At 60.6% G+C, this 56,896-nt stretch carries 52 protein-coding genes (2 of these 52 running past the window's edge); 22 read left to right on the forward strand and 30 right to left on the reverse strand.

From position 1 onward, the window contains the following. Positions 1–68, forward strand: the 3' portion of a protein-coding gene (locus ACM6IT_RS08875) for a dermonecrotic toxin domain-containing protein (protein WP_414917822.1). 4,537 nt of this gene lie to the left of the window's left edge; only the last 68 of its 4,605 coding nucleotides appear in the window; its start codon lies off the left edge, out of view; it ends in the stop codon at positions 66–68. Between the two features lie 59 nt (positions 69–127). Here the strand turns inward: ACM6IT_RS08875 and ACM6IT_RS08880 are convergent, their stop codons facing one another. Then, positions 128–1,297, reverse strand: coding sequence for an MFS transporter (locus ACM6IT_RS08880; protein WP_414917823.1), 1,170 nt, complete (start codon positions 1,295–1,297; stop codon positions 128–130). Between the two features lie 218 nt (positions 1,298–1,515). On the opposite strand from ACM6IT_RS08880, the gene ACM6IT_RS08885 reads away from it, so the two are divergent. Further along, the gene (locus tag ACM6IT_RS08885) at positions 1,516–2,349 is read left to right on the forward strand and encodes an EamA family transporter (protein ID WP_056726528.1); all 834 of its coding nucleotides are present in this window, start codon (positions 1,516–1,518) and stop codon (positions 2,347–2,349) included. 31 nt (positions 2,350–2,380) lie between these two features. Beyond that, positions 2,381–2,764 carry an MAPEG family protein gene (locus ACM6IT_RS08890; protein WP_056726529.1) on the forward strand — a complete coding sequence of 128 codons (384 nt, stop codon included), beginning with the start codon at positions 2,381–2,383 and terminating at the stop codon, positions 2,762–2,764. 90 nt (positions 2,765–2,854) lie between these two features. Here the strand turns inward: ACM6IT_RS08890 and ACM6IT_RS08895 are convergent, their stop codons facing one another. Next, on the reverse strand, positions 2,855–4,027 hold the full coding sequence (locus tag ACM6IT_RS08895) for a murein transglycosylase A (RefSeq protein ID WP_414917824.1): 1,173 nt from the start codon (positions 4,025–4,027) through the stop codon (positions 2,855–2,857). 128 nt (positions 4,028–4,155) lie between these two features. On the opposite strand from ACM6IT_RS08895, the gene ACM6IT_RS08900 reads away from it, so the two are divergent. After that, positions 4,156–4,605, forward strand: coding sequence for a c-type cytochrome (locus tag ACM6IT_RS08900; RefSeq protein WP_056726531.1), 450 nt, complete (start codon positions 4,156–4,158; stop codon positions 4,603–4,605). Positions 4,606–4,671: 66 nt separating this feature from the next. Here ACM6IT_RS08900 and ACM6IT_RS08905 read toward each other — a convergent pair whose 3' ends face one another. From ACM6IT_RS08905 to ACM6IT_RS08920, 4 genes are all read right to left on the reverse strand, one after another. Further along, positions 4,672–5,067: a DUF1090 domain-containing protein gene (locus ACM6IT_RS08905; RefSeq protein WP_056726532.1), complete on the reverse strand. Its 396-nt coding sequence runs from the start codon at positions 5,065–5,067 to the stop codon at positions 4,672–4,674. A gap of 96 nt (positions 5,068–5,163) precedes the next feature. Beyond that, positions 5,164–6,843, reverse strand: a complete 1,680-nt coding sequence (gene ligB, locus ACM6IT_RS08910) for an NAD-dependent DNA ligase LigB (protein ID WP_414917825.1) — start codon at positions 6,841–6,843, stop codon at positions 5,164–5,166. A 199-nt stretch (positions 6,844–7,042) separates the two neighbouring features. Further along, positions 7,043–8,233 carry a methionine adenosyltransferase gene (gene metK / locus ACM6IT_RS08915; protein WP_008050251.1) on the reverse strand — a complete coding sequence of 397 codons (1,191 nt, stop codon included), beginning with the start codon at positions 8,231–8,233 and terminating at the stop codon, positions 7,043–7,045. Between the two features lie 18 nt (positions 8,234–8,251). Next, a complete protein-coding gene (locus ACM6IT_RS08920) occupies positions 8,252–9,247 on the reverse strand; it encodes an ArsR/SmtB family transcription factor (protein ID WP_056726535.1) in 996 nt (331 codons plus the stop codon). A 261-nt stretch (positions 9,248–9,508) separates the two neighbouring features. Between ACM6IT_RS08920 and tkt the strand changes: the two genes are divergently transcribed. From tkt to fba, 6 genes are all read left to right on the forward strand, one after another. Continuing rightward, complete coding sequence (tkt, locus tag ACM6IT_RS08925) at positions 9,509–11,506, forward strand: transketolase (protein ID WP_056726536.1); 1,998 nt, start codon at positions 9,509–9,511, stop codon at positions 11,504–11,506. Between the two features lie 172 nt (positions 11,507–11,678). Then, a complete protein-coding gene (gene epd / locus ACM6IT_RS08930) occupies positions 11,679–12,731 on the forward strand; it encodes an erythrose-4-phosphate dehydrogenase (protein ID WP_056726537.1) in 1,053 nt (350 codons plus the stop codon). Between the two features lie 12 nt (positions 12,732–12,743). Continuing rightward, complete coding sequence (locus tag ACM6IT_RS08935) at positions 12,744–13,907, forward strand: phosphoglycerate kinase (protein WP_056726538.1); 1,164 nt, start codon at positions 12,744–12,746, stop codon at positions 13,905–13,907. A 34-nt stretch (positions 13,908–13,941) separates the two neighbouring features. Then, the gene (locus ACM6IT_RS08940) at positions 13,942–14,163 is read left to right on the forward strand and encodes a hypothetical protein (RefSeq protein WP_056726539.1); all 222 of its coding nucleotides are present in this window, start codon (positions 13,942–13,944) and stop codon (positions 14,161–14,163) included. A 56-nt stretch (positions 14,164–14,219) separates the two neighbouring features. Then, the gene (locus tag ACM6IT_RS08945) at positions 14,220–14,561 is read left to right on the forward strand and encodes an MliC family protein (RefSeq protein WP_414917826.1); all 342 of its coding nucleotides are present in this window, start codon (positions 14,220–14,222) and stop codon (positions 14,559–14,561) included. Positions 14,562–14,680: 119 nt separating this feature from the next. Continuing rightward, a complete protein-coding gene (gene fba / locus ACM6IT_RS08950) occupies positions 14,681–15,745 on the forward strand; it encodes a class II fructose-bisphosphate aldolase (RefSeq protein WP_007981624.1) in 1,065 nt (354 codons plus the stop codon). Positions 15,746–15,832: 87 nt separating this feature from the next. On the opposite strand, the gene ACM6IT_RS08955 is transcribed toward fba, so the two are convergent. Beyond that, the gene (locus ACM6IT_RS08955) at positions 15,833–16,501 is read right to left on the reverse strand and encodes a polysaccharide lyase family 7 protein (RefSeq protein WP_056726541.1); all 669 of its coding nucleotides are present in this window, start codon (positions 16,499–16,501) and stop codon (positions 15,833–15,835) included. A gap of 323 nt (positions 16,502–16,824) precedes the next feature. Between ACM6IT_RS08955 and ACM6IT_RS08960 the strand changes: the two genes are divergently transcribed. Genes ACM6IT_RS08960 through ACM6IT_RS08970 form a run of 3 tightly spaced genes read left to right on the forward strand, consistent with a single transcriptional unit; the run spans position 16,825 to position 19,816 of the window. Further along, entirely contained in the window at positions 16,825–18,948 is a 2,124-nt protein-coding gene (locus ACM6IT_RS08960; protein ID WP_223541339.1) for a putative bifunctional diguanylate cyclase/phosphodiesterase, read from the forward strand. A gap of 45 nt (positions 18,949–18,993) precedes the next feature. Next, positions 18,994–19,482, forward strand: a complete 489-nt coding sequence (locus ACM6IT_RS08965) for a M48 family metallopeptidase (RefSeq protein ID WP_046039320.1) — start codon at positions 18,994–18,996, stop codon at positions 19,480–19,482. Positions 19,483–19,519: 37 nt separating this feature from the next. Then, on the forward strand, positions 19,520–19,816 hold the full coding sequence (locus ACM6IT_RS08970; RefSeq protein ID WP_008050237.1) for a winged helix-turn-helix domain-containing protein: 297 nt from the start codon (positions 19,520–19,522) through the stop codon (positions 19,814–19,816). A 141-nt stretch (positions 19,817–19,957) separates the two neighbouring features. Here the strand turns inward: ACM6IT_RS08970 and ACM6IT_RS08975 are convergent, their stop codons facing one another. After that, entirely contained in the window at positions 19,958–20,410 is a 453-nt protein-coding gene (locus ACM6IT_RS08975; protein WP_056726543.1) for a GNAT family N-acetyltransferase, read from the reverse strand. A 258-nt stretch (positions 20,411–20,668) separates the two neighbouring features. Here ACM6IT_RS08975 and ACM6IT_RS08980 point away from each other — a divergent pair, with 258 nt between their 5' ends. Beyond that, on the forward strand, positions 20,669–21,406 hold the full coding sequence (locus tag ACM6IT_RS08980; RefSeq protein ID WP_056726544.1) for a substrate-binding periplasmic protein: 738 nt from the start codon (positions 20,669–20,671) through the stop codon (positions 21,404–21,406). Positions 21,407–21,563: 157 nt separating this feature from the next. On the opposite strand, the gene yccS is transcribed toward ACM6IT_RS08980, so the two are convergent. From yccS to betI, 9 genes are all read right to left on the reverse strand, one after another. Continuing rightward, a complete protein-coding gene (yccS, locus tag ACM6IT_RS08985) occupies positions 21,564–23,747 on the reverse strand; it encodes a YccS family putative transporter (RefSeq protein ID WP_414917827.1) in 2,184 nt (727 codons plus the stop codon). A gap of 218 nt (positions 23,748–23,965) precedes the next feature. After that, positions 23,966–25,144, reverse strand: a complete 1,179-nt coding sequence (locus ACM6IT_RS08990; RefSeq protein WP_414917828.1) for an NAD(P)/FAD-dependent oxidoreductase — start codon at positions 25,142–25,144, stop codon at positions 23,966–23,968. Positions 25,145–25,297: 153 nt separating this feature from the next. After that, positions 25,298–26,635 (reverse strand): ATP-dependent RNA helicase DbpA, encoded by a 1,338-nt coding sequence (gene dbpA, locus ACM6IT_RS08995; RefSeq protein WP_236709710.1) that lies wholly within the window; start codon positions 26,633–26,635, stop codon positions 25,298–25,300. 105 nt (positions 26,636–26,740) lie between these two features. Next, positions 26,741–28,168: a multidrug transporter subunit MdtD gene (gene mdtD, locus ACM6IT_RS09000; protein ID WP_056726548.1), complete on the reverse strand. Its 1,428-nt coding sequence runs from the start codon at positions 28,166–28,168 to the stop codon at positions 26,741–26,743. A gap of 176 nt (positions 28,169–28,344) precedes the next feature. Further along, complete coding sequence (locus tag ACM6IT_RS09005; RefSeq protein WP_414913441.1) at positions 28,345–29,682, reverse strand: TldD/PmbA family protein; 1,338 nt, start codon at positions 29,680–29,682, stop codon at positions 28,345–28,347. Further along, positions 29,682–31,124, reverse strand: a complete 1,443-nt coding sequence (locus ACM6IT_RS09010; protein WP_414917829.1) for a TldD/PmbA family protein — start codon at positions 31,122–31,124, stop codon at positions 29,682–29,684. The genes ACM6IT_RS09005 and ACM6IT_RS09010 overlap by 1 nt, the downstream gene beginning before the upstream one ends. A gap of 278 nt (positions 31,125–31,402) precedes the next feature. Further along, positions 31,403–33,103, reverse strand: a complete 1,701-nt coding sequence (betA, locus tag ACM6IT_RS09015) for a choline dehydrogenase (protein ID WP_414917830.1) — start codon at positions 33,101–33,103, stop codon at positions 31,403–31,405. Positions 33,104–33,283: 180 nt separating this feature from the next. After that, the gene (gene betB, locus ACM6IT_RS09020; protein ID WP_414917831.1) at positions 33,284–34,756 is read right to left on the reverse strand and encodes a betaine-aldehyde dehydrogenase; all 1,473 of its coding nucleotides are present in this window, start codon (positions 34,754–34,756) and stop codon (positions 33,284–33,286) included. Between the two features lie 62 nt (positions 34,757–34,818). Beyond that, a complete protein-coding gene (gene betI, locus ACM6IT_RS09025) occupies positions 34,819–35,412 on the reverse strand; it encodes a transcriptional regulator BetI (RefSeq protein ID WP_056726553.1) in 594 nt (197 codons plus the stop codon). 380 nt (positions 35,413–35,792) lie between these two features. On the opposite strand from betI, the gene ACM6IT_RS09030 reads away from it, so the two are divergent. Further along, positions 35,793–37,733, forward strand: a complete 1,941-nt coding sequence (locus tag ACM6IT_RS09030; RefSeq protein ID WP_223541379.1) for a BCCT family transporter — start codon at positions 35,793–35,795, stop codon at positions 37,731–37,733. Positions 37,734–37,912: 179 nt separating this feature from the next. Here the strand turns inward: ACM6IT_RS09030 and choV are convergent, their stop codons facing one another. The 3 genes from choV to ACM6IT_RS09045 form a co-directional block, all read right to left on the reverse strand. Beyond that, complete coding sequence (choV, locus tag ACM6IT_RS09035; protein WP_056726555.1) at positions 37,913–39,091, reverse strand: choline ABC transporter ATP-binding protein; 1,179 nt, start codon at positions 39,089–39,091, stop codon at positions 37,913–37,915. Further along, the gene (choW, locus tag ACM6IT_RS09040; protein ID WP_056726556.1) at positions 39,088–39,933 is read right to left on the reverse strand and encodes a choline ABC transporter permease subunit; all 846 of its coding nucleotides are present in this window, start codon (positions 39,931–39,933) and stop codon (positions 39,088–39,090) included. Before choW ends, choV begins: the two co-directional genes overlap by 4 nt. Before the next feature lie 77 nt (positions 39,934–40,010). After that, positions 40,011–40,958, reverse strand: a complete 948-nt coding sequence (locus ACM6IT_RS09045; protein ID WP_056726557.1) for a choline ABC transporter substrate-binding protein — start codon at positions 40,956–40,958, stop codon at positions 40,011–40,013. Between the two features lie 435 nt (positions 40,959–41,393). On the opposite strand from ACM6IT_RS09045, the gene ACM6IT_RS09050 reads away from it, so the two are divergent. Continuing rightward, entirely contained in the window at positions 41,394–42,770 is a 1,377-nt protein-coding gene (locus tag ACM6IT_RS09050) for an L-serine ammonia-lyase (protein WP_414917832.1), read from the forward strand. Positions 42,771–43,238: 468 nt separating this feature from the next. Further along, on the forward strand, positions 43,239–44,342 hold the full coding sequence (locus ACM6IT_RS09055; RefSeq protein ID WP_007975492.1) for a GlxA family transcriptional regulator: 1,104 nt from the start codon (positions 43,239–43,241) through the stop codon (positions 44,340–44,342). A 98-nt stretch (positions 44,343–44,440) separates the two neighbouring features. On the opposite strand, the gene ACM6IT_RS09060 is transcribed toward ACM6IT_RS09055, so the two are convergent. The 6 genes from ACM6IT_RS09060 to ACM6IT_RS09085 all read right to left on the reverse strand — a co-directional run bounded on the left by ACM6IT_RS09060 (position 44,441) and on the right by ACM6IT_RS09085 (position 49,855). Beyond that, on the reverse strand, positions 44,441–44,704 hold the full coding sequence (locus ACM6IT_RS09060) for a hypothetical protein (protein ID WP_056726559.1): 264 nt from the start codon (positions 44,702–44,704) through the stop codon (positions 44,441–44,443). Positions 44,705–45,103: 399 nt separating this feature from the next. Then, positions 45,104–46,267 carry a gamma-butyrobetaine dioxygenase gene (locus ACM6IT_RS09065; protein WP_414917833.1) on the reverse strand — a complete coding sequence of 388 codons (1,164 nt, stop codon included), beginning with the start codon at positions 46,265–46,267 and terminating at the stop codon, positions 45,104–45,106. Between the two features lie 13 nt (positions 46,268–46,280). Next, complete coding sequence (locus ACM6IT_RS09070) at positions 46,281–46,757, reverse strand: thioesterase family protein (RefSeq protein WP_056726561.1); 477 nt, start codon at positions 46,755–46,757, stop codon at positions 46,281–46,283. 75 nt (positions 46,758–46,832) lie between these two features. Further along, positions 46,833–47,798, reverse strand: a complete 966-nt coding sequence (locus ACM6IT_RS09075) for an L-carnitine dehydrogenase (protein WP_414917834.1) — start codon at positions 47,796–47,798, stop codon at positions 46,833–46,835. Between the two features lie 130 nt (positions 47,799–47,928). After that, complete coding sequence (locus tag ACM6IT_RS09080) at positions 47,929–48,816, reverse strand: 3-keto-5-aminohexanoate cleavage protein (RefSeq protein WP_056726562.1); 888 nt, start codon at positions 48,814–48,816, stop codon at positions 47,929–47,931. A 94-nt stretch (positions 48,817–48,910) separates the two neighbouring features. Further along, a complete protein-coding gene (locus ACM6IT_RS09085) occupies positions 48,911–49,855 on the reverse strand; it encodes a choline ABC transporter substrate-binding protein (RefSeq protein ID WP_414917835.1) in 945 nt (314 codons plus the stop codon). A gap of 225 nt (positions 49,856–50,080) precedes the next feature. On the opposite strand from ACM6IT_RS09085, the gene ACM6IT_RS09090 reads away from it, so the two are divergent. After that, complete coding sequence (locus ACM6IT_RS09090; protein WP_414917836.1) at positions 50,081–51,025, forward strand: GlxA family transcriptional regulator; 945 nt, start codon at positions 50,081–50,083, stop codon at positions 51,023–51,025. A gap of 77 nt (positions 51,026–51,102) precedes the next feature. Here the strand turns inward: ACM6IT_RS09090 and ACM6IT_RS09095 are convergent, their stop codons facing one another. From ACM6IT_RS09095 to ACM6IT_RS09110, 4 genes are all read right to left on the reverse strand, one after another. Beyond that, the gene (locus ACM6IT_RS09095; RefSeq protein WP_414913433.1) at positions 51,103–51,519 is read right to left on the reverse strand and encodes a DUF3010 family protein; all 417 of its coding nucleotides are present in this window, start codon (positions 51,517–51,519) and stop codon (positions 51,103–51,105) included. Positions 51,520–51,552: 33 nt separating this feature from the next. Then, positions 51,553–51,876 carry a helix-turn-helix domain-containing protein gene (locus ACM6IT_RS09100; RefSeq protein ID WP_056726566.1) on the reverse strand — a complete coding sequence of 108 codons (324 nt, stop codon included), beginning with the start codon at positions 51,874–51,876 and terminating at the stop codon, positions 51,553–51,555. Continuing rightward, a complete protein-coding gene (locus tag ACM6IT_RS09105) occupies positions 51,860–52,114 on the reverse strand; it encodes a type II toxin-antitoxin system RelE family toxin (RefSeq protein ID WP_414917837.1) in 255 nt (84 codons plus the stop codon). The genes ACM6IT_RS09100 and ACM6IT_RS09105 overlap by 17 nt, the downstream gene beginning before the upstream one ends. Positions 52,115–52,326: 212 nt before the next feature. Further along, complete coding sequence (locus ACM6IT_RS09110) at positions 52,327–52,728, reverse strand: lysozyme inhibitor LprI family protein (protein ID WP_056726568.1); 402 nt, start codon at positions 52,726–52,728, stop codon at positions 52,327–52,329. A gap of 236 nt (positions 52,729–52,964) precedes the next feature. Between ACM6IT_RS09110 and ACM6IT_RS09115 the strand changes: the two genes are divergently transcribed. The 4 genes from ACM6IT_RS09115 to dgcB all read left to right on the forward strand — a co-directional run. Beyond that, the gene (locus tag ACM6IT_RS09115) at positions 52,965–53,942 is read left to right on the forward strand and encodes a dipeptidase (protein ID WP_032829497.1); all 978 of its coding nucleotides are present in this window, start codon (positions 52,965–52,967) and stop codon (positions 53,940–53,942) included. A 78-nt stretch (positions 53,943–54,020) separates the two neighbouring features. Further along, positions 54,021–54,551, forward strand: coding sequence for a DUF5943 domain-containing protein (locus ACM6IT_RS09120; RefSeq protein WP_056726569.1), 531 nt, complete (start codon positions 54,021–54,023; stop codon positions 54,549–54,551). Positions 54,552–54,566: 15 nt separating this feature from the next. Beyond that, positions 54,567–56,627, forward strand: a complete 2,061-nt coding sequence (gene dgcA / locus ACM6IT_RS09125; RefSeq protein ID WP_056726570.1) for a dimethylglycine demethylation protein DgcA — start codon at positions 54,567–54,569, stop codon at positions 56,625–56,627. 142 nt (positions 56,628–56,769) lie between these two features. Further along, positions 56,770–56,896, forward strand: the 5' portion of a protein-coding gene (gene dgcB, locus ACM6IT_RS09130) for a dimethylglycine demethylation protein DgcB (RefSeq protein ID WP_223541344.1). 1,823 nt of this gene lie beyond the right edge of the window; only the first 127 of its 1,950 coding nucleotides appear in the window; the start codon lies at positions 56,770–56,772; its stop codon lies off the right edge, out of view.

Here is a 56,896-nt window from a genome sequence, read left to right on the forward strand (position 1 = left end):
TGATGCGCTCCACCCTTGACCTGAAATCGGCGCAACAACTGTTTTTCAGTCAGGAACCTGTGAGCTGAAAAGCCCGACCCTTTAGTTGCCTTGACCCGCGGGACTGAGCCTGGGCGTGTTGCCGGATTCAGCCGGTTGCATTGATCGGGCTGGTCGCGCGGCGTTGTCGATAGATGAAATGCAACGCGGTCAGTACGGTCAGCCCGCTGACCAGCGCGCCGGTCCAGGGCAGGTCTGCCAGGTCGGCGCCGCTGGCCACCACCAGCCCGCCGATCCAGGCGCCGGCCGCATTGCCCAGGTTGAAGGCGCTCTGGTTCAGGGTCGAACCCAGGTTCGGTGCTTCGTGGGCCTGATCGATGATCAGCAGTTGCAGGATCGGGCACAGGGCGAAGGCAAATGTCCCCCACAACACCAGCGTGATCGCCGCCGGGATCACCGAATGGCTGGTTTGCGTGAAGGCCGCCAACACCACCAGCACCGCCAGCGCCATGCCCACCAGAGAAGGCAGCAAGCGGCTGTCCGCCAGACGACCACCGAGCATGCTGCCGGCGGTCAAGCCAACACCGAACAACAACAGCATGATGGTGACGCCGTGGGGGCTGACACCGGTGATGTCCTGCAGGATCGGCGCAATATAGGTGAACACACTGAACAGGCTGGTCGAGGCCAGCACGCTCATGCCCAGGGCCAGCAGCACGTTGGCCTTGCCCAGCACCTTGAACTCGCTGGCCAGGTTGGCTCTATCCATCGCAATGTTTTTCGGCAGCCAGACCCATTGCGCAATCGCCGCCAGAACCCCGATCACTGACACCGCCCAGAAGGTCGAGCGCCAGCCGGCGTATTGCCCGAGTGCGGTGCCCAGTGGCACGCCGAGCACGTTGGCCAGGGTCAGGCCGGTGAACATCATGGCAATCGCCTGAGCCCGTTTGTTGGGGGTCACCAGCCCGGCAGCCACCACCGAACCGATGCCGAAAAATGCGCCGTGGCACAGTGCTGTGATCACGCGTGCGGCCATCAGCGTGGCGTAGTTCGGCGCCAGTGCACAGAGCATGTTGCCGAGGATGAACATCAGCGTCATGCCCAACAGCGTGGCCTTGCGGGGCATGTTGGCGGTGCCGACCGCGAGGATCGGCGCACCGAACACCACGCCCAGGGCGTAGCCGGTGATCAGCAATCCGGCATCGGGAATACTCACGCTGAGGTCGCGGGCGACATCGGGCAAAAGACCCATGATGACGAATTCAGTGGTGCCGATGCCGAAGGCGGCAACAGCGAGGGCAAGCAAAGCGAGTGGCATGCGCAAGGTCTCTGTCGGTAGTCTTGACGCTGTGATCAGGCATACGCAGGCCGACGACCGTTCTCGATGAGAGCGGGCCGGGCAGAATTTTTTTTGGAATTAGTCTGTGCGCAACTGAGTGCGGCGTGGTCGCTTGCAGTATAAACAGACACTGAAATATGGCGAATCAATTCTCTGCACCCCAACAAGGATCGTGGAGACAACAAAAGGAGTGGGTCGTGCTTGCGACTGCGTTGGTGTTGGTGGCGGCGCTGTTGCATGCGGCGTGGAATACCCTGATCAAGTTCAGTGCCGAGCGACTGTTGGTAGTGGCCTGCATGGACAGCGTGGCGCTGCTCTTTGTCGTGCTGATGTTGCCGTTCCTGAGTGTGCCGCCGCTGGAGATCTGGCCGTGGATCCTGGCATCGGCGGCGTTCGAGTTGCTCTATCGCTATTTGCTGATCCAGGCCTATCGGGTCGGCGACCTCGGGCTGGTCTATCCATTGATGCGCGGCCTCTCGCCGTTGGTGGTGCTGGCGCTGACGCTGATCTTTGCCGGGGAAGTGCTGACCCATCAGCAGATTTTCGGCATCCTGCTGATTCCGTTCGGCATGTTGTGTCTGCTCTGGCAGGGCGGCGGCGGAGCGCGTTTGCCGTGGTCAATGTTGCCGGTGGTGGCACTGATCGGCCTGTGCATCGGTTGCTACACCTACATCGACGGGCAGGCATTGCGGCGCTGGTCCCATCCACTGGATTACCTGGTCTGGGTCACCTTGCTCAGTGCCTGGCCTTTTCCGCTGTTGGCATTGGTGCGCAAACGGCCTGCGTTCATGTTGTTCTGGCGCGAGCAGTGGCGACTGGGCCTGGCCGTCGGGTTCTGCGTGTTGTTCAGCTACGCTCTGGTGCTGTGGGCGATGCAATTGGGATCGATTGCAGAGGCAGCGGCGTTGCGCGAGATCAGCGTAATCCTGGTGGTACTGTTTGGCATGCGTTACCTCAAAGAACCTTTTGGCGGGCCGCGCCTATTAGCCTGTGGGCTGGTGCTGATCGGTATATTGATCATGAAATTTTGACTGTTCTGAAACGTGAAGAAGGGACTGCTTTATGACGGTTGCTCTGTGGTGCATTTTGATTGCGATCTTCCTGCCATATCTGTGCACGGGTGTCGCGAAGGTCAGTGGCGGGTACAGACTGAAAGACAATCATGATCCACGAGGGTTTCTCGATTCCCTGGAGGGGTTGGGCAAGCGGGCGAATGCGGCGCAGCTGAACAGTTTTGAAGTGACGCCAGCGTTCGCAGCCGCGGTGATCGTGGCGCACCTGGCGGGCAACGCCGAATTGGTGACAATCAATGTGTTGTCGGTGTTGTTCATCACCAGTCGTCTGCTCTACATCATTTTCTATCTGACGGACCTGGCGACGCTGCGGTCGTTGATGTGGTTGGTGGGGATGGGGTTGATCGTGAGTTTCTTTGTGGCGTCGGTTTAAAGGCAAGATCAAAGGATTGCAGGCTTCGCCAGCTCCTACCGGGTGTCGAATGTGCCTGTAGGAGCTGGCGAAGCCTGCGATCTTTTGACGTTAAAGTTTGTCCGCCACCTGCGGCACTTGCGGTAGCACTGCACCTTTGGGCCAGAGCATCCAGATCTGTCCCTGCTGTTTCATGTCCCCGGCCAGTTGCCCGGCCGCATCGCCGGTACCCCAGAACAGATCTGCCCGAACCTCGCCGGCAATGGCGCCGCCAGTGTCCTGCGCTGCCACGGGGCGAACCAGGGCCGTGCCGTCCGGTTTTGTAGTGGACAGCCACAACAGACTGCCCAGCGGAATCACCTTGCGATCCACCGCCGCGCTGTAGCCGGCGGTCAACGGTACGTTCAGCGAGCCGCGCGGACCTTCATTGCTGTCCGGGTTTCGGGTGAAGAACACGTAGCTGGGGTTGCTGCCGAGCAGTTCGGGAATGCGCGAAGGATTGGCCTTGGCCCAGGTGCTGATGGCGCCCATGGTCACGTCTTCTTTTTTCAACTCGCCCTGTTCCACCAGCCAGCGGCCGATCGGTCGATACGGATGGCCGTTCTGATCGGCGTAAGCGATGCGCAGCTGGCGACCATTGTCGAGCTGGATACGACCCGACCCCTGGATTTGCAGGAACTGCAGGTTCATCGGGTCGGTCAGCCAGGCCACGACCGGCGCGTTGACCCCTTTGCTCTCGATGGTTGCCGCATCGTCGTACGGCTTGAGCACGCGACCTTCGAGTCGCCCGCGCAGGCGCTTGCCCTTGAGTTCCGGGTAAATGCTGTCGAGGGCGACGATGATCATGTCTTCGGGGACGCCATAGACCGGGACATTGGCAGCGCCGGTCTGGGTCAGGCTCCCGGGATAGACCGGTTCGTAGTAGCCGGTGATCAGGCCGTTGGGGTTGTCGTTGGCGGCGCGCAGGCCATAGACATCGAGGTTCTGCTGGAGAAAACCGCGAATGTCGCTGGCGGTTTGCGGCACGTTGGCAGCCGCGGCGCAGGTGCCACCCCAGACCGGGTCCGCCTTGAGTCGGGTGCAGGCGCTGCGCCAGGAGCCGAAACCGGCGACCAGATCGCTGTCGGACACCGCCGGCAGTGCTTCCCATGTGGCGCTGGAGTAGGTGGCCAGGGCGTGGGTTTTCGGTTGTTGTTTGTCGCCACCGGTGCAGCCTGCGAGCAGGGCCACCATCGGCAGGGTCCAGGCCAGGCTGTGACGCCATGCCTTGAAACGGCTGTTCATGGAGTGATTCCTTTGCCGGTTGCCTGAGCGCTCCATGTGCTCAAGCAACCCTTGTTGATAATAGGGCTATTGGTCTTTGCCGATGACGCGAGGATACTGGCCGCCGTTTCCCGTGACCTGAAGCCACCATGACTCTTAAAAGACTTTCTGTTGTATTGCTGGCCTGCCTGACGCTGTCCGCTTGTGGCGGTATCGACCCCAACTCGCCGCTCGGCCAGCGCAAGGCCATTTTCAAGCAGATGCTCAAAACTGGCGAAGACCTGGGCGGCATGTTGCGTGGACGCATTGCGTTCGATGGTCCTAAGTTCGCCGAAGGCGCGGTGAAGCTCGATGCGTTGTCCCGTGAGCCGTGGCAGCATTTTCCGCAAGTGCGCGAAGAGGATCACACCAGCGCCAAGAGCGATGTCTGGGAGCAACAGACACGTTTTCAGGCAATGGCCCGTGACCTTGAAGGCGCCACCGGTGAATTGGTGATTGCCAGCCAGGTCCAGCCCTACAAGGCTAGCAATCTGGGGCCGGCGGTGCAGAAAGTCGAAGATGCTTGCAGTGCTTGTCATAAGGCGTTTCGGGATCATTGATTGGTGTTGCTCGGTCTGACGAAGGCTGCTTCGGCAATACCAAAGCTCTTTGTTCGTTATCCGTTCTTACTTATCCAGCTCATCCAATGCGTTCTGCAATTCCTTGCGGGCATCGGCGAGTTTGTCTTTGCGCTTGTTGATCTTGTCGGGGTCGCCTTTGCTCATGGCCTTGTCGAGGTCCGCCTGACGCTTGCTGACTTCGTGCTTGGCGTCGAGCACCTTGTTTTCCCGTTCCTTCTTCAGCGAGGCGTCGGTGCAGTTGGCTTCGACTTCGCTCAGGGCCTTTTCCAGCCCGGCCTGCTGATCGGCATTGCCGTGGACCTTGGCCAATTCGATCTGGTTGACGATACCTTGCTTCTTGGCGGCGCAACCGGTCAGCCCCGGCGCTTCCTCGTCCGCCATCAACGGGGTGGCCAGCACGCTGCAAAGGGTCAACAGGGCGAGCGGTGAAAGAAGTTTCATAAAAGCTCCATGTAGGAAAGCAAGCAGACCGGTGTGGCAATGGCTTGTTGGAGCCCAGCGGTCTCCTGGGGTTCCCGGTGGGTGCAGGGTCGACCGCTAAAAGCCGTCAATCCCCGCATCACGTAACGTTTCACTCAAGGCCAGAACCTGCGGATCGCGGAAAAAAGCGTTCAGTTGCGCTGCGCGCCCTGGCCCGATATCGGCCGCGGCCCGCCATTGTTCGATGTCGCGCCGGGCCAGTGCCTGCCATGAGTCGCCGAGAGGCGCCTGGCCTGTCGGCGGTAATCCCAAGGCTTTGAGCCAGTGTATAAACGGGCGTTGCCGGGCCTGGCTGAAGCTGTCCGCAAGGCGAAGCGCACTGCGCTCGCCGAAACCGTCAATGGTAGCAAGCTCTTGGGCATCGAGGGTCAACCAATCCAGCAGACTGTTCAGGCGACCTGTTGCAAGAAGTTTTTCCCAAGTCCCCGGACCCACATTGGGCAGCGCCAGGCCCTGTTTGCTGCTGAGCCAGGTCAGGCGCGCGAGGAACTGGCTCTCGCAGCCTGGAGTCGGTTGCCAGCAACTCAATGAATGAAAGTCCTCTGCCAGGGGTGCGTTCAATTCGGCGCGCTCGCTGCTGCGCAATACAACGCTATCGAGCCTGGGAATGGTCAGCCCGGCCAGGCTGATGGCAACCTGATCACCCGGGCGGATGTCCAGCGTCTGCCAGCGTTGCAACGAACCGACGCTGACGTGTTTGATCTGCCGGTCATCGAGCTTCACCGGGGTCAGTTCAAGTACCGGAGTGATCCGCCCGGTCCGGCCGATTTTGAAGTGAACCTGGCGGACTTCGGCCAGTGCCTTGGCGAAGGGGTATTTCCAGGCAATGGCCCAGTAGGGTGACCTGGCCTGCCAGCGTTCGGCGGCTGGGCGCTGGTTTTGACGCAGGACCACACCGTCGCTGGCAAAGGGCAGGGGGGAGCTATACCAGTGTTCGCGCCAGCGTTCGGCATCGATGACTGAAGTAATTGGCTGGCTGTATGCCGTGGTATTCGGGAAGCCCAGCGCAGTCAGCGCCGCGGCACGCTCGGGCACGCTCGACGGCCCTTGGGGCCAGTCCCAGACAAACAAGTCGATGTTGGCGGCCTGTTCGGCGCTCAAGACCTTGCGCGCCATCAGGCCGGCCACCGAGCCGCGGGCATTGAGGCTGCCGGCCCGGGCCTGCACATGATCGGTCAGGCGCCAATACAGTTCGCCTTGCACGATCAAGTCCCGGGCCTGCGATAGCTGTTGCGGGATGGCCGGAATCAGCCGCGCAGGAACCGTCCAGTCCTGACCGCTCTGGCCGTCACCACGACTGATTGCCTGGGCCAACAGGCCGTTGCGGTAAACCAGGGTCACCGCCACACCATCGATTTTAGGCTGGACCCAGACGTCCACCCGGTCACGCAGCCATTTTTCCACGGCGGGCCGATCGTGCAGCTTGTCCAGGCCGGTGTGGACGATGGGGTGGGGCAAGGTGCCGCGCGCGGTGCGCAAGGGGTCTGCGGACGGGCTCAGGTTGAAGCAGTGGCGCCATTGGGTGAGTCGCGCGCGGGACTGGTCGTAGAGTTCATCGGCGACCAGTGAACGTCCCAGGCGGTGATAGCTGTCGTCCCAGAGGTCGATTTGCTGTTGCATTTTGTCGACTTCGTTCCGGGCGCGTTCGGGTGGCCAGGCCGGGCACTCGGCGGCGCTGGCGGTCAGATAGGTAACGGTCAGTAGAACGGCGAAAAACAGGCGCAGGTCGGGAAGCATCTTGAGCGTCCTTGCTCGGTGAGGTGCGTGAAGGCTAGGTCAGTATGGGGTGGCGCGCAGAGGGGTGTTTTTGCCGGGTATTTCCGGTAGCTGTGCTGGCCACTTCGCGAGCAGGCTGCGACGCGGTGTAAAGCGAATCCCAATAAAAAAGCCCCGCAGGGCGCGAACCGTGCGGGGCTTCGGGTGTTGCGGGGAATCCTTACAGGCCGGCAGCAGAACGCAGGGCGTCGGCGCGGTCGGTTTTTTCCCAGGTGAACGTGGTGAAGGTGTCGTCACCCACGGTCTTGGTCGCCGGGGTGCGACCGAAGTGGCCGTACGCAGCGGTTTCCTGATACATCGGGTGCAGCAGGTCGAGCATGGTGGTGATCGCGTATGGGCGCAGGTCGAATACTTCGCGGACCAGTTTGACGATCTTGTCGTCGCTGATCTTGCCGGTGCCGAAGGTGTTCAGCGAGATCGACGTCGGCTGGGCAACGCCGATGGCGTAGGACACCTGGATCTCGCAGCGCTCGGCCAGGCCGGCAGCGACGATGTTCTTGGCCACATAACGACCGGCGTAGGCCGCCGAACGGTCAACCTTCGATGGATCCTTGCCGGAGAACGCGCCACCGCCGTGACGGGCCATGCCGCCGTAGCTGTCGACGATGATCTTGCGACCGGTCAGGCCGCAGTCGCCCACCGGGCCGCCGATGATGAACTGGCCGGTCGGGTTGATGTGGAACTGGGTGTCCTTGCTCAGCAGTTCGGCAGGCAGCACGTGCTTGACGATCAGCTCCATCACGCCTTCGCGCAGGTCGTTGTACGACACTTCAGGGTTGTGCTGGGTCGACAGAACGACGGCGTCGATGCCGACAACCTTGCCGTTTTCGTAACGGCAGGTCACTTGCGACTTGGCGTCCGGGCGCAGCCAGGGCAGCAGGCCGGATTTGCGGGCTTCGGCTTGCCTTTGTACAAGCTGGTGCGAGAACGTGATCGGTGCTGGCATCAAAACGTCGGTTTCATTGCTGGCGTAGCCGAACATCAGGCCCTGGTCGCCGGCGCCTTGATCTTCAGGCTTGGCACGGTCGACACCCTGGTTGATGTCGGGGGACTGCTTGCCGATGATGTTCATCACGCCGCAGGTCGCGCCGTCGAAGCCGACGTCGGAGCTGGTGTAGCCGATGTTGGTGATCACGTCACGAACGATCTGCTCCAGGTCAACCCAGGCCGAAGTGGTGACTTCGCCGGCGATGATGGCCACGCCCGTTTTCACCAGAGTCTCGCACGCCACACGGGCGAACTTGTCTTCAGCAATGATGGCGTCCAGCACCGCATCAGAAATCTGGTCGGCGATTTTGTCCGGATGCCCTTCAGACACGGACTCGGAGGTGAAAAGGGAGTATTCGCTCATCTCGATGTTTTCCTGAAATTACCGATGGTGAGTGTCGCCAGCCGGTCGCTGAAAATGGCGGACCTGGATCTGGAAACCATTACGTAAGCCTACATAGAGGCTTTCCCCGGGAACGAGTCCCGCAGCGGTGGCCCAACGGGCCAGATCGTCCTGTTCAAACCCCAGCCAGAGATCACCGCAGGCCTCCTTGGCCCAACTCTGGTTGTGGCTACATAACTCTGTCACTAACAGGCTACCGCCTGATTGCAGCAAATTGGCCATGTGCTTGAGCGCATCGGCCGGCGCGGCAAAATGGTGCAGCACCATGTTCAGTACAACGCAATCGGCCTTGAGGCTGACGCCGTTCAATGCATCGGCCAATTGCAGACTAACGTTAGTCAGCTTGTCGCGTTCGCAGACCTGGCGCGCCAGTTCGAGCATTGCGCTGCTGTTATCCAGCGCCGTCACCTGCGCGAAGCGGCGCGCCAGTTCCGGCAGGAATGCGCCGTCTCCGGGGCCGACTTCAATGGCCGTGGCGTCTTTGTCAAAACTCAGCTTGTCGAGCAGGGCCACCACGCTTTCGCGGTATTGCGGCAGGCCGGCGATCAAGTCTTGCTGGGCGCGAAACTTTTCCGCCACCCGTGAGAAAAAGTCCTGGCTGGCGGCCGCCCGTTGCCCATGGACCTGAGCGATGCGCGACTGTACGTCAGTCGGCAGCGTCAGGTTGTCCACCTCTTCGAGCAAGGCGGCGTGCAATTTGCCACCCGGCAGTTCGGTGTGGGGCAGGGCGCGACGGTAGAAAATCGCGTTGCCTTCGCGGCGCGTCGCCACCAGGTCGGCCTGGGCCAGTACCTTGAGGTGGTGGCTCATGCCTGACTGACCGATGCCGAAGATCTGCGCCAGCTCCAGTACGCCGAACGAGTCGTTGGCCAGTGCGCGTAAAACATTCAACCGCAGAGGATCGCCGCCAGCCTTGCACAAGGCCGCCAGCTCATCGCAATCGTCGTGTTGAATGGATGGCACGCGTAAATTCATAAGGCCGGCAGTCTAGTCACGGGTCGAAGGCATCGCAAGAGCAATATCAAAAAGTTTTGATATTGCTCGATAGATGGCACTTCTTAACGTTAGCTTCTGTCAACAAACGGATGGCGGAAAGGTTTCACCAAGCGAAACCGTCGTTATCCATTGGAAAAACGCCTTCAGATGACTATCTGTCATTGCCCCGAGGCGTCCCGGTGAGGGAAAATGCTCGCCTTTTTTCCGTTTCGTTTTATTCAAGCCCCCAGGAGAACAGCGATGCCTAGCCGTCGTGAGCGTGCCAACGCCATTCGTGCCCTCAGCATGGATGCCGTGCAAAAAGCCAACAGCGGCCATCCCGGTGCCCCGATGGGTATGGCGGATATCGCCGAGGTACTTTGGCGCGACTACCTCAAGCACAACCCGAGCAATCCATCGTTCGCCGACCGTGACCGCTTCGTGCTGTCCAACGGCCACGGCTCGATGTTGATCTACTCGCTGCTGCACCTGACCGGCTACGACCTGTCGATCGACGACCTGAAGCAGTTCCGTCAACTGCACAGCCGCACCCCGGGCCACCCGGAACTCGGCTACACCCCGGGCGTCGAAACCACCACCGGTCCACTGGGCCAGGGCCTGGCCAACGCCGTGGGTTTTGCCCTGGCTGAAAAAGTCATGGCGGCGCAATTCAACCGTCCTGGCCACAACATCGTCGACCACCACACCTATGTGTTCCTGGGTGATGGCTGCATGATGGAAGGCATTTCCCACGAAGTCGCTTCCCTGGCCGGTACCCTGGGCCTGGGCAAGCTGATCGCCTTCTACGATGACAACGGCATCTCCATCGATGGCGAAGTCGAAGGCTGGTTCACCGACGATACGCCGAAGCGTTTTGAGTCCTACAACTGGCAAGTGATCCGCAATGTCGACGGTCACGACCCGGAAGAAATCAAGACGGCGATCGACACTGCACGTAAAAGCGAGCAGCCAACCCTGATCTGCTGCAAGACCACCATCGGTTTCGGTTCGCCGAACAAGCAAGGCAAGGAAGATTGCCACGGCGCTCCACTGGGTGACGCGGAAATCGCCCTGACCCGTGCGGCGCTGAAATGGAACCACGGTCCGTTCGAAATTCCGGCCGATATCTACGCCGAGTGGGATGCCAAGGAAGCAGGTCGCGCCGTGGAAGCCGAGTGGGACCAGCGTTTCGCCGCTTACTCCGCCGCGTTCCCGACTGAAGCCAGCGAACTGGTGCGTCGTCTGAGCGGTGACCTGCCAGCTGACTTCAGCGAAAAAGCCTCGGCCTACATCGCCGAAGTGGCGGCCAAGGGCGAAACCATCGCCAGCCGTAAAGCCAGCCAGAATGCCCTGAACGCGTTCGGCCCGTTGCTGCCTGAGTTCCTCGGCGGTTCGGCTGACCTGGCCGGTTCCAACCTGACCCTGTGGAAAGGCTGCAAAGGCGTCACCGCCGAAGACGCCAGCGGCAACTACATGTACTACGGCGTGCGCGAGTTCGGCATGACCGCGATCATGAACGGTGTTGCCCTGCACGGTGGCCTGGTGCCTTACGGCGCGACCTTCCTGATGTTCATGGAATATGCCCGCAACGCGGTACGCATGTCGGCCCTGATGAAGCAGCGTGTGATCCACGTCTACACCCATGACTCCATCGGTCTGGGCGAAGACGGCCCGACTCACCAGCCAATCGAGCAACTGGCCAGCCTGCGCTGCACGCCGAACCTCGATACCTGGCGCCCAGCCGACGCCGTTGAATCGGCGGTGAGCTGGAAATACGCACTGGAGCGCAAGGACGGTCCTTCGGCCCTGATCTTCTCCCGTCAGAACCTGCAGCACCAGACCCGCGACGCCGGCCAGATCGCCGACATCAGCCGTGGTGGCTATGTGCTGAAAGACTGCGCGGGCGAGCCTGAGCTGATCCTGATCGCCACCGGTTCGGAAGTCGGCCTGGCCGTTCAGGCCTTTGACAAACTTACCGAGCAGGGCCGCAAGGTTCGCGTGGTTTCCATGCCGTGCACCAGCGTGTTCGATGCCCAGGAAGCAGGCTACAAGCAATCGGTCCTGCCGTTGCAGGTCAGCGCCCGTATCGCCATCGAGGCCGCTCACGCGGACTACTGGTACAAGTACGTGGGCCTGGAAGGCCGCGTGATCGGCATGACCACCTACGGCGAGTCGGCGCCTGCTTCGGCCTTGTTCGAAGAGTTCGGCTTCACCCTGGAAAACATCCTGGGTCAGGCTGAAGAGCTGCTGGAGGACTAAGCACGACGCGGTGGTTTCACGACCACCGCGGTCCCCTGTAGGAGCTGCCGAAGGCTGCGATCTTTTGATCTTGTTTTTAAGATCAAGGTCAAAAGATCGCAGCCTGCGGCAGCTCCTACAGGGTTTGTGAAGTTAACGAGATTTCGATCCGCCCGCGTCTATCGAGAACCCCATGCCTCAACCGCGTCCCTACAAAGTTGCACTCAACGGCTACGGCCGGATTGGTCGTTGCGTCTTGCGTGCGTTGTTCGAGCGAGGCTCGACGGCTGGGTTCGAGATTGTCGCGATTAACGATCTGGCGGACATGGCCAGCATCGAATACCTGACACGCTTCGACTCCACCCATGGCCGGTTCCCCGGCGAAGTGAAGGTCGACGGCGATTGTCTGCATATCAATGGCGACTGCGTGAAGGTCCTGCGCAGTGCCACCCCCGAAGGCATCGATTGGGCGTCCCTGGGCGTCGATCTGGTGCTGGAGTGCTCCGGCGCTTACCACACCCGCGAAGACGGCCAGCGTTTCCTCGACGCCGGCGCCCCGCGTGTGCTGTTTTCCCAGCCGATGGCCAGCGAGACGGACGTCGACGCGACCATCGTCTACGGCGTGAACCAGGATTGCCTGACCGGCGACGAGTTGCTGGTGTCCAACGCGTCCTGCACCACCAACTGCGGCGTGCCGTTGTTGCGTCTGCTGAATCAGGCCATTGGTCTGGATTACGTGTCGATCACCACCATTCACTCGGCCATGAACGATCAGCCGGTCATCGATGCCTACCACCACGAAGACCTGCGCCGTACCCGTTCGGCGTTCCAGTCGGTGATTCCGGTGTCCACCGGTCTGGCGCGAGGTATCGAGCGCCTGCTGCCGGAACTTGCCGGCCGAATTCAGGCCAAAGCCGTGCGGGTGCCGACGGTCAACGTGTCCTGCCTCGATATCACGATGCAGACCGCCACCGCGACCGACGCCACCGAGGTCAACCGGATCCTGCGCGAAGCCGCCACCAGCGGCCCGCTCAAAGGCCTGCTGGCTTATACCGAGTTGCCTCACGCAAGCTGTGATTTCAACCATGACCCACATTCGGCCATCGTCGATGCCAGTCAGACCCGCGTTTCCGGCCCACGGCTGGTGAACATCCTGGCCTGGTTCGACAACGAGTGGGGTTTTGCCAACCGAATGCTGGACGTTGCAGAACACTATCTGCAAACAGCAACTTCAAAAAAACCGTAGGAAGTGCGACCCATGACCGTGTTGAAGATGTCCGACCTCGATCTGCAAGGTAAGCGCGTATTGATCCGCGAAGACCTCAACGTCCCAGTCAAGGACGGTGTTGTCACCAGCGATGCGCGTATCCTGGCCTCGCTGCCGACCATCAAGCTGGCCCTGGAAAAAGGCGCGGCCGTGATGGTCTGCTCGCACCTTGGCCGTCCGACCGAAGGCGAGTTCTCGGCCGAGAACAGCCTCAAGCCAGTCGCCGACTACCTGAGCCGTGCCCTGGGTCGTGAAGTGCCGCTGGTAGCCGATTACCTGGGCGGTGTCGACGTGAAAGCGGGCGACATCGTGCTGTTCGAAAACGTGCGCTTCAACAAGGGCGAGAAAAAGAACGCTGACGAACTGGCCCGGCAATACGCCGCCCTGTGCGACGTGTTCGTGATGGACGCCTTCGGCACCGCTCACCGTGCCGAGGGTTCGACCCACGGCGTGGCCAAGTTCGCCAAAGTCGCTGCTGCCGGCCCGCTGCTGGCCGCTGAACTGGAAGCACTGGGCAAAGCCCTGGGCGCCCCGGCCCAGCCGATGGCGGCCATTGTTGCCGGTTCCAAGGTGTCGACCAAACTCGACGTGCTGAACAGCCTGAGCCAGATCTGCAACCAGTTGATCGTTGGTGGCGGTATCGCCAACACCTTCCTGGCCGCCGCCGGTCACCCGGTCGGCAAATCCCTGTACGAGCCGGACCTGCTGGACACCGCGCGCGCCATCGCCGCCAAGGTCAGCGTACCGCTGCCAGTAGATGTGGTGGTTGCCAAGGAATTCGCCGAAAGCGCCGTTGCGACCGTCAAGCTGATCGCTGACGTCGCTGCCGACGACATGATCCTGGACATCGGCCCGCAGACCGCTGCCAACTTCGCCGAGCTGCTGAAGTCGTCGCAAACCATCCTGTGGAACGGTCCGGTCGGCGTGTTCGAATTCGATCAGTTCGGTAACGGTACCAAGGTGCTGGCCCAGGCCATCGCAGACAGCGCAGCGTTCTCCATCGCTGGCGGCGGCGACACCCTGGCGGCCATCGACAAATATGGCGTGGCCGAGCAGATCTCCTACATTTCTACCGGTGGCGGCGCGTTCCTCGAATTCGTCGAAGGCAAGGTCCTGCCAGCCGTTGAAGTCCTGGAAAGCCGGGCCAAGGCCTGAGGGTCGCCCGTTTGACCAGGCAGGGAGTGTTGAAATGGTCAAGACGTTAGCGCTGTTGATCGTCGCAGGTTCGCTGGTGGCGTGCGGGAGTAACCCGAAGGCCACCCCGGAGCCTGCGCCGTCCGAGTCGGACAAAGGCTGCTACCAGGCTGACTGGCAGGCGGAAACCAACCCGGTGCTCAACAAGCGTTCCGGGCCGGAAGGCCTGGACAAATACGAGACCCAGGCACCCGCCAAGGAACATGGCTGCCCTTGACGGGTCTGACTCATTACTCAGGGCTGGCAGCGTGCGCCGTCAGTCGAGGGACACGGATGAAAGGTTTTATCGCCGTTGCGGCGCTGACGTTGTTGGCCGGTTGTGCTCAGTTCAATCAGTTGAACCCGTTCCAGTCGTCCGCGCCTGTGGATAACTGGACCGCCTGGACCTGCGACAGCCAGGCCAAGGTGCTGTGGCGCTACACCGACGACAGCCGCAGGGAAGTCGACGTGCGCCTGGGCGGTGCCGATCAGGTCTACCGCCTGAAGCAGGAACCGGGTGCATCGGGTTCGCTGTACAGCAATGACATGCTGGCGTTCCACATAAAAGGTGAGGAAGGCTTGGTTTACTGGGTCGCCACCAATGATTTGATCGGCCGTGGTTGCAAGGCCGAGTAAAACGAAGAACACCGAATCCGCAGCCCGGCTTAACCCCCGATCTGCAAAAACTTGAATAGCCGCCGCCGCTCCGGCAGGCTGGCACGATTAACGACCCTCAACCGGGAGAGATACACACAATGGCACTTATCAGCATGCGCCAGATGCTGGACCACGCAGCCGAGTTCGGCTACGGCGTTCCAGCCTTCAACGTCAACAACCTTGAGCAGATGCGCGCCATCATGGAAGCCGCTGACAAGACTGACTCCCCGGTGATCGTCCAGGCTTCGGCCGGTGCTCGCAAATACGCCGGCGCACCGTTCCTGCGTCACCTGATCCTGGCTGCCATCGAAGAATTTCCGCACATCCCGGTGTGCATGCACCAGGACCACGGCACCAGCCCTGACGTCTGCCAGCGCTCCATTCAGTTGGGCTTCAGCTCGGTGATGATGGACGGTTCCCTCGGTGAAGACGGCAAGACCCCGACCGACTACGACTACAACGTCCGCGTTACCCAGCAAACCGTCGCCATGGCTCACGCCTGTGGTGTTTCGGTAGAAGGCGAGCTGGGCTGCCTGGGTTCGCTGGAAACCGGCATGGCCGGTGAAGAAGACGGCATCGGCGCCGAAGGCGTCCTGGATCACAGCCAGATGCTGACCGACCCGGAAGAAGCCGCTGACTTCGTAAAACGCACTCAGGTGGATGCCCTGGCCATCGCCATCGGCACCAGCCACGGCGCCTACAAGTTCACCAAGCCGCCTACCGGCGACGTGCTGGCCATCGACCGTATCAAAGAGATCCACAAGCGCATTCCGAACACTCACCTGGTGATGCACGGTTCGTCTTCGGTTCCGCAAGAGTGGCTGGCGATCATCAACCAGTACGGCGGCGACATCAAGGAAACCTACGGCGTACCGGTTGAAGAAATCGTCGAAGGCATCAAGCACGGCGTGCGCAAGGTCAACATCGACACCGACCTGCGCCTGGCATCCACTGGCGCCATGCGTCGCCTGATGGCCACCAACCCGAGCGAGTTCGACCCGCGTAAATTCTTCGGCGCCACCGTCACCGCCATGCGCGATGTATGCATCGCTCGCTACGAAGCCTTCGGCACTGCCGGCAACGCTTCGAAGATCAAGGCGATCTCGCTGGAAGGCATGTATCAGCGTTACCTGAAAGGTGAGTTGAACGCCAAGGTCAACTGAGCCTGAGCGTTAAACTGCCTTGATGAAAAACCCGTCGAGAGGCGGGTTTTTTGTGGGCCAGAGAAATGTATGCCACGGGCTATCGGGCTATTGATTGTGATCGATATCCAGCTTGCTGAAGGTCACCTTGCCGCCTTCGGTGGTGTACCCGGTGTTGTCCTGCACATAGACCCCGGCCTTGAAGTACAGCGGTTTGTCGCGCCAGGTTGTGCTGATTTGCGTATCCCACTGATAACCTGCCGCGCTGATGCCCAAGGCGCCACCGGGGCTGAGGTGTATGAGGTAGTTGAACTCCTGGTCGAGTTTCACCCCCGTCGCAACGATGATCACCCGGCCAGTATCGTCATCGGGATGCATCCGGACCTTGGCGACGATATTGCCGGTGCCTGTACTGGTTTTGTATTGGTATTCGACCTTCACCAGAGGTTTCTGGCTTTGATAGGCATGGATCTGGCCGATGACGACCTTCCCGGAACTCGGCACCTGGTTTACTGCCAAAGTGGCATACAACAAATTGTCGGCCTCCGGGTAGTACCAGTTTTTCAACGTGCCGTTGCTGTAGGTTTCACGCAATTCGGTGCGCGGATAAATCGCGTTTTCGGTACGGGAACCGGTCACGGGCGTCCAGAAAAACAATGTGCCGGTGTCGGAATGGAAGTATTGATCCTTGAAGCCATCCACCAGTTTGGCGGTTTCGACGGTGTACGGCGGGCTGCCAACGGGAACGCTGAGGTTCCAGGTTGCGAGGTCGATCATGTCGGTTCTTCCACTGGGTTCATGCTGCACGGGCGTGCCAGAAGCTCTAGACCGCACCTTTGGGGCGGCCTTTATAAGCGTAGCGGGGGATTTTGTTAATGCTCCCCTGACGGGTGGTTGACGTCAACATCCTGTCGAAATGCCATCTTTCGGGTTTTCACCGGACTGGGCATTCGACCGTTAGTCGGTAAAAAGACACAATGATTAAGTGGTGGCTCACTGACACCTTCTGCTTTTGCAGAACCGGGTCTAGAGTGAGGGCACAGTATTTGTCCGGTTTTCAAGAGAAACCGGCCTGACACCCCCGCAATTAGAGAAGCAGCATGGAATGCGCGCAACCCACGCCAGTAGAAGGCGGCTCAACCCTTTTAGTCGTCGACGATTACCCTGAAAACCTGATCAGCATGCGCGCGTTGTTACAGCGCCAGGGCTGGCGGGTCATTACTGCCACCTCGGGTTTCGAGGCTCTCGGCTTGTTACTTGAACACGAAATCGACCTGGTGCTGCTGGACGTGCAGATGCCGGGCATGGACGGTTATGAAGTGGCACGCCTGATGCGCGGTAGCCAGCGAACCCGTCTCACCCCGATCATTTTCCTGACCGCCAACGAACAGTCCCAGGACGCCGTGATCAAGGGTTATGCCAGTGGAGCGGTGGATTACCTGTTCAAACCGTTCGACCCACAGATCTTCACGCCCAAGGTCCAGGCGTTGCTCGAACACCAGCGTAACCGTCGGGCCCTGCAGCGTCTGAGTCACGATCTGGAAGCCGCTCGTGCCTTTAATGCGTCGGTGCTGGATAACGCAGCCGAAGGCATTCTGGTGTTGGGCGAGGACGGTCTGATTCGTTTTGCCAATCCGGCGATGTCACGGTTGCTCAATGCCACGGTGCAGGAACTGCAAGGCAAGGAGTTTCTGGACTACCTGCAAAAGCCGCATATCCCGATCTGGGCCGATTCCGAGTTGCTGGCCGGATACAAGCGCGGCGAAACCTTGCGCCTGCACGATGCCCAGTTACGAACCGCGCCCGGCCAGCAGGTGCCGGTGGCCTTGTCCTGCGCGCCATTGCCCGCCGAGCAACACGCGATGGTTGTGACCGTGCTGGACATGTCGGTGGTGCGCCATCTGCATCAACAACTGGAATTTCAGGCGGTTACCGATCCGTTGAGCGGATTGCTCAACCGTCGGGGTTTCTACCAGACCGTAGAGAACCTGCTGTTGCGCGGTGAGCGTTCCAACAGCTCCTGGGTCTTGATGTACCTGGACCTCGACGGCTTCAAGCGAGTCAACGATTCCCTCGGGCACGATGCCGGCGATCGGGTGCTGCGCTGGGTCTCCGAACAGTTGAAGGCTTGCCTGCGGCCCTTCGACATTCTGGCGCGGATGGGCGGTGACGAGTTCACCGCGCTGCTGGATCTGGAGTTCCCCGAGCAGGCGGCGAAGATTGCCGAGAAGCTGATCGAGCGAGTGTCGATCTGTCAGCAGATCGATGGCCTCGATATCGCCCTGGGTGCCAGCATCGGCATTGCCACGTTCCCTGAATGTGGCGCCAATCTCGACGGCATGCTGCGGGCGGCCGACATCGCCATGTACGAAGCCAAGCGTGCCGGCCGCCAACAATATCGTTTCTACGATCATGAAATGAACGGCCGGGCGCGCACGCGGCTGATGCTGGAAGAAAGTGTGCGCACAGCCATCGAGAATCGGGATTTCAATCTGGTGTATCAGCCTCAGGTTGCGATTTCCGACGGGCGGATTCGGGGTTTCGAGGCCTTGTTGCGCTGGCAGCATCCGAGCGTTGGCGATGTCCCGCCGGGGCTGTTTTTGCCATTGCTGGAGGAGGCACGGCTGATCAGTCGCCTGGGCAGCTGGATCTACCATCGCGGCGCCGGGCAGCGTAAAGCCTGGGAATCCCTGTTTGCCGAGGACCTGGTGCTCGGCGTCAGCTTGAGCAGTACGCAGTTCGGCATGCCCAACCTGGTCACCGAGTTGCGCCAGGTGCTGGAGCGCCATGGCCTGCAACCGCATCATCTGGAGGTCGAGGTCACGGAAGAGGCCTTGATGCACAACCCCGAAGAAACCCGCAAGCAATTGCGCCTGCTGCACAATCTGGGCGTACGCGTGGCATTGGATGACTTCGGGGCCGGACCTTGCTCCCTGACGCACCTGCGTGACCTGGAGCTGGATACCCTCAAGATCGACCGCCATTTGATCGCCCGGTTGCCGGAGTCGGCAAGGGACGCGGCGCTGGTGCGCAGTGTGATCGACCTGTGCAGACAGTTCGGGATGCTGGTGATTGCCGAAGGGGTGGAAACCGTCGCGCAGTATGAATGGCTGCAAGCCAATGGCTGTGCATATGTGCAAGGTTTTCTCGTGGCCCGGCCGCTGATGGCCGAAGACACCGGGGCCTTTGTCCAGCCGTTTGACTGGAGCGCGCTGCCTCGCTGAATTCGCTACACTGGCGACCTTTCAGTGACCTGTATTGCCGCCCCGATGACCGTGTTGAAATATCTCCAGGCTTATCCCGCTACCTTGCAGGATCAGGTGCGCCAGCTGATCGCCGACGGTCGGCTGGGCGACTACCTGAGCCAGCGTTACCCGCAAAAGCACGGGGTGCAGAGTGACAAGGCGCTGTACACCTATGCCCTGGACCTCAAGCAGGAATACCTGCGTAATGCCCCGGCCATCGACAAGGTGCTGTTCGACAACCGTCTGGACCTGACCCACCGTGCCCTTGGCCTGCACACTACGATTTCCCGGGTGCAGGGCGGCAAGCTCAAGTCCAAGAAGGAAATCCGCATCGCTTCGCTTTTCAAGGAGGCGCCTTCCGAGTTCCTGAAAATGATCGTGGTGCATGAGCTGGCGCACTTCAAGGAGTCGGACCACAACAAGGCGTTCTACAAACTGTGCGAACACATGCTGCCGGGTTATCACCAGGTGGAATTTGATGTGCGGGTATACCTGACATGGCGGGATCTGTAGGAGCTGCCGCAGGCTGCGATCTTTTAAGGAGCATTGGATGGACGTGAGCAAGACCAAGAGCAGCTTCTATCGCCGGTTGTACGTGGCGTACCTTATCGACAGCGGGCTGGCCAGCAGCGTCCCGACACTGACCGAGGTCACCGGCATGCCCCGGCGCACGGCGCAGGACACCATCGCGGCGTTGGCGGATCTGGATATCATTTGTGAGTTCGAGCAGGAAGAGGGCGCGCGCAACCATGCGGGGCGCTATCGGATTCGCGAGTGGGGGGCGATTGATCGCGGGTGGATCGAGCGTAATCTGCGGCAGATCAAGGCGGTGCTGGAGTATCCCTGAAATCTTTTCAGAGGATTGACTGGCGCCTTCGTCGGAACGCCGCCCGGAGCAAGCCCGCTCCCACATTTGATCTCTATCGCACACAAAATCTGTGTTCACTGCTGATCTGATGTGGGAGCGGGCTTGCTCGCGAAGAGGCCCTTACGGACGACGCATGCCAATGTGTGGAATGCCATCCTCGACAAATTCCTCACCCGTCACGACAAACCCGTACCGCCCGTAATACCCCTGCAAATGCGTCTGGGCCGAGAGGTAGATCGGCGTTTGCGGCCAGCGTTCTTCAATCTGCTTCAATGCCTGCTCCATCAACTCATGTCCAAGCCCGGCACCTCGTGCTTGTGGAGCAATGATCACCCGACCGATCACTACGTCCCCGCCTTGCAGTTCCGGGTCGAGCAGCCGCAGATAGGCCACCAGTTGATTGTTGTCCCAGGCCATCAAGTGACAAGTGTCACCTTCCAGGTCCTGGCCATCCACGTCTTGATAAGCGCATTGCTGCTCGACGACGAACACTTGCGCACGCAACTGCAAAATGGCGTATAGCTGTTCCTTGCCCAGGTCGCTGTGGTGTTTGCAAATCCAATCGACTGTCATGTTTTGATTCCCTGAAAACGTCGTTCCGATACTAAGCGCACTCACGCCAGAAGTCTTTATGGCGGAAGAATCTGTGACAAAGGCCAAAATGCCATCATTCATTTTTCGCGCGGATGTCTTCTTTGTGTAATCTGGATCGCAGCGCTGGGTTGTTGCTTCGATGAGCTAATGTTGAGTACCCGGGTCCTGCCGGTACGGGGGGCTTGGGGTTTTGGCTGAAAACACGTCGGGCAACCCGCCCGCTAAGGATTTTCTGGCATGCCGCGATTGCATCGAGCGTTGGCCTTGATTGGATTGCTGTGGCTGGCTCAGGGAGCGGCTGCAGAAAAACTGCGGTTGGTTGCTGATGCCTGGCCACCCTTTACCGACTCCACGCTCGTCAACGGTGGTCTGGCCACGGACATTGTCAGTACCGCGCTCGCCAGGGCTGGTTATGCCAGTGATTTCGAACAGGTGCCCTGGGCACGGGCCTTGATGGGATTGGGCGAGGGTCGATACGACGTGCTGGTCAACGCCTGGTACACCGAGGAGCGAACCAGGCTTGGCCAGTTTTCCGGCGAGTACCTGCTCAATCGCGTGCGTTTTCTCAAGCGCAAAGATGCGCCCATCGAATTCAATAACCTGCAGCAATTGCACACTTATCCGATTGCAATTGTGCGTGGATACGCCTATTCGCCTCCGTTCGACAACGACGAGTCGTTGCAGAAAATCCCCGTGCACAGTTTCGCCATGGCGGTGCGCATGCTCGCGGCCGACCGGGTCAAGCTGACGCTGGAAGATGAATTCGTCGCCCGCTACTACCTGGCCCGTGAGTCACCCAAGGTGCGAAACGCCGTGGAGTTCCTGCCCAAGCCATTGAGCGAGAACAGCCTGCATATCATGGTCAGCCTGAAGAATCCCGAGCATGCACGGATCGTCGCCGGTTTCGACCGGGAGATCGCGGCGATGAAGGCGGACGGGAGTTATGACAAGTTGATTAAACAGCACGGGATGTGAGTGGGTTGAGCCAGTTTCTGTGCTGTTGCTGATGGCCTCTTCGCGGGCAAGCCCGCTCCCACACTAGATCTTCAGTCGACACAAATTTTGTGAACACAAGAGAACCCCTGTGGGAGCGAGCTTGCTCGCGATGAGGGCAGACCAGGCACCACAAATCTCAATCTTCACTGGTGTCCTTGATCAGATGCGCCGCCAATGTCCTCAACGGCCCCAACTGCCGGCAGATCAGTGCCAGTTGCGTCTGTACCAACCGCTGCCCTTCATCGATTTCATCAGGCATCTGTTCCAGTTCATTGGCCAGTGCTTCTTCTTCATCGCTCTGAATCTCGATCGAAGACTTGCTCGCCAGTCCTTGGGCGATCGCGTCGATGCTGGCGGCCAGTTTCACCCCGGCCCCTTCGATCAAGTGCTCACGCATGTCCGCCGGCAGTTGGGTTTCCCGGTGCGCGCCCAGGCCCGACAGGTAACTCAGTAACGTGTGTGACAGCACCAGGAAGCGGAAGCCTACGTCCGCTTCCTTTCGGAAATGCCCCGGCTCCATCAGCATGTTGGCCAGTGTGGTCGACAGCGCCGCGTCGGCGTTGTGCGCGTTGCGGCGGGCCAGGCGGTAAGCCAGGTCGTCGCTTTTGCCCGCCGCGTATTGCTGCATGATCTGGCGCAGGTAAATGCTGTTGCAGGCCAGGGTGTTGGCCAGCACCTTGTTCAGGCGTCGGCCTTGCCAGTCCGGCAGGAACAGGAACACCGCGAGGCCAGCGATCAGGCTGCCGAGCAAGGTGTCGAACAGCCGGGGCAGGAACAGCCCGTAACCGTCACCCACTTGGTTGAAGCAGAACAGCACCATCAGGGTGATCGCGGCCGTCGCCAGGGTGTAGCGGGTGGTGCGGTTGGTAAAGAACACCACCCCGGCGGCGATGGCGAAACACGACTGGATCAGCGGGTTCGGGAACAGGTCGAACAGCGCCCAGGCCAGGGTCAGGCCGATGGCGGTGCCGATGATCCGTTGACCGAGTTTGCGGCGGGTGGCGCCGTAGTTCGGTTGGCAGACGAACAGCGTGGTGAGGATGATCCAGTAGCCTTGGGACGGGTGAATCAAATGCACCATGGCGTAGCCGATGCTCAACGCCAGGGGCAATCGCAGGGCATGGCGAAACAGCAGCGAGGTTGGCGTCAGTTGCGTGCGCAAGCGCAGCCACACGTCCTTGAGGCTGCGCGGCGAGCGGTCGAGCAGGCTGCTGTCGGTGGCATCGGCCAGGGCGTCGGGGTTGCTGGCATCGCTGAGCAGGCGGTCGAGGGTGCCGAGGTTGGCCGCCAGTGCCCGCAGTGAACGCAGCAAACCGCGCCAGGCCGGGTTGCTCTGGATGCGCAGGTGTTCGAGGGAGGCATCGAGGTCGCTCAGGGCCTCGGCGAAACTGGCGTCATAGATGAACGGCTGGCGCATCTGGATCGATTCGGCCAGGGCCCGGCAGGCCTTGCCTTGCTGGCGCAACAGGCGTTGGCAGCGGAACAGCACGTCGCTGTGGAAGAAGGCGTCGGCCAGGGCGTTGTAAGGGTAGTGCGACGAACTGGCGCGCTCGTGGATGTCCTGGGCGAGGAAGTACAGCTTGAGGTAGCGGCTGACTTTCGACCCCGGGCGCCCGTTGCCGACCCGGTGCAGGATGATCTCCTTGGCGGCGTTCAGTGCCGCCACCACCCGGCCGTTCTGCTGGGCCAGTTCCAGGCGCCGAGCCTCCACGTCCATCTGCCGGATCGGCTCGAACAACGAGGATTTGAGCTTCAGGTAAAAGCCCAGTTCGCGGAACAACCGCGCCAGGCTCTGCTGCACCGGCTGATTGGAAAACAGCGCCTGCCACAACACTGACAGCACGCCGTACCAGGCTGCGCCTGCCACCAAAAGCAGGGGCTCGTGCCAGAAGTCGGTGACCGCGCCCCCACGCTGGTCCACGCCGATCATGGTGTAGACCGAAAGGATCAACGTCGCCGAGGCAATCGCGCCATAACGTTCGCCCAGGGCGCCGAGCATGGTCAGGCAGAACGCGGCCAGGGCGAAGGCAATGATGAAGAGGTAGGGGTAGGGGAAGAGCAGTTCGACGGAGAGGGCGGCAACCGCGAAGCACACCAGCGTCACCGCCAGCGCGTTGAGACGGCCCTGCCAGCTGTCGTCGGTCTCGGCCAGGGCACTGGCGATGATCCCCAGGAACAACGGGATCAGCAGGCCCATTTCATCCTGATACCAACACAGCGCCATGGTGCCGGTCAGGGCAATGAATACCCGCACGCTGTAGCTGAATTTATCCAGCGCCCAAAGGCGACGCAGAGACTGGCTGAACGAAGTCGATGACATGAAATGCGAAGGCCTTCCGAGGCAATGACGCTAAATTGAGCCACTAATGACGCCGACGCAATGGCGTCGATCACATCAGACAGCAAAATCTGTTCCTTTCCTGACTGAAATACGGTCCCTGTAGGAGCTGCCGCAGGCTGCGATCTTTTGACTTTGCTTTTCAAGATCAAAAGACCGCAGCCTCGTTTCACTCGGCAGCTCCTACAAGAACGGTGCGATCAGACGTACTGCGCAGCGGCGTAACCGGAAGCCCAGGCCCACTGGAAGTTGAACCCGCCCAGATGCCCGGTCACGTCCAGCACTTCGCCGATGAAGTACAGCCCCGGGCTTTTCAGCGATTCCATGGTCTTGGACGACACTTCATTGGTGTTGACGCCGCCCAGGGTCACCTCGGCAGTGCGATAGCCTTCGGTGCCGGCGGGCACGACTTTCCAGCTCGCCAGTTTCTCCGCGATATCGGCCAGTTCCGCGTGGGTGTACTGCTTCATCGGTTTGGAGACGAACCAGTTGTCCGCCAGCAGGTTGGCCATCTTCTTGGTGAAGATTTCACCGAGCAGGGTTTTCAGCTCGCTGTTTGGACGTTCGGCCTGTTGCTGTTGCAGCCATTCCGGCACGTCGTGATCCGGCATCAGGTTGATCTCGACGGTATCGCCGGACTCCCAGAACGACGAGATCTGCAAGATCGCCGGGCCGCTGAGGCCGCGGTGGGTGAACAGGATATTCTCGCGAAAGCTCTGGTCGTTGCAGCTCACCAGGCAATCCACCGACGTACCGGACAGCTCGGTGCACAAGGCCTTGAGCTGATCGGTGATGGTGAATGGCACCAGGCCGGCGCGGGTCGGCAGCAGTTCGTGGCCGAACTGTTTGGCCACCTGGTAACCGAAGCCGGTGGCGCCCAGGGTCGGGATCGACAGGCCGCCGGTGGCGATCACCAGGGATTCGCAGGTGATCTGGTCAAGCGTCGTGTCCAGCAAATAGCCCTTTTCGAGCTTCTCGATGGTCTGGATCGAGGTGTCCAGGTGCAGGCTGACGCCGACCTGATCGCACTCGTTGAGCAGCATCTCAAGGATGTCGCTGGATTTGTTATCGCAGAACAGCTGGCCGAGTTTTTTCTCGTGGTACGGCACGCCGTGCTTGGCGACCATGCCGATGAAATCCCACTGGGTATAGCGGGCCAGGGCGGATTTGCAGAAGTGCGCGTTCTGCGAGAGGAAATTGCTCGGCTCTGTGTACATGTTGGTGAAATTGCAGCGGCCTCCGCCCGACATCAGGATTTTCTTGCCGGCCTTGTTGGCATGGTCCAGCAGCAACACCTTGCGCCCACGCCCGGCGGCGGTCAGTGCACACATCAACCCTGCGGCGCCAGCGCCAATGATCACGACTTCGGTAGAGCGCAAAACGGTGTCCTCTTGATGTATCACCACAAAACCAATGTGGGAGCGGGCTTGCTCGCGAAAGGGCCATCACATTCAACATCAATGTCGACTGATAAACCGCTTTCGCGAGCAAGCCCGCTCCCACAGGGGGATCTTCGTTGGGTCGAAGATCGCTTACAAAATACGAACGCGCAACGAACGGCCCTTGATCTTGCCGTCGTTCAAACGCTGCAAGGCCTGCTTGGCAACGCCGCGCTCCACGGCCACATAGGCCTGGAAGTCGAAAATCGCGATCTTGCCGACCTGGGCACCGGGGATGCCGGCGTCACCGGTCAGTGCGCCAAGAATGTCGCCCGGACGAACCTTGTCCTTACGGCCGGCAGCGATGCACAGGGTGCTCATCTGCGGCAGCAGCGGACCACCACCCTTGGAGGTGAGGTTGTCCACCTGATCCCAGGTCAATGGTGTCTTCTGCAATTGTTCGATGGCCTGGGCGCGCTGCGCTTCGGACGGCGCCACCAGGCTGATGGCGAGGCCTTTCTCACCGGCACGGCCAGTACGGCCGACGCGGTGGATGTGGATTTCCGAATCGCGGGCCAGTTCGACGTTGATCACCATGTCCAGCGAGTCGATATCGAGGCCGCGGGCGGCGACGTCGGTCGCCACCAGCACTGAAGTACTGCGGTTGGCGAACATCGCCAGCACCTGGTCGCGGTCACGCTGTTCCAGATCGCCGTGCAGGCCGACGGCGGAAATGCCTTTGGCGGTCAGGTGGTCGACGGTTTCCTGAACCTGCTGCTTGGTGTAGCAGAAAGCCACGCAGGAGGCCGGGCGGAAGTGGCCAAGGACCTTGGTCACCGCACTCATGCGGTCATCCGGAGAGATCTCGAAGAAGCGCTGCTCGATCTGCGTGTCGTCGTGGAACGCTTCGGCCTTCACTTGCTGCGGGTTGCGCATGAACTTCGAGGCCAGCTGCTTGATGCCTACCGGGTAGGTGGCGGAGAACAGCAGGGTCTGGCGACGCTCCGGGGCCTGCATGATGATTTCTTCGATGGAATCGTAGAAACCCATGTCGAGCATGCGGTCGGCTTCGTCGAGGATCAGGGTGTTCAGGCCGTGGAGTACCAGCGAACCCTTGCGCAGGTGCTGCTGGATGCGTCCCGGGGTGCCGACGATGATGTGCGCGCCGTGTTCCAGCGAAGCGATCTGCGGGCCGAGGGACACGCCGCCGCACAAGGTCAGGACCTTGATGTTGTCTTCGGCGCGGGCCAGGCGACGGATTTCCTTGGCGACCTGGTCAGCCAGCTCGCGGGTCGGGCACAGGATCAGCGCCTGGCAACCGAAGTAGCGCGGATTGATCGGGTTCAGCAGGCCGATGCCGAAGGCAGCGGTCTTGCCGCTGCCGGTCTTGGCCTGGGCGATCAGGTCCATCCCCTTGAGGATCACCGGCAAGCTTTGCGCCTGGATCGGCGTCATCTGGGCATAACCGAGGGAGTCGAGGTTAGCCAGCATGGCGGCGGACAGCGGCAAAGTATTAAATTCGGTGGCGATGGTGGTCACGGGACTGGCCTGCAAAACAAAATGTCGCGCAGTGTACCAGCCCAGTGGCCATTCGCCCTAAGGCTCTATGTGTTCTTCCGGACGTTTAACACGCCGTCCGTCATTCCGTGACAGCTGGGAAAAGATCGTCGCGGCCAACATTGCCATGATTCCTACGGTCACGAAGGTCAATTGGAATGCCCCCAAAACCGTGTCCACGCCATCATTGCCAATCTCCGCCGTAAAGCCACCGAGCAATGCACCCGCGCACGCAACCCCCAGGCTCAGGGACAATTGCGCGACCACCGACAGCAAGCTGTTGCCACTGCTGGCGCTGGCATCGTCGAGGTCGATCAGGGTCACGGTGTTCATCGCAGTGAACTGCAAGGAGTTGATCGCGCCAAGGATCGCCAGCTGGCACAGCAGCAGCCAGTACGGCGTCTGCTCGCTGACCAGGCCCATGCTCGCCAGCATGATCCCCAGGGCCAGGGTGTTGCCGGTGAGCACGATGCGGTAGCCCAGACGCTCGATCAGCGGCCGCGCCACCCACTTGGCGATCATCGCCGCCGCCGCCAGCGGCAGCATGCTCATCCCGGCCTGGGACGGCGAATAGCCCAGCGCCACTTGCAGCAGCAACGGCACCAGAAAGGGCAGGGCGCCGCTGCCGAGACGGGCGAACAGGTTGCCGAGAATGCCCACGGCAAAGGTCCGGGTCTTGAACAGCGACGGCGCGAACAACGGGTTCTCGATATGCCCGGCGCGCAGCCAGTACGCCGCCAGGCACGCCATGCCGCCGAACAGCAGCAACATCACCCGCAGATGCGGCAGGTGCAATTCGCCCAGGCCTTCCATGGCGATGGTGATCAGAATCATCGCCGCGCCAAACAGCACGAAGCCCAGGCTATCGAAGCGCGTGCGCTCGGAACCGCGCAGGTCCGGGATGAATTTCCACACGGCGTAGCAACCGACCAGCCCCACCGGCAGGTTGATCAGGAAGATCCAGTGCCAGGTCAGGTATTGCACCATCCAGCCGCCCATGGTCGGGCCGATCAAGGGGCCGAGCAGCCCGGGAATGGTGATGAAGCCCATGATCCGCACCAGTTCCGAACGCGGGTAGGCGCGCAGCACCACCAGCCGCCCAACCGGCAGCATCAATGCGCCGCCCAGGCCCTGGATCACCCGGGCACCGATCAGCATGCTCAGGCTGCTCGACAATGCGCAGAGCAGCGAGCCGAGGCTGAACAGCAAAATCGCACTGAAGAAGATTTTCCGGGTGCCAAAGCGGTCGGCGATCCAGCCGGACGCGGGAATCAGCAAGGCGACGGTGAGCATGTAGGCGATGATCACGCCCTGCATGCGCAGCGGATCTTCGGCCAGGTCCCGGGCCATGGCGGGCAGGGCGGTGTTGAGGATCGTCCCGTCGAGGGACTGCATGAAGAAGGCAATGGCGACGACCCAGGGTATCCAGCGGGCGGTCACGGCGTCGAGAGGCGGGCGGTTGGGCATGGGACCTCTGAGTCAGATAGTGCTCGGTCCCTGTGGCGAGGGAGCTTGCTCCCGCTCGGCTGCGCAGCAGTCGTAAATCCGGTTTGTGTGGTCTTTCAGGTGAACCGGACTTGCAAGTTTTGGGGCTGCTTCGCCGCCCAGCGGGAGCAAGCTCCCTCGCCACAGGTGTGTTGTGTTTACAGGGTCAGGGTCAATCGGCTGACCAACGCCCCCGGCAACAACGCCGACGCCGTCGCTCGCTGACTATAGGTACTCGCCGACAACAACAACTCCCGCTCCTCGGTCAAGGCTTCCAGTTGCGAACCGAGCAGGCTGAAGGCGCTGTCATCGAAGCGCATGGTGTTGACCGGCGCCTGGATCTCGCCGTTCTCGACCCAGAACGTGGCAAACCGGGTCATGCCGGTCAGGCGTGCGGCCGGTTGATCCGAGAAGTTCAGGTACCACAGGTTGCTGATGTACAGCCCCGTGCCCAGTTGCTTGAGGATGTCCGCGTCAGGCAATGCTCCGGCTTTCATGTTCAGCGCGCTCGGTGACTCACCGCCGCTGGCGCCATTGGCGGTCAAGCCGTATTCGGCGGCGCTGCGCGAACTGACCAGTCGTGCCCCGGCCTTGCCGTCGACGATCAACTTAAGATCGCTGCGTGGATAACCCTCATCGGAAAACGCCGGGCTCAGCGAGCCGCTGACTTTTTCATCCAGCGAGACCTGCGGGCTGAACGCGCTGTCGCCACCGTAGAGCTTTTGCAGCGGGCTGCTTTTGCTGGCGATCGACTGTGCCGAGAAACCACCCCAGCACAGCATGCCCATGATTTCTTCCAGCGCCGCCGGTGCCAGGTAAGCGCGGTACTGGCCGGGCGGCAAAGTGCGCAGCGGCCGGCCCAGAAACTCAAGCTGCTCGCGGGCCTGCTGGAAGCGTCTGGCAAAGCCTTCGCTATTCCAGTCGTGCCCGGCGTAACTGGCTTTCACGGCCTGGCCATTCTCGTGGAACAGGCTGAAGTCGAAATTGAAACTGTTGGCCTGATGCCAGCCGAAGGCGCCCGAAGAACTGGCAAAGCCACGACTGATCGGGCCGGCGGCGTAGAAACCGACAAGATCCAGGCCTTCGGCGGCCTGGGTGATTTGCGCGACTACCTCCTCGGTGTCCGGCAGCGGATGCGATTGCACGTTGTTGCTCTGCCAGCCGTTGTGGTTGAGCAGCAAATAAGGATCCTGAGGCAGCAGCGGCAAGGTTTCCCGCAGCTGTTGCAGGCCTTCGGTCAAACGTTGCAGATCAACCTGGGGATCGCCGCCCAGGGTGATGTTCAGGTCGGCATGGCGGCCTTCGTTAATCAGTTTCAGGCCGATACTCGCCTGCTGCACCTGACCGGCCTGACGCACCCTGGCGTGGTTGAAACGCACGAAGGCCGACGACTCGGCGGCGTAGCTGAGGGTGAACTGCTCGGGCTCGCGCAGGGCTTCACGCAGGCTGTTGACCAGCGCCTTGAACGACGCGGACTGGCTGTTTGAAGGATTCATCAGGCGTCTCCTCCGAATACATCAACATTGCTGAACACGCAGGCCGGTGACGCGTGGCCGACGCGGATCACCTGGTTCGGTTCGCCCTTGCCGCAGTTCGGTGTGCCGAGGACCTTCAGGGTACTGGCATCGCCGACGGCGCTGAGGCTCTTCCAGAATTGCGCGGAGATGCCCCGGTAATTGGGGTTCTTCACCACACCCTTGAGTTCGCCGTTTTCGATCAGTTGGCCCCATTCGCAGCCGAACTGGAATTTGTTGCGCGCATCGTCGATCGACCATGAACGGTTGGTCGACATCAGCACGCCGTGTTCGATACCGCCGATCAGTTGTTCGATGGACTGGTCGCCCGGCTCGATGTTGAGGTTGGCCATGCGGTCGATCGGCGGGCGGTTCCAGCCACAGGCACGGCTGTTGGCGACGCCGTCCATGCCCGCACGAAATTGCGACAACGCACCGCCCAGCGGGCGCAGTAGCAGGCCTTCGCGGATCAGGAACTGTTTGCTGGCAGGCGTGCCGTCGTCGTCATGGCTGTAGCTGGCGAGTTCCTCGGGGATGTCCGGGTCGAAGGACACGTTGAGCAGGCCGGAACCGTATTGCAGGCGCCCGAAATCACTGGCTTTGACGAAGCTGGTGCCGGCGTAGTTGCGCTCGTCGCCGAGGATGCGGTCCAGCTCCAGCGGATGGCCGATGGACTCGTGGATTTGCAGCATCATCTGGTCGGGCATCAGCAACAGGTCGCGCTTGCCTTGCGGGGTGTTCGGCGCCAGGAGCAATTGCAGGGCCTGATCGGCCACCTGGGCACCGGCACCGATCAGGCCGCAGCGGCTGATGACGTCCGCCGCGCCTTGCTGGCCGAAGTTCTCGCGGCCAAGGCTGCGGGTCTGGCTGTCGTTGCCGTCGTAGGCCGTGACGTCCAGGCCGGGGTACACAAAGCGTTGGGCCTGGCGAAGTTCGGCACCGGCGCTGTTGAGGTAGATCTGCTCGACGTGGGTGATACCGAGGCTGACCTGCCAGTTCACCAGGCGGTCGTCCTTGGGCACGGCGGCGGATTCGGCGCCGAGCAACTGGTAGCACTCACTCAGGGACGGGAAGGCCTGGTCGAGGTTAGGTGAGAAGTAATCGGCGCGGTCGCTGGAAACAGCTTGTTCGCGCAGGTCCAGCAAGGCGTGGGGCTTGAGTCGACGGGCCTGGAGTTCGGCGCGTTCGAGGGCGGCTTGCAGGCCTTGTTGCGACAAATCGTTGGTGGCCGCATAGGCCTCGACGCCATTGACCCGCACGGTCAGCATCGCCCCTTCGTCACGGCTCAGGCTCGGCGGTTCGGCGACGTTCTTGCGCACCGACAGGTACTGCCCGGACTCGCGTACATAACGCAGGGAAAAGAATTCGGCACCCGTGCGCAAGGCAGCGAAGCGCTGCTTGAGCTGGGGGTAAAAATCGAACATTCGTGAACCTCCTGGGTATGGAGTGGCGATGGAGCGGTGCTGCGAGGGGAGAGGTGAAACGATTGCGTGGCGCTAGATTAGGCCTGCAAGGGGGGAGGGATCAAGGATGGAGCGGTCTAGAGCGGTGGATACTTTGGGAGGGATGGTGGCTGACAGGGCCCCTTCGCGAGCAAGCCCGCTCCCACATTTAATCCCGGGTGTTCACAAAATCTGTGTCCACTGGAGATCAAGTGTGGGAGCGGGCTTGCTCGCGAATAGCCGTAACGGGGGTTAACGCCTTAAGCGATCTGGCTCACTTCCCGCACCGGCTTGCCTTTCACCGGCGCTTCACCCGCCACATAGTAAGTGGCGGTGCTGCGCGGCAACGGCTTGCGGCCACGGATCTTGTCGGCGATTTTCTCGGCCATCATGATCGTTGGTGCGTTGAGGTTGCCGGTGGTGATGATCGGCATGATCGAGGCGTCGACCACGCGCAGGCCTTGCATGCCATGCACGCGACCTTCGCCATCGACCACGGCCATTTCGTCGGTGCCCATCTTGCACGAGCAGGACGGGTGGAACGCGGTTTCGGCGTGTTCGCGGATGAACTTGTCCAGTTGCTCGTCGCTCTGCACGTCGATACCCGGGCTGATTTCGCGACCACGGAAGGCGTCCAGTGCAGGCTGCTGCATGATTTCACGGGTCAGGCGGATGCCGTCGCGGAATTCCTGCCAGTCCTGCTCGGTGGCCATGTAGTTGAACAGGATGCTCGGGTGCTGGCGCGGGTCCTTGGACTTGGCCTGGATGCGCCCGCGGCTCGGCGAACGCATGGAGCCCATGTGCGCCTGGAAGCCGTGCTCTTTCACGCCGTTGCTGCCGTTGTAGTTAATCGCTACCGGCAGGAAGTGGTACTGGATGTTCGGCCATTCGAATTCCGGACGGGTACGGATGAAACCGCCGGCTTCGAACTGGTTGCTGGCGCCGATGCCGGTGCCGTTGAACAGCCACTCGGCACCGATGGCCGGCTGGTTGTACCAGAGCAGCGACGGGTACAGCGAGACCGGTTGGGTGCAAGCGTATTGCAGGTACAGCTCAAGGTGATCCTGCAGGTTTTCACCGACGCCCGGCAGGTCGTGGACCACCGGAATGTCGAGCTTGTTCAGCAGTTCGGCCGGGCCGACGCCGGAGCGTTGCAGGATCTGCGGCGAAGCGATGGCGCCGGAGCACAGCAGCACTTCCTTGCGCGCCTTGGCCTCAACGCGCTCTTCAGCGGCGCCGACCAGGTAACGCACGCCGACCGCACGCTTGCCTTCGAACAGGATCTTGTCGGTCAGGGCATGGGTGACGATGGTCAGGGTCGAACGCTTCTTGGCGACGTCCAGGTAACCACGGGCGGTGGAAGCACGACGACCTTTGGGTGTCACGGTGCGGTCCATCGGGCCGAAGCCTTCCTGCTGGTAGCCGTTCAAGTCTTCGGTACGCGGGTAACCGGCCTGCACGCCGGCTTCAACCATGGCGTGGAACAGCGGGTTGTTGCCGGCTTTCGGCGTGGTCACGCTGACCGGGCCGTCGCCACCGTGGTAGTCGTTCGGGCCGATGTCGCGGGTTTCCGCTTTACGGAAATATGGCAGGCAATCCAGGTACGACCAGTCTTCCAGGCCTGGCAGTTTCGCCCAGCCGTCGTAGTCCATGGCGTTGCCGCGGATGTAGCACATGCCGTTGATCAGCGAGGAACCACCCAGGCCCTTGCCGCGACCGCATTCCATGCGACGGCCATCCATGTGTGGTTCTGGATCGGTTTCGTAGGCCCAGTTGTAGCGACGGCCTTGCAGCGGGAACGCCAAGGCGGCCGGCATCTGCGTACGGAAGTCGAAACGGTAGTCCGGGCCGCCCGCTTCGAGCAGCAGGACGGTGACGCCTGCGTCTTCGGTCAGACGGGTCGCCAGGGTGTTACCGGCCGAGCCGGCACCGATGATGATGTAGTCGAATTCTTGGGACATTGAATGCACCCTCTTTGATGTTGGTCAGGTCTGGCCTGACGAGTGCTGCGCACTCGATTCGCGAGCAAGCCCGCTCCCACATTTGATCTCTGGTGTACACAGGATCTGTGTTCGCCACTGGTCCCTTGTGGGAGCGGGCTTGCTCGCGAGAGGCCCTCGCGAGCAATACGGGTCTCAGTCTTAGAACACCGAGACGTAATCGCCCAGCTCGACCTGTACCGATTTGATGCGGGTGAAGTTGTTCAGCGAGCTGATGCCGTTCTCACGGCCGACACCCGACTGCTTGTAGCCGCCAACCGGCATCTTCGCGTCGGACTCGCCCCAGGCGTTGATCCAGCAGATACCGGCTTCCAGCTGATGAATCACGCGGTGGGCGCGGTTCAGGTCCTTGGTGACGATACCGGCGGCCAGGCCGAAGTCGGTATCGTTGGCGCGGCGGATCACTTCTTCCTCGGTTTCGTAGGACAGGATCGCCATTACCGGGCCAAAGATTTCTTCACGCACGATGGTCATGTCGTCGGTGCAGTCGGTGAACACGGTCGGCGCCACGAACGCACCTTTGGCGAATTCGCCGTCGGTCAGGCGCTCACCGCCGCACAGCAGGCGGGCACCTTCTTCCTTGCCCTTGGCGATGTAGCCCAGCACGCTTTCCATGTGCGCAAAACTGACCAGCGGACCGAAGTTGGTGTTTTCGTCTTGCGGGTTGCCGATGCGGATGCGTACAACGCGCTCGGCGATCTTGGCTTCGAAAGCGGCTTTCAGGTGGGCCGGGACGAACACGCGAGTGCCGTTGGTGCAGACCTGCCCGGAGCTGTAGAAGTTGGCCATCATCGCGGTGTCGGCGGCGCGATCGAGGTCGGCGTCGTCGCAGATGATCAGCGGGGATTTGCCGCCCAGTTCCATGGTCACGTCCTTGAGCGAAGAGCTCGAGGCGCTGGCCATGACTTTCTTGCCGGTGTCGGTGCCGCCGGTGAACGAGACTTTCTCGATGCGCGGGTGCTCGGTCAACCAGGTGCCGACTTCACGGCCGCTGCCGGTCAGGACGTTGAACACGCCGTTTGGCACGCCGGCTTCGGTGTAGATCTCGGCCAGTTTCAGGGTGGTCAGCGAGGTGACTTCGCTTGGCTTGAAGATCATCGCGTTGCCGGCCGCCAGGGCGGGTGCGGATTTCCACAGGGCGATCTGGATCGGGTAGTTCCACGCGCCGATACCGGCCACGACGCCCAGCGGCTCGCGACGGGTGTAGACGAACGAAGTGGTGCGCAGCGGAATCTGCTCGCCTTCGATGGCCGGTACCAGGCCTGCGTAGTACTCCAGCACGTCAGCGCCGGTGACGATGTCGACATAGCGGGTTTCGGAGTAGGCCTTGCCGGTGTCCAGGGTTTCCAGGGCGGCCAGTTCGTCGTTGCGCTCGCGCAGGATTTCCACGGCGCGACGCAGGATGCGCGAACGCTCCATGGCGGTCATGGCGGCCCAGATCTTCTGGCCCTTTTCGGCGCTGACGACGGCGCGTTCGACGTCTTCCTTGGTCGCACGTTGCACTTTTGCGAGGACTTCACCGTTAGCCGGGTTGATGGCTTCGAAAGTGGCGTCGCTGCTGGCGTCGCTGTACGCGCCATCGATGTAGAGTTTTTGCAGTTCGAAACGGGCCATAAAGTCCTCGCAAGAGCATTAAGTGGCTGGCGCGGTTCGGTGGTTGAGCGTTTATGTGTGCTCTAACTCACCCGCTTGGCCAGTTGGGTATCCATGTATTCGTAAGCAATCTGTTGCGCCTGCCCGGTGTCGAAAGCATCTCCCGACAGCGCGCCGCGTAACCACAGGCCGTCGATCAACGCAGCCAGGCCTCGGGCGGCACTGCGCGCATCATTGAGCGGCAGTACGCGGCGGAACTGGCAGCACAGGTTGGAATACAGACGGTGATCGTTGATCCGCTGCAACCTGTGCAAAGACGGCTGGTGCATGCTGGTGGCCCAGAAGGCCAGCCAGGTTTTCATCGCCGGGCCATTGACCTGGCTGGCGTCGAAGTTGCCTTCGATGATCACCTGCAGATGCGCCCGCGGGCTGTCATCTGTCAGCGCCTGTCGGCGCAGGGTGACGTTCTCGCTCAGGACGGTCATCAGGTACCCCATGGTGGCGGCAATCAGGCCGTTCTTGTCCTGAAAGTAGTGACTGATGATGCCATTCGAGACACCTGCCAAACGGGCGATCAGCGCAATGCTGGCGTCCCCCATTCCGACCTGATCGACGGCCAGCAAAGTGGCTTCGATCAATTGCTGGCGGCGGATGGGTTGCATACCGACCTTGGGCATCTTGCACATCTCCTTAGGCCTTCCGGTGGACGTAGTACGGCTACCGGGTTGAAGGCCAGTCTATTTTGTTTTGATTGAACGTTCAATCAACAAAGAATAAGATCTGCGACAAATCGTCGCTGCCTGTGAATTTTCCTACGCGCTGTGGCGGAAAAAACGACAACTGAAACGGCTCGAAACCTACGCGCTGCGGCGCTCCAGGGGTTTCGGGCTTTTTTCGGGGTGTCTTTATATCACCCGCCGGTCGGCTGCCCACTAACCGATTGGTCGGGTAACACGTTTGTCTTGCGTTCTTCTCTCGCACTGCCCGGAGCATCTGTGCCATGAGTTCTGCCTCGCTAATAAAGACCCCACCCGAGAAGGTGACGGTCAACGGTTGGGTGTTCTACACCTCTACCGCGTTGATTCTGTTGTTGACCGCCATTCTGATCATCGCCCCGCAAGAGGCCGGCAGAATGCTGGGTACGGCGCAAGCCTGGTTGTCCCGCAGCTTCGGCTGGTACTACATGGTGGTGATTGCCGCCTACCTGATTTTCGTCGTCGGCCTGGCGTTTTCGTCCTACGGCAAATTGAAACTGGGCAGCAAGGACGACACCCCGGACTTCAGCTACGGCGCCTGGGCGGGGATGCTGTTCTCGTCGGGTATCGGCATCTCATTGCTGTACTTCGGCGCGTCCGAGCCGCTGGACCACTACTTCAACCCGCCGGAAGGCGTGGCCGGCAGCAACCTTGCCGCCCGTCAGGCCGTTCAACTGACGTTCCTGCACTGGGGCCTGCACGGCTGGGCGATCTATGCGCTGGTGGGGTTGGCCGTGGCGTACTTTGCCTACCGGCATAACCAGCCGCTGGCGTTGCGTTCGGCGTTGTATCCGCTGGTGGGCGAGCGTTGGGTCAAGGGCGCGGCCGGGCATGCGGTGGACGGCTTCGGCATGTTCGTGACCCTGCTGGGGCTGGTGACGAACCTGGGGATCGGTTCGCTGCAAGTGTCGTCGGGGCTGGAAAACCTGTTCGGCATGGAACACAGCAACACCAACCTGCTGATCGTGATCATCGTGATGAGCACCGTGGCGACCATCGCTGCCGTGTCGGGCGTGGAAAACGGCATCCGCCGTCTGTCCAACCTGAACATCGTGCTGTTCAGTGGCCTGCTGATTTTCGTGCTGTTGTTCGGCCCGACCTTGCACCTGCTCAACGGCTTCGTACAGAACGTCGGTGACTACCTGAACGGCGTGGTGCTGAAGACTTTCGACCTCTATGTCTACGAGGGCGATAGTGAGAAGTCCGACCGCTGGTTGGGCCTGTGGACCCTGTTCTACTGGGCCTGGTGGATTTCCTGGGCGCCATTCGTGGGCATGTTCATCGCGCGTATTTCCCGTGGCCGCACCGTGCGCGAACTGGTAGCCGGCGTGCTGCTGATTCCGCTGGGCTTCACCCTCGCGTGGCTGTCGATCTTCGGTAACTCGGCTTTGGACCTGGTGATGAACCATGGGGCGGTGGAGCTCGGGAAGACGGCACTGGAACAGCCGTCCATGGCGATCTACCAGTTGCTTGAGCACTACCCGGCGTCGAAGGTTGTGATCGGCGTGTCGATCTTTGTCGGTTTCGTGCTGTTCCTGACCCCGGCGGACTCCGGCGCGGTGATGATGGCCAACCTTTCGTGCAAGGGCGGTAATGTCGACGAAGACGCACCGCACTGGCTGCGGATCTTCTGGTCGGCGGTGATCACCCTGGTGACCATCGGCCTGCTGTTCGCCGGCAACTTCGAAGCCATGCAAACTATGGTGGTGCTGGCCGGTCTGCCGTTTTCGGTGGTGTTGGTGTTCTTCATGTTCGGATTGCACAAGGCCATGCGCCAGGACGTGCAGATCGAACAGGAGCAAGCGCAGTTGGCCGAGCGTGGTCGTCGAGGTTTCAGCGAGCGCTTGACTCAGCTGGACCTGCAACCGAGCCAATCGGTGGTGCAGCGCTTCATGGACAAACAGGTGAGTCCGGCGCTGGAAGATGCGACGGCGCAGATGCGTGCACAAGGCCTGCAAGTGCAGACTTTGCTCGGTAAGTCCAAGCGTTGCATGGGCGTGCGCGTGGAAATGGAAGAGGGCAACCCTTTCGTCTACGAAGTGAGCCTGGATGGCTATCTGGCCACGCCGACCGAATCGGTGCAATCCGACGAGGCGCGCCAGCGTTTCTATCGCGCCGAGGTGTACCTGCACAACGGCAGCCAGGACTACGACTTGATGGGCTTCACCCAGGATCAGATCACCCGTGACGTGCTCGATCAGTTTGAAAGCCATCGGCAGCTACTTGGCCGGGTTTATAGCTGAGTGGTGAAAGGGCGCGGTGTGTCAGTGGCATCGCGTCAGCCTTAAAAGATCGCAGCCTTCGGCAGCTCCTGCAGGGGAATGCGTTTTAGGTAGGAGCTGCCGAAGGCTGCGATCTTTTGATCTTTGCTCTTCAAACAAAAACGCCGCGATTCTATCGCGGCGTTTTTGTGTCTGTTGCCTTACCCCAGGTTCTTGCCGAGCAGTGCGTGATACAGCTCGCTGTCGCCAAGGATCCCCACCACCTTGTTGTTGTCGTGCAGCACCAGCTTGTTGCCGGTCTGATAACGAATCTGCAGTGCATCGCGCATGCCGATGTTCGAGTCCACCAGGGTTGGTCGACGACCCAGGCCTTCAACGGCCTGACCCGGTATCCAGTTCTGCAAGTCCAGCACAGAGCCGTTTTGGCGAGCGCCCTTGATGGTGTTGCCATCGGCCAGGTCCAGCCACGAATCACCGCCTGGATCCAGGCACACCGAACCGTTGATGCGTTTGCAGTTGTCCAGGGTGCGCATCAGGCTGCGACCGCACAGTACGTTGAGCGGGTTGGTGTGGGCAACGAAGGTCCGCACGTAATCGTCCGCAGGGTTGAGGACGATTTCTTCCGGTTTGCTGTACTGGATAATCCGGCCGTCTTTCATGATCGCGATGCGGCTGCCCAGTTTCAGGGCCTCATCGAGGTCGTGGCTGACGAATACGATGGTCTTGTTGAGCTTGTGCTGCAACTCCAGCAGCTCGTCTTGCAGGCCCTGGCGGATCAACGGGTCGAGGGCCGAGAACGGTTCGTCCATCAGCAATATGTCGGCGTCCATCGCCAGCGCACGGGCCAGGCCCACGCGTTGCTGCATACCACCGGACAGCTCATCGGGTTTCTTGTTGCGCCACTGGGCCAGGCCCACCAGCTCAAGCTTTTCGTCCACCAGTTTGCGTCGTTCCTTTTCCGGACGACCCTGCATTTCCAGGCCGAAGCTGATGTTCTCGCGCACTGTCAGCCAAGGCATCAGGGCGAACTTCTGGAACACCATCGCGATGCGCTTGGTGCGCATCATTTTCAGTTCTGCCGGGGTGCACGAGGCAATGTCGATCTGCTTGCCTTCGTGCTCGACGAACAGCTTGCCGCGGCTGACGGTGTTGAGGCCGTTGATGCAGCGCAGCAGGCTGGACTTGCCGGAGCCGGACAGGCCCATCAGCACGCAGATTTCACCTTTTTCGATATCCAGGCTGGCTTTTTCAACGCCGACAATCTGCCCGGTCTTTTTCAGGATTTCGTTACGGGTCATGCCTTGATCCAGCAGCTTGAGGGCCTCGCGTGGATCCTTGGAGAAGATAACGTCAACGTTATCAAAGCGAATAATGCTCATGCATCACCCCCTACTTTGGCGTCGGGTTGTTTGCAGATACGGTCGAGCATGATCGCCAGCAGTACGATCGCCAGGCCTGCTTCGAAGCCCAGGGCGATATCAGCAGTGTTCAGTGCGTTGACCACCGGTTTGCCCAGGCCATCGGCGCCCACCAGTGCCGCAATCACCACCATCGAAAGGGACAGCATGATGCACTGGGTGATGCCGGCCGCGATGCTTGGCATGGCGTGGGGCAGTTCGATTCTTGAAAGCAACTGACGGCGCGAGCAGCCAAAGGCCTTGCCGGCATCCATCAATTCTTCCGGAACATCGCGGATACCCAGGTAAGTCAGGCGGATGGGCGCGGCAATCGCGAACACCACCGTGGAGATCAGGCCCGGGACCACACCCAGCCCGAAGAGGGTGAGGGTAGGAATGAGGTACACGAAGGTCGGTACGGTCTGCATCAGATCGAGTACCGGACGCATTAAAGTATAGAACATCGGCTTGTGCGCGGCGACGATGCCCAATGGCACACCGATGAGCACGCAGACCAGGGTGGCGAACAGCACCTGGGCGAGGGTTTCCATGGTTTCCTGCCAGTACCCCAGATTGAGGATCAGCAGGAAGGAGGCAACGACAAACGCGGTCAGGCCCCATTTGCGTTGAATGAAGTGTGCCAGTAGTGCGATCAGGCCGATCAATGCCAGCGGGTTGAACCAGGTCAGCGCAAACGTCACGCCGTGGATCATCGTTTCCAGTGTCACGGCGATGGCGTCGAAGGTGCTGGCGCCGTGTTGCGTCAACCATTCAACGAAGCCTGCGATGTACTGGCCTAGGGGTATTTTCTGATCAATCAGCATGGTAGTGAACGTCCGCATGCAAGGTAATTAACAGCCCGGGCAGGCGAACCTGCCCGGCATAAACGATGCTCCCTAATTCAAGGCGTCAGTTTGGCTTTCACGGCCTCCAGGCCAGGTTTACCGTCAATGGTGGTCACGCCAGCGAGCCAGGTATCGAGCACCTGTGGATTCTTTTTCAGCCAGGCCTTGGCGGCCGCGTCAGGCTTCATCTTGTCGTCCAGGATGTTGCCCATCAGTTCGCTTTCCATGTCGACAGTGAACTCCAGGTTCTTCAGCAACTGGCCAACGTTGCTGCACTCCTGGGCGTAACCCTTGCGGGTGTTGGTCGCCACGGTGGCGGCACCGAAATCCGGGCCGAAGAAGTCATCACCACCGGTCAGGTATTGAATTTTGAAGCGCTTGTTCATCGGGTGCGGCGCCCAGCCGAGGAACACCACGGCGGTGTCGCGTTTCTGCGCGCGGTCGACCTGCGACAGCATGCCGGCTTCGGAGGACTCGACGACTTTGAAGCCGGCGGTCTTCAGGCCGAAGGCATCCTTGTCGATCATGCTCTGGATCAGACGATTGCCATCGTTGCCAGGCTCGATGCCGTAGATCTTGCCGTCGAGCTCTTTCTTGAATTTGGCAATGTCGGCGAAGTCATGCAGGCCCTTGTCGTACAGCGCCTGAGGGACGGCGAGGGTGTACTTGGCGCCCTTTAGGTTGGTGCGCACGGTTTCCACGGTGCCGGCATCGCGGTAGGCCTTGATGTCGTTTTCCATGGTCGGCATCCAGTTGCCCAGGAACACGTCCATGTTCTTGCCGTCGGCCAGGGACTTATAGGTCACGGGCACGGAAATCATGGTGGTCTTGGTCTTGTAGCCGAGGGCGTTGAGCACGACGCTGGTGGTTGCGGTTGTCGCGGTGATGTCGGTCCAGCCGACATCGGAGAAGTTTACGGTGCTGCATTGGGCCGGTTCGGCGGCTTGCGCCAGAACCGGCAGACTAAGCATGGCGGCCAACAACAACGACGGGGAACCTTTCATGGATGGACTCCTTGGTGTTTTTTTTGGCAGTGTTCCGACTGGACCACCGCACTTATAGGTTGCGGTTGGATGGCGTTCTGGAGACAGCTCTACCACGTCGCCTTGCAATCGAGTCGATACGATCATGTACCAGTGAAAATCTGACGCCTACAGGGTGCGTCGTATCCAGTACAGGGATGGTCGCATCCAGTGTCGGTGACGTCGTTTACAGATTTTTTCAGCCCGATTTCCCCCTCTGAACCGCAAAAAAACGGCGAAAACACAGCGTAAAAGACACGCGGCGCTGGTGGGCATGAGTGCGTCGGTTAGAGACGTCGAACAACTGGATAAAAGCTTGATGATGCGGTCATCTCGGCGGATTGCAGCTTGAGCGTAGCAGCTCCGTCACCGTGCGCTTTCGCGTGCGCAGTGGGCCCATCCAGGAGTTCGGCAGTAATGGCTATCAGTGTTTTCGACCTGTTCAAAATCGGCATCGGCCCTTCCAGTTCACACACCGTGGGGCCCATGCGGGCGGCGGCGTTGTTTGTGCAGGGCCTGCGTGAGCGCGGGCTGCTTGAGCAAGTGCGGCGTGTCGAAGTCCAGCTGTTCGGCTCGTTGTCGGCCACCGGCATCGGCCATGGCAGCGACAATGCCGTGATCATGGGCCTGATGGGCGAGTGGCCGGACGCGATCGATCCGTCGCAAATCGGCATTCGTATCGCCACCCTGCGCGAGACCGAGACGCTGCTGCTCGACAGTCGCTTGCCGGTGCCCTTCATCTGGGCCCGGGACATGCGCCTGATCGACGAGAACCTGCCATTCCACCCCAACGCCATGACCCTGATTGTCGAGGGCGATGACGGCGAGTTGCATCGCGACACCTACTATTCGGTTGGCGGCGGTTTTGTCGTCGATGAGGCGCAGGCCTCCAGCGGTGTCGTCGACCTCGACCGCACCGTGTTGCCTTATGACTTTTCCAGCGCTGCCGAGCTTCTGGAGCTGTGTAAAAAGCACAAGCTGCGCGTGGCTGAGTTAATGATGGCCAACGAGAAAGTCTGGCGCAGCGAGGATGAAATCCGCAGCGGCCTGATGAAGCTCTGGCGCGCCATGCAGGATTGCGTTGAACAAGGCCTTAAACACGAAGGCATCCTGCCCGGCGGGCTGAACGTGCGTCGCCGTGCGGCCAAGCTGCATCGCAGCCTGCAGGAACTGAACAAACCCAACGTGATCGGCTCGACCTTGAGCGCCATGGAATGGGTCAACCTGTTCGCCCTGGCGGTCAACGAAGAAAACGCCGCCGGCGGGCGTATGGTCACGGCACCGACCAACGGCGCGGCGGGGATCATTCCGGCGGTACTGCACTACTTCATGAAGTTCAGCGAGGCCGTGACCGACGCCAATGTCGTCGACTACTTCCTCGGCGCGGCGGCGGTGGGAATCCTGTGCAAGAAGAACGCCTCGATCTCCGGTGCCGAAGTCGGCTGCCAGGGCGAAGTCGGTTCGGCCTGCGCCATGGCGGCGGCGGGACTGGCGGAAATTCTTGGTGCCACGCCAGAGCAGTTGTGCAACGCGGCGGAGATCGGTCTGGAGCACAACCTCGGCCTGACCTGCGACCCGGTGGGTGGGTTGGTCCAGGTGCCGTGCATCGAGCGCAACGCGATTGCCGCGGTGAAGGCGATCAATGCCGCACAAATGGCATTACGCGGTGATGGCCAGCACTTTATTTCGCTGGATCGGGTGATCCGCACCATGCGCGATACCGGCGCCGATATGCATGACAAATATAAGGAGACATCGCGGGGTGGGTTGGCGGTTAGCGCGGTGGAGTGCTGAGACCGCGTCGCCTTCATCGCGAGCTTGCTCGCGATAGCGCCAGACCAGTCAAAACTGCGCGCTAAGTGAACACCCTGTTTAAAACGCGCCACCTTTTGGCGCGTCGCTCACAGATAAATCGTCTTGCCACTGATCGAGGGCCAACCGGCCTTCGACCGCCTGTCACCCGTGCCTGCGGTGACACTCCTTTCCACCGCGGCGCAACGCCGTTCCCACAAGTGCTACCGAATTGCTCAAAGCTTGTGGGCCGGGGCGCTTGCAGTCCTGATGGCCATTTAAATCCCCCTGCCTTGCAAGACATATATAGACACATTCCGACGTCGTTTTTAGGAGTTATTGAACGCGCATTCAAATTTAGGCATGGCAATTGCTCTGTCATTACAAAGCCCGTCTCCCACGCGAGAACGATGGCGATAAAAAGAGCCTCCGCCTGAGGCCATTACCCGCTTTGTGTGAGGAGATACCGCGATGACGACGTTCAACTCCGGGGCTCAACCCCAGAACCGTGCGCCTCAATCCATCGGCTTTCTGCTGCTGGACAATTTCACGCTGATTTCTCTGGCCTCCGCAGTGGAACCCCTGCGCATGGCCAACCAGTTGTCCGGTCGCGAGCTGTATCGCTGGACCACCCTCACCGTCGACGGCGGCCAGGTCTGGGCCAGTGACGGCCTGCAGATCACCCCCGACGCCTCCATGCACAAAGCGCCGCCAATGGACACGGTCATCGTCTGCGGCGGTATCGGCATCCAGCGCACTGTTACCCGCGAACATGTGTCATGGCTGCAAAGCCAGGCTCGCCAGTCCCGCCGCCTCGGTGCGGTGTGCACCGGCAGCTGGGCCCTGGCTTGCGCCGGCCTGCTCGACGGTTTTGATTGCAGCGTGCACTGGGAATGCCTGGCGGCGATGCAGGAAGCTTTCCCGCGTGTAGCGATGAGCACACGCTTGTTCACCCTCGACCGTAACCGTTTCACCAGCTCCGGCGGCACCGCGCCGCTGGACATGATGCTGCACTTGATCAGCCGCGATCACGGTCGTGAGCTGTCGGCGGCCATTTCGGAAATGTTCGTCTACGAGCGCATCCGCAACGAGCAGGATCACCAGCGTGTGCCGCTCAAGCACATGCTCGGCACCAACCAGCCGAAGTTGCAGGAAATCGTCGCGTTGATGGAAGCCAACCTCGAAGAACCGATCGACCTGGACGAACTGGCGGTGTATGTCGCGGTGTCCCGTCGTCAGCTCGAGCGCCTGTTCCAGAAGTACCTGCACTGCTCGCCGTCGCGTTACTACCTCAAGCTGCGCCTGATCCGCGCGCGGCAGTTGCTCAAGCAAACGCCGATGTCGATCATCGAAGTGGCGTCGGTCTGTGGCTTCGTGTCCACGCCGCACTTCTCCAAGTGCTACCGCGAATACTTCGGCATTCCGCCGCGTGACGAGCGCGTAGGGTCCAACACCACCCAGCAAGTGGCGATGATGCCGCTGCCGCAAGCATTGGTGCTGTCGCCGTTGTCCGGCCCGTTGTCGGCGCTGAGCCAGGCGCGCAATGAGTCGACGTTTGCCAGTGTAAGGCTCTAAACCAAGGCGTCATTAAAAGATCGCAGCCTTCGGCAGCTCCTACAGGGATCGGGTTCAACTGTAGGAGCTGCCGAAGGCTGCGATCTTTTGATTTTCTGTCAGCCGCGATGGCTTTGCTGGTACTCCGACAACGCCGGCAGCAATTGTTTGTCGATGGCCTGGCGCACTGCCGGCAGGATCGTCGCGCTGCTGGTGTACATCTCCTTGACCATCTTGCGAAGTTCATACGCCCGGGCATCGTCCAAGCCCCTTACCACGCACTCGCAAGCCTGCTCGGCGGTGGCTCCAGTGGGCACGTTGAATCCCAACGACTTGAGCTGGCCCAACAGGTCTTCCTGGTCTATCAAATCGGCGTGCATCATGACGCAATCCTTCTTCAGGGAACGGTGTCGTGGTTCGATTCTGGTAGGGGTGCCGGGTGTCGGCAAGGACGAATTGTCGCAATGGCAGCATTGGCTATGAACAGGTCGCTTTCGGGCAACTTGCCGGCCAAAGGAGGGGGCACACTGGACTCAGCTTGCTTCACGAAGGTTTGGTCACCCTCGCACGGCAGCTCCTCAACAGTACCCTCTGCCTCGATCCTGTCACGGCTTGATCGGGGTTTTTTTTGCCTGTGATTCAGTGGGTTTTGTGTTGATTGATATACAGCTTTCGCGAGCAAGCCCGCTCCCACAGTTGACCGAGTTCTCCCAGAGGAATGCGATCGAATGTGGGAGCGGGCTTGCTCCGGGCGGCGTTCCGACGAAGAACGATGACGCGGTTTAACGCTGCAACACCAGAATCCGCGACAACAACTCATCACGGTCCACATAGCAGCCCTGGAAGTGCCGCGCCCCGGTGGCGGGGTCGAAGGCGTTGCGGGCATGCAGGGTGCGGCGGTTGTCAAAGCACCACAGCTCACCGGGATTGAGCCGCTGCATCAACCTGAATCGAGGCTCGCGAGTCATCGCGATAAAGCGCCGGTAGGCCTGATACAGCTTGGGCATCTGCTCCACCGAAGTATCGAACGGCCCGCGCAGAAAGTTCGCCATGCGGATTTCCGACACCTGCCCCAACGCATCCAGGGCGATGATCGGCGCCAGGCAGCGGTAGTCGCTGTGGCGGTCCTTATTGCGAAACTCCACGGGGATTTCACACAGGCTTTTGAAAGCCTCCGGGGCTTCCAGGCGCAAGGTGTCGGCAATGGCAAAACCGTCGACAAAAATGCTCTCGCCACCCTCGGCATCATTGACCAGGCAATGCAAAAATTGCAGCCCCGGTTGCAACTCCCGGGTCGGCAGGTCGCTGTGCAGCGGCAGGTTGAAGGCGGTGTAGGCGTTGCTGTCTGCGTCGGCCTTGGATTGCACGTTGAACAGCACGCCGAAATTGCTCTCGCGGATGAAGGAAATACGCTGGGCGATCAGTTTCAGGGAGCCGGGCTCGGTGGGCACGCCACGGACCTGGGTCAATCCGACATCCCGCACAGCCAACAACCATTGCAACAAGGCGTCGGAGTCGCTCATCAGCGCTTGATACTCGAACACCGGCAACTGCAAATCGCTGTGCCAGAGCCTGGCTTTCGGCTTGCGCTGCTGACGCTCGGCGCGGGATTCATCGTCATAGGCGTGGGCGCGCAGCCAACCAGGGTCGAAGCGGCTGCTGTGGCCGTCCCGCCAAGCCACCGACAGGCAACCTTCGCTGTCGATACCGGCGTTATCGGGCATCAGATCTTGAGCCACGTCGACGATTTCCAGTACTTGCTCGCGGGTCACGGTGTAGACGCATTGCGGGCACGGGCAGTTATCCCGCAGCCATTGATGGTGGAAAGGGCTGACGCGATCGTCGGCCCATTTCACCAGAACACTGTCCGCCAGGGTCTGCACGCCAGCCAGCGCGCTGATCAACGGATAGGTACGGAAGTCGGCAAATGCAGCGGCGGTATTCATGGCGATCTCCTTGTTATTTTTTTGGGGGTAGTGCGATCACTCGGCCAATGTACCCGGGTGTTGGCAGGTCCGCCTGTTCGGCGACGATGGCTTGCAAGCGGCCCAACGACTGTTCGCTGAACGGCGCCGAACGCGGCCCGGCGAGATCCACGTGCAGCAGCATCTGTTCGTTGCCTGCGAGCTCCTGGGCTTCACCGACCAGATGCAGGCTGTGATAGAGGTGCACGCGCTTGCTGTCGTGGGCGATGATTTGGGTGTGCACTTCGACCTGGGCGTCGAGCTTCACTTCGTGCAGGTAATTGAGGTGCAGTTCGAGGGTGAACAGCGAGTTGCCGCTGGCCTCGCGGCTGTTGCTGTCCAGGCCCAGGCGATCCATCAGGGCGTCGGTGGCGTAGCTGAAGATCAGCAGGTAGAAGGCGTCGCGCAGGTGGCCGTTGTAGTCGACCCAGTCGGGGATGATGGTGGTTTGGTAGGTGGTGAGGGTGGGCATGGTTTCTGATCCAATTTATAGAGTGACTGGGCTGCCGCTTTCGCGAGCAAGTGCTGTTGGCCCCAAGCCTAGGGGTTACTCGCTGAAAGCCATCCCATGCTTCTCTTTGGTGGTCTTTACCGCCTCCAGCACCGCCAGCAGGCAGTCATCACGATAGCGCTCCAGCGCCGAAATGCTGTGTTTGCCCAATTGATCGCTGGTGCCATCGACCACGTCGTCGATCAGCTTGTCGGTCAACTCCGGCGCCGGCAGGTAGGTCCACGGCAATTGCAACGCCGGGCCGAACTGTGCCATGAAGTGGCGCATGCCGGCATCGCCACCGGCCAGGGTGTAGGTCAGGAAGGTGCCCATGAACGACCAGCGCAAACCCGCGCCAAAACGGATCGCGTCGTCGATTTCGCCGGTGGTCGCCACGCCGTCGTTGACCAGGTGCAGAGCCTCACGCCACAGCGCTTCGAGCAGGCGGTCGGCGATGAAGCCCGGCACTTCCTTGCGCACGTGCAGCGGGCGCATTCCCAGGGATTCATAGACTTTCATGGCCGCTTGCACTGCTTCAGGGGCAGTGTTTTTACCGCCGACCACTTCCACCAATGGCAGCAGGTAAACCGGGTTGAACGGATGACCGACCACGCAACGTTCCGGGTGCGTGGCGCTCTCGTAGAACTCGCTCGGCAACAGCCCGGAAGTGCTGGAGCCGATCAACGCATTGGGCTTGGCTGCCGCGCTGATTTTGCTGTGCAGCTCCAGTTTCAGCTCCAGTCGTTCCGGGGCGCTCTCCTGGATGAAATCGGCATCGCGCACGCACTCTTCGATGGTCGCGACAAAGCGCAGGCGATCTTGCGATGCACCCGGCGCCAGACCTTGTTTCTCCAGCGCGCCCCAGGCATTGGCGACGCGTTTGCGCAAGGCGGCTTCGGCGCCGGGGGCCGGATCCCAGGCCACGACATCCAGGCCATGGGCGAGGGCGCGGGACACCCAGCCGCTGCCGATGACACCGCTGCCTAACGCTGCGAAGATTTTGATTTCGGTGATGAAGCTCATGGTGACGTCCTAATAAGTTCGGTGAGCCCTGTAGGAGCTGCCGCAGGCTGCGATCTTTTGACTTTGTTTTTTACAAGCAAGATCAAAAGATCGCAGCCTGCGGCAGCTCCTACGGGTTTTGTGTTTGGGGTTAACCGCGCTTGGTCAGGCCCATTTTTGCCCGGCCTTCAGCCGGGGTCAGGATGCGGGCACCGAGGCGGCTGAGGATTTCGCCGGCGCGCTCGACCAGTTGGCCGTTGGTCGCCAGCACGCCCTTGTCCAGCCACAGGTTGTCTTCCAGCCCGACCCGCACGTTGCCGCCGAGCAACACCGCTTGCGCCGCCATCGGCATCTGCATGCGACCGATACCGAAGCCGGCCCAGACCGCGTCGGCCGGCAGGTTGTCGACCATGGCTTTCATGGTGGTGGTGTCTGCGGGAGCGCCCCAAGGGATGCCCAGGCACAGCTGGAACAACGGGTTGTCGAGCAGGCCTTCCTTGATCATCTGCTTGGCGAACCACAGGTGGCCAGTGTCGAAGATTTCCAGCTCGGCTTTAACGCCCAGCTCTTGAATGCGTTTGGCACCGGCACGCAGCTGGGCCGGGGTGGAGACGTAAATGGTGTCGCCGTCGCCGAAGTTCAGGGTGCCGCAGTCGAGGGTGCAGATTTCCGGCAGCAGTTCTTCGACGTGGGCCAGGCGGGTCAGCGGGCCGACCAGGTCGGTATTCGGGCCGAACTCCATCGGGTTCTCGCCGGCACCGATCTCCAGGTCGCCGCCCATGCCAGCGGTGAGGTTGACGATGATGTCGACGTCCGCCTCGCGGATGCGCTCCATCACTTCGCGGTACAGCGCCACGTCACGGCTGAATTTGCCGGTTTGCGGGTCACGCACATGGCAGTGAACCACGGTGGCGCCGGCCTTGGCGGCTTCCACGGCGGCAGCGGCGATCTGTTTCGGGGTGACCGGCACGTGTGGGCTCTTGGCGGTCGTGTCGCCAGCACCGGTGAGTGCGCAGGTGATGATGACGTCGTGGTTCATTTGGCGGTTCCTTACAGGCGAGTTTTGGCTTTGGCCAGGCGTGGTGGTCCCGTTCGCAGCCCGTCGGGGCTGCGAGTCGGTGGTTCGTTCGGGTTTATTTACTGGTCAGTTGCAGGTTTTCAGCGGCCGGCTTGCCATCGAAGGTGGTGACGCCTTCAAGCCAGCGCTTTTTGTCCTGCGGGTGATCCTTGAGCCATTGTTTGGCCGACTCGAAAGCGTCCTTGTGATCCAGCAGCGGCTGCATCATCCGGCTCTCGTCTTCGGCGGTGAACGTCAGGTTGCTCAGCAGGCGACCGATGTTCGGGCATTGTTCGGTATATGTCGGCGCAGTGACGGTCCACACAGTGGCCTTGCCTTCGTTCGGGCCGAGGGCGTCGTCGCTGCCGGTGAGGTAGATCATCTTGACGTTGACGTTCATTGGGTGCGGCGCCCAGCCGAAGAACACCACGGCTTCGTTGCGACGTACGGCGCGATCCACGGCGGCGAGCATGCCGGCTTCGCTGGATTCGACCAGCTGGAACTTGCCGAGGCCGAACTGGTTCTTGGAGATCATTGCCTTGATCTGGGTGTTGGCGCCCGAGCCAGGCTCGATGCCGTAGATCTTGCCGCCCAGTTCTTTTTCGAACTTGGCGATGTCGGCGAAGGTTTTCAGGCCCTTGTCGGCGAGGTAGGTCGGCACGGCGAGAGTCGCGCGGGCGTCCTGCAGGCTTGGCGCCTCAAGCACCTTGACCTGTTTGGCGTCGACGAACGGGGTGATGGTCTGGGTCATCAGCGGGTTCCAGTAGCCGAGGAACAGGTCCAGACGCTGGTCGCGGATCCCGGCGAAGATGATTTGCTGGGAGGCGCTGGTTTGTTTGGTGCTGTAGCCGAGGCCATCGAGCAATACCTGGGTCATGGCGCTGGTGGCGATCACGTCGGTCCAGTTCACTACACCCATGCGCACGTTCTGGCATGCGGCGGGTTCGGCGGCCATGACACTGGCGCTCAGTAAAGCGGTACCACTGAGTGCAAGAACACAGCTGCTGATCAGTCGTTTCATTCTCAGGTTCCTCGGCAGGTCGTTTATTGTGAGTTCCGGTGTCTGATGCGCCGGTGATGCCAAGTTACGCAGCAAAGCCCCCATGAAAGCGCACTGCGGCGACCAGCTCTTGCACTGCAGCGACCTGCCCCCTTGAATGCCGCTTGCAAGTGGCGTATCAACATCCCTACGCTGCCCGCCCTCTCGTTACCTGGCCTCCTGTTACCCGCTAAGCGAGTGCGCTCCATGTCCCAGGATTTCTACTTCTTGTTGATGCCGGGTTTCTCGGCTATCGGGTTTATCTCAGCCATCGAGCCGCTGCGGGTCGCCAATCGCTTTCGCGGCGAGCTGTACCGCTGGCATGTGCTGAGCGCGGATGGCGGGGCGGTGCTGGCGAGCAACGGCATGTCGGTCAACGCCGATGCGGCGCTGGAGCCGCTCAAGAAAGGCGCAACACTGCTGGTGGTCGCCGGGTTCGAACCCCTGAAGTTCACCACCCCGGCGCTGGAACACTGGCTGCGCCGCCTGGACAACGAAGGCGTGACCCTCGGCGCCATCGACACCGGCAGTTTCATCCTCGCCGAAGCCGGTTTGCTCGATGGTCATCGCCTGACCCTGCACTGGGAAGCCATCGATGCCTTCAAGGAATCTTATCCACAGCTCAGCGTTACTCAGGAGCTGTTCGAGATCGACCGCCGCCGCATCACCTCCGCTGGCGGCACTGCTTCCATTGATCTGATGCTGGATCTGATCGCCCAGGCCTACGGCCCTGATCTGGCGATCCAGGTCAGCGAACAATTCGTGCTTGGCCGCATCCGCCCGCGCAAAGACCACCAGCGCATGGAAGTCGCCACGCGCTATGGCATCAGCAACAAGAAGCTGGTGCATGTGATTGGCGAGATGGAGCAGCACAGCGAACCGCCCCTGAGCACGCTGGAACTGGCTGAATCGATCAAGGTGACGCGGCGACAGCTGGAGCGCCTGTTTCGCCTGCATCTGAACGACACACCGAGTAATTTCTATCTGCGGTTACGATTGGAAAAAGCGCGGCAGTTGCTGCGACAGACGGACATGAGCGTGCTGGAAGTGAGTATTGCCTGTGGGTTTGAATCCCCGTCGTATTTCACCCGCAGTTATCGGGCGAAATATGAGCGGTGCCCGAGGGAAGACCGGCGTACTGCCAAGGCATAAATTAAAAGATCGCAGCCTTCGGCAGCTCTTACATGAGATCTCCTGTAGGAGCTGCCGAAGGCTGCGATCTTTTGATCTTATTTCTTCACCAACGCCGAACACGCCGCTTTGTAAGCCTCATGCTGATACTTGTTCAGCGTCCCTGGCAGTTCGAAATTGTGCTTTTTAGCCTGGGCATTGATGGTCTGCGGCGACAGCAGGGTCACCTCGCAATTCTCCTGCAACTGGAAAACCCCTTCGATCTTGAAGGTGGTCGGCCCGCCAGCGAACTCGCCTTTCTTGCTGCGCTTCTTGATCGCGATGCGATCGATGGAATTCTCGCGGATAAACGAAGCGACCTGAGCGGCGAATACTTTGACGTTGGCGGCTTCGTCGTCATCGTCCAGGGCAATTTTCTTGGTGGCGAGCGCGACATGGCCCAGCGCCTGACCGTCCAGCGTGGCCACGGCGATGATCGCTTCGCTGCCTTTGATTTCGATGCCGCAGACTTTCATGTTCAATCCCATTAGTGACAGAGGGTGTGCAGCTTACAGCTCAAGCTGGCTGGCCGTGATGCCAAACGCCAAAGCGATTTTTTCGCGAGTGGCTTTACGGGGCTTGGCGACTGTTTCCTGTTGGGCAAAGGCAGGCTGGGTTATGCCCATGCGTTTGGCTACTTCATCCTGGGTAAGGTTCAAATGTTCGCGCCAGGCGCGGATAGGGGTAGCGCCATCGACGATACGGCTCACTACCTCATGGGGGATCAAGTCGGGCTCGATTTTCTGCGCCACGTATTGTGCATAGGGAATGACCACGAAGGCTGGATTGCCTTCGGCGTCGTTGATGATTTGAATGTCAGTAGGTGCGTTCATCGCGTTTTTTGACCTCTTGAATACTGACCACTTTGATCGCGCCATCCCAATCAAACATGACCAGGTAATTACCGACACGCAGCCGATAAGCGTAGTCATGACCGACCAGTGCTTTGACATTGCCTGCCTCAGGCATGCCAGCGAGCGCCGTGATGGCATCACGAACCTGAATCTGGTGAACGGAATGCAATCTCAAGAGTTGCTTAACGGCCTTTCGAGTCCAGTGAATGCTGTTCATGGAAGAATATAAGTCTTTTATAAGATTTTCGAATCTTTACTTATATTTTTATGCTTGGCCATCAGCAACATTTGTCGGCATGTTGCGTGAAAGGTCCGCAGAGCAGCGGCTTTGGACAGAAGCTGTAGGTCAGAGCAGAGTGCTTTGTGGGAGAAGGTTTTTTGGCGATTGAAAGCTGGTGGTAGCGCCAGCTTTCAGCGGGATACTCAGGACTATTCCTGCCCAATCGACTCCAAAAACTCCGACCGTTCATCGCTCATCCGCGCCACACAATCGTTCTGGGCAATGGTGAGCGCCTTGCTGCCGGCGGTGGCCGGGAAGGTTTCGACGGCGCAGTCTGCGTCGCGGGTCTTCAGCCATTGCTGTTGGGCGGCTTTGATCCTGGCGGTGATGTCGGCCAGTTGCGACGGGTTTTTGCCGTACTGCGACTGCATGCGCTCGGTCAGGCCCTGGAGGTTTTCCTTGAGCAGGTCTTCGGCGGAGGTTTTGCTGAAGGCCGAGCATTCCAGGGTCTGGATGTCGTTTTCGACTTTGTCGCACGGGTTGTCGTCGGACACCTGCGCTGCGTGTACGCCGGTCGCAATCAGGGCCATTGCCAGAATGATCGATTTCATTATCGTCGCCGCTCTTGTCCAGTGAAGCATCCAGTGATGCGGCGAATTCTGGCCCAAGCCGCGGGCCTTGAACAGGTCGGTGATTGTGCCTGGCGACGACCCTTTGTCGCGGATTGACGCTTTCGGCAATTCCCCTGTCGTTTTTGCACCCGGGTGCTTGGGCACCGAGGCATATGCTGGCCCCAAAGCGCCGGCAGACGATTCGGCGCATGAATCGCCAACAAGGGGACAGCCTGATGAGCCCAGCCGAATTGCACGCCGACAGCATCGTTATCGACGGGCTGATTATCGCCAAGTGGAACCGTGAACTGTTCGAAGACATGCGCAAGGGCGGTCTGACCGCGGCCAATTGCACTGTGTCGGTGTGGGAGGGCTTCCAGGCCACCGTCAACAACATCGCCGCGAGCCAGAAGCTGATCCGCGAGAACAGCGACCTGGTGATTCCGGTCCGCACCACCGCCGACATCCGTAAAGCCAAGGAGCAGGGCAAGACCGGCATCCTTTTCGGCTTCCAGAATGCCCACGCCTTTGAAGACCAGATCGGCTATGTCGAGGTCTTCAAGCAGCTTGGCGTCGGTATCGTGCAGATGTGCTACAACACTCAGAACCTGGTGGGCACCGGCTGCTACGAGCGTGACGGCGGTCTGTCGGGCTTCGGTCGCGAAATCGTCGCCGAGATGAACCGTGTTGGCGTGATGTGCGACCTGTCCCACGTCGGTTCCAAGACTTCCGAAGAAGTCATCCTCGAATCGAAGAAGCCGGTCTGCTACTCCCACTGCCTGCCGTCGGGGCTCAAGGAGCACCCGCGCAACAAGTCCGATGAAGAGCTCAAGTTCATTGCCGACCACGGTGGTTTTGTCGGCGTGACCATGTTCGCGCCGTTCCTGGCCAAGGGTATCGATTCGACCATCGACGACTACGCCGAAGCCATCGAGTACGTGATGAACATCGTCGGCGAAGACGCCATCGGCATCGGTACCGACTTCACCCAGGGCCATGGCCAGGACTTCTTCGAATACCTGACCCACGACAAGGGCTACGCCCGCCGCCTGACCAGCTTCGGCAAGATCATCAACCCGCTGGGTATCCGCACCGTGGGCGAGTTCCCGAACCTGACCGAGACCCTGCTCAAGCGCGGCCACTCCGAGCGGGTAGTGCGCAAAATCATGGGCGAGAACTGGGTCAACGTCCTCAAGGACGTTTGGGGCGAATAAGCCGCCGCATCTCTGAATCCTTTCCCGCTGCCGTCCGTGCAGCGGGCAACACAACAAATTTTCTGGAGTTAAGTTTTCATGGCCAAGATCGCCCCTCAATTGCCAATCGAAGTCGACAGTGAAACCGGTATCTGGACCTCCGACGCCTTGCCGATGCTGTACGTGCCGCGCCATTTCTTCGTCAACAACCACATGGGCATCGAGGAAGTGCTGGGCGCTGAAGCCTACGCCGAAATCCTCTACAAGGCCGGCTACAAGTCCGCCTGGCACTGGTGTGAAAAAGAAGCCGAATGCCATGGCCTGGAAGGCGTCGCGGTGTTCGAGCACTACATGAAGCGCCTGTCGCAGCGCGGCTGGGGGCTGTTCAAGATCCAGGACATTGACCTCGACAAAGGCACCGCCAGCGTCAAGCTCGAACACTCGGCATTCGTCTACGTGTACGGCAAAGTCGGGCGCAAGGTCGACTACATGTTCACTGGCTGGTTTGCAGGGGCGATGGACCAGATCCTCGCCGCTCGCGGCAGCAAGATCCGTACCGTGGCCGAACAAGTCTACGGTGGCTCCGAAGAGGGTCACGAAGACGGCTTGTTCACCGTCAAGCCGTTGTAAGTCGAGGAACCCGCCATGGCTTTCGAAGCAATGTTCCAGCCGATCCAGATCGGCAAACTGACCATCCGCAACCGCGTGCTCAGCACCGCGCACGCCGAGGTCTATGCCACCGACGGCGGCATGACCACCGACCGGTACGTCAAGTATTACGAAGAGAAAGCCAAGGGCGGGATCGGCCTGGCGATTTGTGGCGGCTCGTCCGTCGTGGCGATCGACAGCCCGCAGGAGTGGTGGAGCTCGGTGAACCTGTCCACCGACCGCATCATTCCGCACTTCCAGAATCTGGCCGATGCCATGCACAAGCACGGCGCCAAGATCATGATCCAGATTACCCACATGGGTCGTCGCTCGCGTTGGGACGGCTTTAACTGGCCAACGTTGATGTCGCCGTCGGGCGTGCGTGAGCCGGTGCACCGTGCCACTTGCAAGACCATCGAGCCGGAAGAAATCTGGCGGGTGATCGGCAACTATGCGCAGGCTGCGCGTCGTGCCAAGGCCGGTGGCCTGGACGGCGTGGAATTGTCGGCTGTGCACCAGCACATGATCGACCAGTTCTGGAGCCCGCGCGTCAACAAGCGTACCGACGAATGGGGCGGTACCTTCGAAGGCCGCATGAAGTTCGGCCTGGAAGTCTTGAAAGCCGTGCGCGCCGAGGTCGGTGACGACTTCTGCGTGGGCATGCGCATCTGCGGTGATGAGTTCCACCCGGACGGCCTGTCCCACGAAGACATGAAGCAGATCGCCAAATATTACGACGACACCGGCATGCTCGATTTCATCGGCGTCGTCGGCTCGGGTTGCGACACTCACAACACCCTGGCCAACGTGATTCCGAACATGAGCTACCCGCCCGAGCCGTTCCTGCACCTGGCGGCCGGGATCAAGGAGGTGGTCAAGGTTCCGGTGCTGCACGCGCAGAACATCAAGGACCCGAACCAGGCCACGCGCATTCTGGAGGGTGGCTACGTCGACATGGTCGGCATGACCCGCGCCCACATTGCCGACCCGCACCTGATCGCCAAGATCAAGATGGGCCAGATCGACCAGATCAAGCAGTGCGTCGGGGCCAACTACTGCATCGACCGTCAATACCAGGGTCTGGATGTGTTGTGCATCCAGAACGCCGCAACTTCCCGTGAATACATGGGCCTGCCACACATCATTGAAAAAACCACCGGCGTGAAACGCAAAGTGGTGGTAGTTGGCGCTGGCCCTGCGGGGATGGAAGCCGCTCGCGTTGCCGCCGAACGTGGCCACAACGTGACCCTGTTCGAGAAGAAAGAATTCATCGGCGGCCAAATCACCACCGCTTCGAAAGCACCACAACGGGATCAGATCGCCGGTATCACCCGCTGGTACCAGCTGGAGCTGGCTCGGTTGAAAGTCGATCTGCGCCTGGGCACTGCGGCGGATGCGCCGACCATCATGGACCTGCGTCCAGACGTGGTGGTGCTGGCCGTCGGTGGACATCCGTTCATCGAGCAGAACGAACACTGGGGTGCGGCTGAAGGTCTGGTGGTCAGCAGCTGGGATGTGCTCGACGGCAAGGTTCTGCCTGGCAAGAACGTGCTGGTTTACGACACCATTTGCGAGTTCACCGGCATGTCTACCGCGGACTTCATTGCGGACAAGGGCAGCCAGGTCGAAATCGTCACCGACGACATCAAGCCGGGCGTGGCGATTGGCGGCACGTCGTTCCCGACGTACTACCGCAGCATGTACCCGAAAGAAGTGATCATGACCGGCGACATGATGCTGGAGAAGGTTTACCGCGAAGGTGACAAGCTGGTTGCAGTGCTGGAAAACGAATACACCGGTGCCAAAGAGGAGCGGGTGGTGGACCAGGTGGTCATCGAAAACGGTGTGCGCCCGGACGAGGAAATCTACTACGCCTTGAAGGAAGGCTCGCGCAACAAAGGCCAGATCGACGTCGAAGCCTTGTTCGCGATCAAGCCGCAACCTTGCCTGGAGCAGAGCGGCGACGGCTACCTGCTGTTCCGCATCGGTGACTGCGTGGCACAGCGCAACGTGCATGCGGCGATCTACGACGCGCTGCGGTTGTGCAAGGATTTCTAAGGTTTTGACACCCCCTGTGTAGGAGCTGCCGCAGGCTGCGATCTTTTGATCTTGTTTTTAAGATCAAGATCAAAAGATCGCAGCCTGCGGCAGCTCCTACGCCGACCGTGTTTCTCCAAGATGTACTGGTGGGAGCTTCACCATGTTGAACACCCTTCTTCCAATCCTGTTGTTCGCCGCCCTGGGCCTTGGTGTCCTGGGCGCGTTACGGCGGGTGGCCATGTGGCGCCGGGGCCGGGCTTCGAAAGTCGACCTGATCGGCGGCCTGT

Source organism: Pseudomonas sp. IT-P4 (genome assembly GCF_949767755.1).
GTDB classification, from domain to species: domain Bacteria; phylum Pseudomonadota; class Gammaproteobacteria; order Pseudomonadales; family Pseudomonadaceae; genus Aquipseudomonas; species Aquipseudomonas monachiensis.

Coding starts and splice junctions, on each gene's coding strand:
- ACM6IT_RS08920 (WP_056726535.1), bottom strand. CDS start 9,247: ATGAATTTACGCGTGCCATCCATTCAACACGACGATTGCGATGAGCTG.
- ACM6IT_RS09095 (WP_414913433.1), bottom strand. CDS start 51,519: ATGAAAGTCTGCGGCATCGAAATCAAAGGCAGCGAAGCGATCATCGCC.
- ACM6IT_RS09115 (WP_032829497.1), top strand. CDS start 52,965: ATGAGCCCAGCCGAATTGCACGCCGACAGCATCGTTATCGACGGGCTG.
- betA (WP_414917830.1), bottom strand. CDS start 33,103: ATGTCCCAAGAATTCGACTACATCATCATCGGTGCCGGCTCGGCCGGT.
- ACM6IT_RS08955 (WP_056726541.1), bottom strand. CDS start 16,501: ATGATCGACCTCGCAACCTGGAACCTCAGCGTTCCCGTTGGCAGCCCG.
- ACM6IT_RS09100 (WP_056726566.1), bottom strand. CDS start 51,876: ATGAACGCACCTACTGACATTCAAATCATCAACGACGCCGAAGGCAAT.
- dgcA (WP_056726570.1), top strand. CDS start 54,567: ATGGCTTTCGAAGCAATGTTCCAGCCGATCCAGATCGGCAAACTGACC.
- ACM6IT_RS08940 (WP_056726539.1), top strand. CDS start 13,942: ATGGTCAAGACGTTAGCGCTGTTGATCGTCGCAGGTTCGCTGGTGGCG.
- mdtD (WP_056726548.1), bottom strand. CDS start 28,168: ATGCCCAACCGCCCGCCTCTCGACGCCGTGACCGCCCGCTGGATACCC.
- ACM6IT_RS09085 (WP_414917835.1), bottom strand. CDS start 49,855: ATGAAACGACTGATCAGCAGCTGTGTTCTTGCACTCAGTGGTACCGCT.
- dbpA (WP_236709710.1), bottom strand. CDS start 26,635: ATGCTGGCTAACCTCGACTCCCTCGGTTATGCCCAGATGACGCCGATC.
- ACM6IT_RS09045 (WP_056726557.1), bottom strand. CDS start 40,958: ATGAAAGGTTCCCCGTCGTTGTTGTTGGCCGCCATGCTTAGTCTGCCG.
- ACM6IT_RS09120 (WP_056726569.1), top strand. CDS start 54,021: ATGGCCAAGATCGCCCCTCAATTGCCAATCGAAGTCGACAGTGAAACC.
- ACM6IT_RS08880 (WP_414917823.1), bottom strand. CDS start 1,297: ATGCCACTCGCTTTGCTTGCCCTCGCTGTTGCCGCCTTCGGCATCGGC.
- ACM6IT_RS08895 (WP_414917824.1), bottom strand. CDS start 4,027: ATGAACAGCCGTTTCAAGGCATGGCGTCACAGCCTGGCCTGGACCCTG.
- ACM6IT_RS09080 (WP_056726562.1), bottom strand. CDS start 48,816: ATGAACCACGACGTCATCATCACCTGCGCACTCACCGGTGCTGGCGAC.
- yccS (WP_414917827.1), bottom strand. CDS start 23,747: ATGTCATCGACTTCGTTCAGCCAGTCTCTGCGTCGCCTTTGGGCGCTG.
- ACM6IT_RS08900 (WP_056726531.1), top strand. CDS start 4,156: ATGACTCTTAAAAGACTTTCTGTTGTATTGCTGGCCTGCCTGACGCTG.
- ACM6IT_RS09110 (WP_056726568.1), bottom strand. CDS start 52,728: ATGAAATCGATCATTCTGGCAATGGCCCTGATTGCGACCGGCGTACAC.
- ACM6IT_RS08965 (WP_046039320.1), top strand. CDS start 18,994: ATGACCGTGTTGAAATATCTCCAGGCTTATCCCGCTACCTTGCAGGAT.
- ACM6IT_RS09105 (WP_414917837.1), bottom strand. CDS start 52,114: ATGAACAGCATTCACTGGACTCGAAAGGCCGTTAAGCAACTCTTGAGA.
- ACM6IT_RS09060 (WP_056726559.1), bottom strand. CDS start 44,704: ATGATGCACGCCGATTTGATAGACCAGGAAGACCTGTTGGGCCAGCTC.
- ACM6IT_RS08975 (WP_056726543.1), bottom strand. CDS start 20,410: ATGACAGTCGATTGGATTTGCAAACACCACAGCGACCTGGGCAAGGAA.
- ACM6IT_RS08935 (WP_056726538.1), top strand. CDS start 12,744: ATGACCGTGTTGAAGATGTCCGACCTCGATCTGCAAGGTAAGCGCGTA.
- ACM6IT_RS09070 (WP_056726561.1), bottom strand. CDS start 46,757: ATGCCCACCCTCACCACCTACCAAACCACCATCATCCCCGACTGGGTC.
- fba (WP_007981624.1), top strand. CDS start 14,681: ATGGCACTTATCAGCATGCGCCAGATGCTGGACCACGCAGCCGAGTTC.
- ACM6IT_RS08960 (WP_223541339.1), top strand. CDS start 16,825: ATGGAATGCGCGCAACCCACGCCAGTAGAAGGCGGCTCAACCCTTTTA.
- ACM6IT_RS08980 (WP_056726544.1), top strand. CDS start 20,669: ATGCCGCGATTGCATCGAGCGTTGGCCTTGATTGGATTGCTGTGGCTG.
- metK (WP_008050251.1), bottom strand. CDS start 8,233: ATGAGCGAATACTCCCTTTTCACCTCCGAGTCCGTGTCTGAAGGGCAT.
- ACM6IT_RS08890 (WP_056726529.1), top strand. CDS start 2,381: ATGACGGTTGCTCTGTGGTGCATTTTGATTGCGATCTTCCTGCCATAT.
- choW (WP_056726556.1), bottom strand. CDS start 39,933: ATGCTGATTGATCAGAAAATACCCCTAGGCCAGTACATCGCAGGCTTC.
- ligB (WP_414917825.1), bottom strand. CDS start 6,843: ATGCTTCCCGACCTGCGCCTGTTTTTCGCCGTTCTACTGACCGTTACC.
- betI (WP_056726553.1), bottom strand. CDS start 35,412: ATGCCCAAGGTCGGTATGCAACCCATCCGCCGCCAGCAATTGATCGAA.
- ACM6IT_RS09010 (WP_414917829.1), bottom strand. CDS start 31,124: ATGTTCGATTTTTACCCCCAGCTCAAGCAGCGCTTCGCTGCCTTGCGC.
- betB (WP_414917831.1), bottom strand. CDS start 34,756: ATGGCCCGTTTCGAACTGCAAAAACTCTACATCGATGGCGCGTACAGC.
- ACM6IT_RS08970 (WP_008050237.1), top strand. CDS start 19,520: ATGGACGTGAGCAAGACCAAGAGCAGCTTCTATCGCCGGTTGTACGTG.
- ACM6IT_RS09055 (WP_007975492.1), top strand. CDS start 43,239: ATGACGACGTTCAACTCCGGGGCTCAACCCCAGAACCGTGCGCCTCAA.
- ACM6IT_RS09075 (WP_414917834.1), bottom strand. CDS start 47,798: ATGAGCTTCATCACCGAAATCAAAATCTTCGCAGCGTTAGGCAGCGGT.
- choV (WP_056726555.1), bottom strand. CDS start 39,091: ATGAGCATTATTCGCTTTGATAACGTTGACGTTATCTTCTCCAAGGAT.
- ACM6IT_RS09065 (WP_414917833.1), bottom strand. CDS start 46,267: ATGAATACCGCCGCTGCATTTGCCGACTTCCGTACCTATCCGTTGATC.
- ACM6IT_RS09090 (WP_414917836.1), top strand. CDS start 50,081: ATGTCCCAGGATTTCTACTTCTTGTTGATGCCGGGTTTCTCGGCTATC.
- ACM6IT_RS09050 (WP_414917832.1), top strand. CDS start 41,394: ATGGCTATCAGTGTTTTCGACCTGTTCAAAATCGGCATCGGCCCTTCC.
- ACM6IT_RS08905 (WP_056726532.1), bottom strand. CDS start 5,067: ATGAAACTTCTTTCACCGCTCGCCCTGTTGACCCTTTGCAGCGTGCTG.
- ACM6IT_RS08945 (WP_414917826.1), top strand. CDS start 14,220: ATGAAAGGTTTTATCGCCGTTGCGGCGCTGACGTTGTTGGCCGGTTGT.
- ACM6IT_RS09005 (WP_414913441.1), bottom strand. CDS start 29,682: ATGAATCCTTCAAACAGCCAGTCCGCGTCGTTCAAGGCGCTGGTCAAC.
- epd (WP_056726537.1), top strand. CDS start 11,679: ATGCCTCAACCGCGTCCCTACAAAGTTGCACTCAACGGCTACGGCCGG.
- tkt (WP_056726536.1), top strand. CDS start 9,509: ATGCCTAGCCGTCGTGAGCGTGCCAACGCCATTCGTGCCCTCAGCATG.